Source organism: Candidatus Cryosericum septentrionale (assembly GCF_003570995.1).
Taxonomy (GTDB): domain Bacteria; phylum Caldisericota; class Caldisericia; order Cryosericales; family Cryosericaceae; genus Cryosericum; species Cryosericum septentrionale.
Map to the genome: position 1 here is coordinate 1 of NZ_QXIY01000001.1, position 47,221 is coordinate 47,221.

A 47,221-nucleotide genomic window follows, 5' to 3' on the forward strand; every position below is an offset into this window, starting at 1 on the left:
CATCGACCAGCTGGAACTCGACAAGCGTCACAAGGACGAACAGAGTGCGACCCTGGCGGCGGAGATGGAAGGGGTCAAGGCGAGTCGTACACGCCTCGAGGGCCGTGTACGCGAGCTGGAGGTCCTGCTGGCGGAGGGGAAGGGCAAGCTGGAGCAATTCACGGCGCGCGATGACTTCGCACAACTGACGGAAAGAACTGAACCAGAGGCAAACCTCGAACAGATGCAGAGCGAGATGGACCAGGTGCGCCGCAACATGACGAACCTGGAGCCCGTGAACATGGCTAGTATCAAGGAAAGCGAAGAGCTTGCGGAACGCGTTGCGCATCTCAAAGCGCAGGATGATGATCTCTCTCAGTCGAGAACGAAGCTGCTCGCGCTGATCGACGACCTCGATCGACGCGCGTCGACATTGTTCGAAGAGACGTTTGTCGTCATCGAGAAGGCCTTCCAGGAGAACTTTGTCAAGATGTTCGACGGCGGCGAGGCAAGACTGGTGCGCCAGGAGAACGGGGAACTCATGGGGATCGACATCGACGTCGTGCTGCCGGGCAAACGGCGGCAACCTCTTGAGCTGCTTTCAGGCGGCGAGAAAGTCCTGACGGCCGCGGCTCTGCAGTTTGCTCTCTTCAAGGCGCGCCCCAGTCTGTTCTATCTTCTCGACGAGGTGGACAATTCGCTCGACGAAAACAACGTTCATCGTTTTGCGCGGTTGCTTCGGGAGCAGGAGGGTTCACAGTTCCTGGTCGTGACCCACAACCGTGAGACCATGCTGGCAGCGGATGTCCTGTACGGTGTGACGATGCAAGAGACTGGCGTGTCCAAGGTCGTCTCGCTTCGGCTCGACGGCGACAAGGAGCTTGCTAGCCAGTCCTGAGACATCACTGTCAAATTGAAAGGAGGATAGGATGAACTACCGAAGGATTGGCCGTTATGGCGTTAAAGTGAGCGAAATGGCTTTGGGTAGTTGGCTTACCTATGGCGGTTCCTACGGACAGGAACAGGCGGATGCATGCGTAAAGAAGGCCTACGATCTGGGGATAAACTACTTCGATACCGCTGATGCCTATGGCGTCGGACAGACACATCCCGGTGCGGCAGAAGAAGTCCTGGCTAAATCTCTGGAGGATTTCTCCAGGTCTTCATACGTGCTTGCTACAAAGACCTTCTGGCCCGTGGGTGATGGTCCCAATGACAGAGGACTTTCCAGAAAGCACATTATGGAACAGTGCAATGCCAGTTTGAAGCGTCTCAACACTGATTACATCGATATCTTCTACTGTCACAGATACGACCCTGAGACACCTGTTGATGAGGTTATGCGGGCGTTAGACGACCTGATACACCAAGGTAAGATTTTGTACGCAGGGGTCAGTGAGTGGAGTGCGACGCAGATACTTGATGCTCAGAGCACGGCCAGGCAGCTGAATCTCAACCCTATTGCCATCAATCAACCGGCGTATAATATGCTGAACAGGTATATAGAAAAAGAAGTAATGTCGATGTGCACCAGGGAAGGATTGGGAATTGCCGTATTTAGTCCGCTGGCCGAGGGGGTTTTGACAGGAAAGTACAAGAAGGGCCAGGAACTACCCAAAGGAAGCAGGGCAGCAGATCCCAAAGTCGGGCACTTTGTAGAGCACTACTTGACCGAAGAAAGCCTCGACAAGGTTGAGAGGATCTCAAAGATAGCATTGGAGAACAATGTCACAACGGCACAACTGGCTTTGGCCTGGATCCTTCATCACAAAGAGATCAGCAGTGTCATCATCGGTGCGTCAAGACCGGAGCAGGTCGAAGAAAATGTCAGGGCTGTCGACGTTGCCCTGGATGAGCCAACCATGAGGACCATCAATGAGGTTTTGACCAGCTGAGCCATCAGGTCATGAACGCGTAGTGACTACGCAGGAAGCGGGGGATCCCTCCTCACAAGGGGGGATCCCCCGCTCGTTCTGTCAGTTTTCCCAGTACTGTGTGCCTTTAGTATCGATGTAGCCAACCATTGTCGGTCTGTCCCCTCCGCCCACCATACTTCCCTTCCCAATGAGGAGAATGGGCGCGAGACCATGGTCAAAATCGGTTACTTCATAATCGTTCGCATCATGAATGGCCGGTACGGCAATTTTTCCGTCAGTAGCAATGAAGCCTTCTTTTCCATTGATTACTACCCTTGCAAAGCCCTCATTGAAATTGCCTGCGCTGTCATAAGCCAGCTGTATTACCGTGGTTCCGGTTCTATCAACAAAACCGAATTTACCGTCAAGATGAACCAGCGAGAGGCCTTCAAGAAAAGGGCCCATCTGCTCATAAGCCACGGGTATGACCATCTCCCCCTTGCTGTCGATGCAGCCGAACTTGCCATTTGTCACAACAATTGCGATTCCATCGGTAAAAGGCTCTGCGCGGTCATACATAGTCGGTATTGCAATTCTCTTCTGTGAATCACAGAATCCCCACTTGTCACCTTTCCTGAAAGGAATGAGCGTTGTGACTTCCCCTTCCTTGCCCGTACGTGTCCTGATCACTTGATACACGACAAGAGACGTGGCCAGCAGAACCACGATGAGGACAACCGGCAGGACGATCCTGACCTGGGTCTGCGTTCCTTCATTTCAACAGCCGCCGCAGCGTATCCCCCGCCAACTTCGGGTTCGCCTTGCCCTTGCTCTTCTTCATGAGCTGGCCGACGAGAAAAGCGAGTACTGCCTCCTTGCCGTTCCTGAACTGGTCAACCTGGGTTGTGTTCTCCGCTATCACCTCGCGTGCAAATCCTTCGAGTGCGGAGGTGTCGGAGACCTGTTCGAGGCCAAGGCTTCTGACCGCCTCCATGGGCGTTGTCCCCGTGTCCACGAGAAGGGGCAGGACGTCTTTTGAGGCCGTGTTGCTGATCGCATTGTCTTCGACCATCGTCAGGAGGCCGGCGAGTGCCACGGGCGTCAGCTGCGTCTCCGTCAGCGTCTTGCCGCGTTCGTTCAGGAGCCTGGCTACCTCGGTCCCCATGTAGCTGGCTACCTTCTTCGGGTTGTCATAGAGTGCAATGGTCTGCTGGAAGAACTCTGCCGTGGAGCGTTCCTCGGTCAGCAGGGCCGCATCATATGGCGAGAGGCCGAGGTCCCGTTCGAAGCGTGACTGTACCTCCCAGGGCAGTTCGGGCATCTGTGTCCGCACGGATTCCAGCTCTGTCGGATCCAGCTGCAGCAGGGGCAGGTCCGGTTCCGGAAAGTAGCGGTAATCGTTGCTGGCTTCCTTGCTGCGCATGGAGGTCGTTGTTCCCTGCACTTCGTCGAAGTGCCTCGTCTCTGTCATGATGGGAGTACAGTCGGTAAGGCACTGTGCCTGGCGCTGCTCTTCGTAGTCGATGGCCCGCTTGACGCTGCGGAAGCTGTTGAGGTTCTTGATCTCCACCTTTGTACCTCGCTTCGCAGGGTCCGGGCTGACGGAGACATTCACGTCACACCGCATGGCACCCTTCTCCATGTCGCCTGACGATACGCCCAGCCATCGAACAAGCCGCCTCAGGTTGCGCAGGAACTCGTACGCTTCATCGCCGCTTTGCATGTCTGGTTCAGTAACAATCTCGATCAGTGGCATGCCACAGCGGTTGAAGTCGACCAGCGTCTCACCCCCGAGCGTGATGTCGGCGGCATGCATCGACTTGCCGGCGTCTTCCTCAATATGGGCGCGTGTCAACCGGACGCTGCGGGCGCCTCGTTCGGTGACGATGGGAAGCGATCCCCCTGTCGCGATCGGGCGGTCGAACTGGGTGATCTGGTAGGACTTGGGAAGATCCGGGTAGAAGTAGTTCTTGCGTGAGAACTCGGAGACCTCGTGGACAGTGCACCCCAGTGCCGTGGCGATCCTGGTGGCCAAGCGCACGGCTTGGGCGTTCAACGTGGGCAGGGCGCCCGGCAGTCCCAGGCAGACGGGGCAGACATGGGTGTTGGGCTCGTCCCCGAACGCCGTGCTGCAGCCACAGAACATCTTGGTCTGTGTGGCCAGCTGAACGTGAATTTCCAGGCCGATCGTCGTGGTCATGACTCACCTCCAAGCGCCGTGAAGAAGACGTTCGCGGAGGAGAGGAGTTCAGCATCGCTCCAGCGGGGGCCCATGAGCTGCAGTCCGATAGGAAGACCGGCGGCGTCCTTTCCGGCGGGAAACGAAATGGCAGGGACCCCGGCCAGGTTCGCGGGGATCGTGAACACATCCGCCTTGTACATTTCAAGCGCGTCGGTCACGGCTCCAAGCCTGAACGCTGTCGTCGGGGTGGTCGGTGTCAGCAGTACGTCGGCGGACTGCAGCGCGGCGTCCAGTTCGTCGGTGATGAGCTGGCGGACACTGCTTGCCTTCTTGTAGTAGGCGTCATAGTACCCGGCCGAGAGCACGAATGCGCCGATGAGGATGCGCCGCTTCACCTCGGTGCCGAATCCGGCATTGCGGGTCCTGCTGTATGTTTCCGTCATGTCCCGTCCGTCGACGTGCAGGCCATAGCGGACGCCGTCGAACCGTCCGAGGTTCGCGGAGCACTCGGCAGGCGCGATGATGTAGTAAGCGGGCAGTGCGGACAGAATGTGCGGCACCCTGACGTCGACAATCGATGCACCGCTTTTCACGGCTGCTTTACGGGCCGTCTCCATGGCTGCTGCGATTTCCGGCTGGACATCCAGCCCCTGGAGTTCACGGATGATGCCCACCCGTTTGCCTGCAAGGGTCGGTTGCAGTGCGGCCTCAAAGTCCACGTGGGGCCGCTTGACGCTAGTAGCATCCTTTGGATCATGGGCAGCCATCACGTTCATCATGATGGCTGCGTCCCGGACGCTCCTCGCAATGGGACCGATGCAGTCGAGGCTGGACCCGAAGGCGACCAGGCCGTACCGCGACACAAGCCCGTAGGTCGGCTTGAAACCGACGACCCCGCAGAACGCAGCGGGCTGCCGCACTGAACCGCCGGTGTCGGAGCCGATTGCCCCAAGAGCAAAACCTGCGGCGACCGCAGCCGTCGAACCGCCGCTGGACCCACCGGGAACACGGGTAAGGTCCGTGGGGTTGTGCGTGGGGAAGAAGGCAGAGTTCTCTGTGGAGGAACCCATGGCAAACTCGTCGAGGTTGGTCTTGCCCGGTACGACAGCCCCCGCAGCAAGCAACGATCGCACGGCAGTCGCCGAATAGGGGGCGACGTAGTGTTCAAGAATCCGGGAGCCGCAAGTACAGCGCTCGCCGGCCATCATGATGTTATCCTTGACCGCTATCGGGGCTCCTGCAAGAGGAGACGAGGGATCGGCGGCCTGCGCATCGGACCGGGCGGCGTCGAGGCGCAGGTGCAGAAACGCCTTCACTTGAGGGTCTCCACGTTCGATGAGCTGCCGCGTCTCGTCCAGATACTCTTCCGCCGACAGTTCGTGCGCGCGAACAGCGTGACGATACTGTTTCAGGGTGCGTGGAAGTTCGCTACTCATCCTCGCCTCCCATGACGTTCCGCACGACCACGAATGCGTCACGCATCGCGGGCGCTCCACCGAGCCCTGCTTCTCGGGTCAAGCCCGCGCTTGGCTCATCCGGACGGAGTTCGGTCATGGCGGGGCGCTTACTGACGATGGCTGATGTATCGACGGAGCTCAGCTGCGCGACATACCCGAGGATTCGTTCGAGGTCCCCCAGAAGAGGCCCCTCCTCTTCTGGAGTTATCTCGAGACGCGCGAGTGAAGCCACGTGTTCAAGCGTCTCTTTGTCGATGATCATTGCCATGATACCTCCTATGCCTGTTTTCTCAGGTCCCCTGCCCAACGAGGGAGAGGAACTGCTGTTCGTCAAGGATCTCGATTCCCAGTCGCCGGGCCCTGGCCATCTTGCTCCCCGCGGCGGATCCTGCGACGAGCGTCGTCACCTTCCGGGAAACCGTCTCCGACGTCTCGGCTCCGAGCGTACGTACCAGTTCCTGTGCTTTGCTGCGGGCCATGGTGGATAGCTCGCCGGTGAAGACGAAGACCTTGCCGCTGAGGGGACCGTGCGCCCCGGGGGCCGTGGCGGCGACCATGTGAACTCCTGCCTTCCGGAGGCGCTCGACGAGCGTGCGGTTGTGCTCTTCCTGGAAGAAGGCCGTGATGTTCTCGGCCGTTTTCTCTCCGATGCCGTAGACATGGGTCAGGGATTCAGGCGTGGCCGATGCAAGAATCTCCATGGAGCCGAAGGCCTGGGCCAGATCGCGGGCGCCTACCTCACCGACCTGAGGAACGCCCATGGCATACAGCACACGGGCAAGACCCTTTCCCTTGCTCTCTTCGAGATGAACCAGCAGCTTGCGGGCTACGAGAGATCCCATGCGCTCCAGTCGAAGAAGCTGCTCTTCCGTCAGGTCGTAGAGGTCGGCGACATCGTGTGCCAGTCCCAGCGTGACGAGCTGGTCGACCACGGCTTCTCCTATGCCCTGGATATCCATGGCGTCCTTCGAGCACCAATGCAGCAGCCTTTCCCGCACCTGCGCGGGACACGAGGCGTTCACACACTTGGTGGCGGCTTCATCTTCGATACGCACCAGCTGCGAGCCGCACACTGGGCATACGGCCGGCATGATGAAGGGGCGCTCGATACCGGTGCGGGCGGAAAGCACTGGTCCCAGAATCTCGGGGATGACCGAGCCTGCCTTGCGCACGATGACGGTGTCTCCGATAAGGATGCCAAGACGCTTGATCTCGTCGTCGTTGTGCAGGGTCGCCCTTGAGACGACCGACCCATCGATCTCTACGGGAGTGAGTACTGCGACCGGCGTTGCGACACCCGTTCGACCGATAGAGACGATGATATTCTCGAGGTGTGTTTCCTTTTCTTCAGGAGGGAACTTCCAGGCGGAGGCCCATCGTGGTTCCTTGACCGTCTGGCCCAGCGCACGCTGCAGCGATATCTCGTTCACCTTGAACACGATACCGTCGGCAGCAAACGGCAGCGAACTGCGGGCAGCTGAAATCTCCCGGGTGGCTGCCCACATCTCGGCGGGTGTCCGCACCAGGCGCACAAACGGCGATACACGGAATCCGACGCCGGCAATCCAGTCCAGCAAGCTCTTCTGAGTGGGAAGAACAAGATCTTCCGATGTCTCCCCCAGCGCATAGGCCACCAGATGCAGTGGGCGCGAAGCGGTGATGTGCGGGTCCAGCTGACGCAGCGATCCAGCCGCCGCATTGCGTGGATTGGCAAACACGGGGTCGCCTGAGGCAGCTCGCGCGGCATTCAGTGCCTCGAAGTCACGCCTGAACATGACCATTTCGCCACGAATCTCGACCAATGCTGGAATACGACTCCCTACGCTGGCCAGGTTCATGGGGATGGAACGCACCGTCCGGACGTTGGCGGTGACGTCTTCGCCCGTTGCGCCGTCGCCGCGTGTGGAGCCTTCTACCAGGAGACCCTTCTCGTACCGAAGCGAGATGGCAAGCCCATCCATCTTGATCTCCGTCAGATACTCGACGGGGTCATCCCGTCCAAGTGCCCGCCGGACGCGGGCGTCGAAGAGGACGACGTCTTCTTCGGAGAACATGTTGCTGAGGCTGAGCATCGGAACGCGATGCCGGACGGTCGTGAATCCCCCGAGAGGGGCTCCGCCCACGCGTTGTGTCGGTGAGTCCGGCGTCACCAGATCCACAAACTCGTCCTCCAGACTCTTGAGCTCGCGCATCAGGGCGTCGAAGGCTGCGTCTGCTATCCTCGGGCTGTCCAGGACATAGTACTCGTAGTTGTGAAGTTCGATCTCTGTCTTGAGCTGCCGTATGCGTTCGCGCGCTGTGTCGCGGTCCACGGATCCCTCCCGTCAGGGTGCTAGAATGGAGAAACCGCTGCCGAGAGCAAGGGCGGAGCGCATCCCCGGCAGCTGGAAAACTCGTACCTCGTCGCTCTCAGCCGTACTCCACTGGCGCACAAGTGCGCGTGCTTTCATGTCGTAGATACCAAGGAAATAGACCGCAGTCTGAGAAGTGGTCTGCTCCTGGAACAGGAGTGCGCATTCTCCATCGGACATCGAAGCGTCGATTGTATTGAAGTTGAGTTTTGAGGCTGACAGCAGCAGCTTTCCGTCCTTGTCGAAGATCTCTGCAGTGCGTCCAAAGGTCAGAAAGTCGTTGCCTAGCGCGCGAAGGCCGGGATTGTCGGAAGTGGCCACAATCTGGGCTATCCTTTTTCCCGTCTGGTCGAACAGATAGCGGGGCAGGGGACCGGGGGCGCCCGAGACGCTGCGGCCGTAGCCGGCCAGGATGCGTGTGCCGCTGTCGTCGACAACCGTGACGAGTCCTGCCAGTTTCTGGTCTGGGTTGGGGACTGTGAACTTTGCGATGACCTTTCCTTGCGGCGAGACGGTGTAGATGGTGCCGCTTTCCAGCGTTACCACGAGCATGCCGCTGTGCGCAAGGCTGATCTGCGACCCACGGCCGAAATCGGGTACGGTGTAGCCATCCTGGTACTTGCCGGCAAGGTCGTACGTGACGAACTGCCGAGATTGGTTCGCCAGGAACGAGTAGACGACGGCAACCCCTCCGGTGACGGTGAATACGGCTTGCTCGACCACGCTGGGAGCTGTCGTTGTTCGCGACCATTTCTGGCGAAGGGCATCGTCCAGCAGTGTCAGCCGCTGTCCCGATACCAAAAGGTACTTGCCCGATGTACTCAGTGTCAATGACGTGGGGTTATCCCCCAGTTCCACGCCTTCGCTCTGGCTCGTCCATCCGCGCAACGCAAACACCTGGCCGGCCGCCGTCAGGGCATATCCCTGGTCCTGTGTGCCTACGATCCCAATTGGATAATCACTGGTCTTGAACTGCGAGACCACGTGCAGCGCCGTCTCTTTTCCACGAAGCGCCCACAAGGTCATGGCACCCAAGGTTGCCGCCACAATGACAAAGGCGGCCAGCCAGCGCTGATAGTCGAGGGTCATGTGCCGCAGGCCATGCGACTGAACGGTTTTCTTCATCTCATCACCGTGACAATTCTAGCCTGAACGTCAGGTTTGGCAAAGAAGAGGTTGGTGGGCCCAACGGCATGTGGCTTCTGGCGTTGCTTTTGGCGGATGCTCCAATATACTGACATTGTCGACCAGGGAGGTGACCAGTGGACAAGTTCACGGAGCGGGTCATTGCGGGCGCGAAGCGCCTCGGCGCAAGCTACTGCGATTGCCGTCTCATTGACATGGAACGAGAGGACGTGTCGGTTGTCGGAGGAGCACCCCGCGCCGTCGTGCATGCTCACCAGCGTGGATTTGGGGTCCGCGTCATTGCGAACGGGGCATGGGGATTTTCATCATCGTCCGTCGTGGCCGACGCCGAGGCCGACCATATCGTCGAAGAGGTGGTGGCCATCGCGCACGCGAGTGCGCTGGCAAAGAAGAAGGATGTTGTGCTGGCCACAGTTGCTCCCAGTCAAGACATGATACCGCACCAGGCGGACGTGGATCCCTTCACGATCCCTGATTCTGAGAAAATCGGACTACTCGCCGAAGCCACCAGAGCGATGATGTTACCGGGAGTCGTCCTGGCACGAGGTCAGATGCAGTTTCTGAAGGAGCGCAAGATCTTCGCGTCCTCCGATGGCTCATACATCGTCCAGGACCGGGTCGAGAGCGGGGCCGGCGTCAGCGCCATGGCTGCCAGTGACAAGGGTGACGTTCAGATCCGCAGCTACCCCATGTCCTCCTCCGGCGACAACGCTCAGTCGGGCTGGGAGTTCGTGGAAGCCATGAAGCTCCTGGAACATGCGGAGTCGACCGCCAGGGAAGCACTGGCACTCCTGGCTGCCAAGCCTTGTCCGTCGGGAGTCAAGGACCTGGTCGTTGGTGGACAGCAACTCGCGTTGCAGCTCCACGAGTCATGTGGCCACCCCTCCGAGCTGGACCGGGTCATGGGCATGGAGGCGTCGTTCGCTGGGACATCATTTCTGACGCCCGACAAGAAAGGCAGCTTCCGCTATGGGTCCGATATTGTCAATGTGACCGCTGATCCCACGATTCCGCACGCCCTGGGCGGACTCGCGTATGACGACGAGGGGGTGAGGGGCCGCAAAGTGTACCTGGTACGGGGCGGCATCTTCGAGCACTACCTCAACTCTCGTGCATCAGCTCCCGTCGTCGGCGAGGAGCCCATGGGGGCGATGAGGGCCGACGGCTTCGCACGCTGTCCTATTGTCCGTATGGTGAGCATCAACCTCGAGCCGGGCGACCTGACCTTCGAGCAGTTGATCGGCGGCGTGGAGGACGGACTCTACGTGGAGGGCATCAAGAGCTGGTCCATCGATGATCGACGCCTGAACTTCCAGTTCGGCAGTGAGGTCGGCTGGGAGATCAGGGGAGGGAAACTGCAGGACATGGTCAAGAACCCGACATACACCGGCATCACGTATGAGTTCTGGAGGTCATGTGACGGCATCGGAGGCCCTGATCTGTACCACGTGTGGGGTGTCGACAATTGCGGCAAAGGAGAGCCGATGCAGGTGGCACATGTGTCGCATGGCACATCGCCTGCCCGGTTCCGCCACGTTCAGGTGGGGGTGTTTCATGAGTAAGGAACAGCTTCACGGCCTCATGCACGACGCACTGAGGGTGTCGGACGCAGATCAGATAGAGATCGTGACCATGACCTCCAACAGCGCTCTCACGTGGTATGCCGAGAACATCATCCATCAGAACGTGGCCGAGCATACGGCGCAGGTTCAAGTGCGCGCCGTCGTCGGGAAGAAGGTCGGAAGTGCGTCGACGACCGACTGCTCTCCCGAGGGTCTGGTGCTCATTGTTCGGCAGGCATCGCAGGCTGCCCGGCTCATACCTGACGATCCCGGGTTTCCAGGTCTTCCGTCTCCTCAACCGATAACTGCAGGACGCGTTGATGGATGGGTCGCGGCGACCGCCGCCTCCCAGCCCGGAGAACGCGTTCTTGCGGTGAAGAAGGTCATCGAGCGCGCAGAGCACGAGGGCCTGCGGGCGGCTGGGACCTATCAGGTGCAGAGCTCTGAACTGGCAGTTGTGAGTTCGATGGGCGTAGCAGCCTATCACCAGTATACGGTCGCGGCGCTGAAAGCCGTCGTCATGGGCGATGACAGTTCCGGATATGGTCTGATGTCGTCGGCTGACGTTGCGGACATTGATCCGGAAGCCGTAGGCGAGCAAGCTGTGCGCACGGCGGTGGAGACACGGCATCCCGCTGAGGTCGGACCCGGAGCCTTTGAGGTTGTTCTGAGCCCGTTTGCCGTCGAGGAGCTCATGGGCATGCTGGCCTATCTTGCCCTGTCTGCTCGCAGTGTCGAGCAGCACACATGTTTCCTCGAGGGGCACGAGGGTGAGCAGATCGCCTCCCCTATCGTCAGTCTGTACGACGACGGGCTGGATCCTGCAGGAATGCCCGTTCCCTTCGATTTCGAGGGAATGCCGAAGCGTCGCGTCAATTTCCTGACTCAGGGCAAGGGAGGGAACGTCGTGTACGATTCCTACTACGCTGCCAAGATGGGTCGCGCGACGACAGGACACTCGCTTCAGCAGCCAAACGACATCGGCCCTTATCCGCTCAACATCTTCATGGGTGCGGGTGACAGCAGTGAGGCCGACATGGTTTCCCACGTCGAACGAGGCATCTACGTGACCCGTTTCTGGTACGGCAATCCTGTCGAGCCGCGCCGCGCCGTCGTCACCGGGACGACGCGAGACGGCACGTACTTCATCGAAAACGGCCGCAAGACGCATGGGGTTCGAAACCTGCGGTTCACGCAGGGGCTCGTCGACATGCTTGCGCACACTGTCGAAATCAGTCGGAACCGCGCGGTCCTGGCTTCATCATTCGGAATCGGCGCCATGGTGCTCCCCAGTATCCGGGCCGAGGGGTTCCAGTTCACCGGTGTGACCCGGTAACAGAAAGGGAAAGGGAGGAACACAGATGAGACGTATCGCAGTCATGACGGCAGGGGCGGACGCACCAGGTATGAACGCAGCCATTCGCTCCGTTGCAAGGCGTTCATTTGAGCTCGGATACGATGTCCTGATGGTACGGGACGGGTTCGAAGGACTCGTGCGTGGCGAGATCGAGATCATGAACAAGAAGACAGTCTCCGGTATCCTTCCTCTGGGTGGAAGCATCCTCGGCAGTTCTCGCGTGTCGCCCGAGTTTGCGGTCCAGAACCTGGCGAAGATACGCGACGTCCTGGAAAGCAACAGCATCACGACCAGCATCATCATCGGCGACCGCAGTGCCGTCGGTGTGGCGGCAGTATTTGACGCAAACAGCATTCCGTGTGTCGTCGTGCCCAATAGCATCGACAATGAGATCTTTGGCACCGACTTCAGCATAGGATTCGACAGCGCGATTACGACCATCAGCGATGCGCTGGACAAGCTCCATTCGACGGCGTCGGCGCATCACCGGGTCATGATCGTGGAGGTCATGGGCCGTCAGTCTGGCTGGCTGGCGCTGTACGGCGGCCTCGCAGGGGGAGCCGATTTCATAGCCATCCCCGAGCAGCCTGTACCCATAGAGACGCTGGCAACACACCTCAAGCAGCGGAAGGAAGAGGGGAAGGATTTCTCCATCGTCGTCGTCGCCGAGGGATACCCGGTAGCCACACATGAACTGACTGTTGCGGGCAGGCCCGTGGCGGGATACGGATTGGCGGAAGCATTGGCCAGCACAACCAACCTGTCCATACGTGTCACGGTGTTGGGCTATCTCCAGCGGGGCGGCTCACCCACGGTCTTTGACAGGTTGCTGGCCACCCGACTGGGCCTTGCGGCCGTGAACGCGGTGCGCGAAGGCAAGTCTGGCATCCTTGTGGGCGAGGTTGGGCAGCGCATCGCCTTCACCGACCTCAGGGAAGCGACGACTCAGCCACATGTCATCCCGGCCGATATTGTCCTTCAAGCCAAGACCTTCTACTAAATCCTGGCCGACCAACCACACTGCCGCTTGACAGCAAACGCCCCGGCCATCAGACCGAGGCGTTCTTTGTTGATCAATGCCTTGAGGTGGCGCGGACTACTTACGCCAGTCGCGCGGGTAGAGGAAATCGATGCCGACGGTGCGCTGCGACAGCTTGGCGATAGGAGGAGGGACGCGTTTGAACTGGGATGTCAGAATCTTGCGCTCGACCCGTTGCACAAGGTCGAGTTCGAAGCCTTCCGAGTTGACTTCGGCGGACGAGCACCGCTGGTCGACCAGGAGGAACAGGACCTGGTCGAGCGTCTCGTAGCTCACGCCGATTTCTCCCTCATCCGTCTGGCCGGTCCAGAGGTCGGCGGAAGGCAGCTTGGCGATGACCTGCTGCGGCAGTCCGAGGTGACGCGCGAGTGACCGCACCTGAGTCTTGTACAGGTCGCCGATAGGCATGAGGGCACATGCCATGTCACCATACCACGTCGAGTAGCCGACCAGCAGTTCGCTCTTGTTGCTGGTTCCGACGACGAGGGCGTTCTCCTTCTTCGACTGGTCGAAGATGACGGCCATGCGCAGGCGAGCCAGCAGGTTGCCCGTCCGCAGCCGGTCGATGCCGGGCTGCAATGCAAGGTATGCATCGGCCATGCCGCTGATGTCCAGCTCCTGCCAGGGAATGCCACAGAACTCGAACATCGTATGGGCATCCCGCTTGCTTTCAGCTGAACTGGCCTTGTAGGGAAGGAAGATGGCGTGAACATGGTCGGCTCCGAGAGCGTCGACGGCCAGTTTGAGCACCAGCGCAGAGTCGAGTCCACCGGAAAGGGCGATGCACGCCTCTGTGAACCCGCTCGTGTGCAGCTCTTCCTGGACGAAGCGTTTGAGATAGTCGTAGACAAATTCGTTGTTGAGGGCGAGGGTATCGGGTGTCATGAGTTCCTCCTCGTTTCCAGAGCATGGCGTACGATTGCCAAGTCTTCCTCCCGGCGAATGGGAAGCTGGTAGCGGTGTCGTGCAATGTGGGACGTGTCGATGGTCCCGAGGAGCTGCACTGCCTCAAACCGTGGGGCCGAGACGGTGATGCCTCCGACTGGGTCGCTCAGAGCCGAACCTCCGTAGAAGCCGAGCCCGTCGTCGAATCCAACGCGGTTCACGTACACGACGAACATCCCGAGAAACGTGCTGGCCGAACCGAGGGCCAAGCTGACGGTCTGCTCGATTGCCAGTTCCTCGCCGCCAAATCCACGTGCCGGCATGGCACTGGGCGCCAGTAGTAGCTCCACGCCGAGAGCTGCCATCGTGGACACCTCGAGGGGATGGAACAGGTCACGACAGATGACGATGCCAGTGCGCCCGAAGCGTGTGTCGAAGACCGAGAGTTCCTTCCCGCGTCCAAGGAACTTGAGTTCCTCGAACATGCCGTGTGTGGGCAGGTACATCTTGCGGTGGACGTGGCAGACTTCACCGGCATCCATGAAGAACGCACTGTTGTAGGGAATGCCGTCTTCGCCTTCTTCGACGAAGCCTGCGCAGATCGCGATGTGGCGCGAAAGCTCACGGAGGCCGGCGAATTCGGGGCAGTCGGCGCGGCGCATGACGTCAAGCGTCTGGTCCTTGAGCAGGTATCCGGAGAGTGACAGCTCGGGAAACACAATCAGGTCGGCGCCGGCTTCACATGCTTGCTCCGTCTGGGCGACGTGCATCTTCACGTTGTATTCCAGGTCACCGCACGCAGGGTTCACCTGGGCAAGAGCGACGGTATAGGTCATCGAACTTCCCCCACGGGGCGGATATTGTGACGGACCAGGACAAGTACGGGAAGGCCGAGAAGAATGACAACGGCCGCCTCACCAGCCAGGATCGAGAGCGCCACCGGCACGTAGACTCCCCAGGAGAAGTGCGCCAGGATGAAGCGCAACCCCGCCGTGAGGCTGTGTGTGAGAGGCAGGTTCTCAGCGCCCGGCAGGGTGAGTGTCGATACGTAGGCGGACACGATGAGCGCGTTGAGGACGATCGGCGGTATGGCTGCCAGCCAGAGCTTACCGGTTCTGCGCAAACGTCTTGTGAGAAGGGCGGCCAGCGCAGTCACACTGGTACCGATAACGACGTCGATGAGGCCAAACGGGGAGAACAGGTTGGCGACAAGACAACCGACGACCACGCCAACGACTGCCTCGTCGAGCAGAAATGGCAGTAGGACTAGAGCCTCTCCCAGCCGGAACTGCACGGCTCCATAGCTGATGGCATTGAAGGGTGGAACCATTGTGAAGACGATGTACATTGCGGCAATGAGGGCGGCGCGGGTAATCTGGACAGTGCTGTGCCGGTTCATTCTGGAGATTTGCGCTCGCTGGGAAGAGTTGTCGCTGTGGTATCGGCGATGTCCTTGCTCTCGCCGCCTGTTTTCAGCCGCTTGTTCTGGTCAAGCATCATCGCGCGAAACCTCTTCCGGAGGGCTATGTCGCCGGCGAAAGCGATCACTGTGGCAAGCAGCAGACCGATGAAGAAGGAGGCGTAGGCTACTGCTTTGACTGACGTCTGTATTGTCGGGAAGAACGGAATCGGCAGCTTAACGGGCTCTATTGGCAACTGGCCAATGACGACTGCGAGGACGGCAAACACGACAAGAAGAACGACCAGACTGGTCAACACTCGCTTCATATAACACCTCCAGACTCTACCCTATTCTACCCTATTATACTATAGGAATTCTTGACAACGGCAACTTTCTGCCTACTATACCCCAAGGGGTATATGATGGAGAAGACAAAGGTCTTGCATAGCCTTCGACGTGTCGAAGGGCAGTTGCGCGGGATTCAGAAGATGGTCGACGAAGGTCGTCCGTGCGATGAAGTCCTTGCACAGCTTGTGGCTGCTCATGCGGCCATAGGTCGCATCGGAACCGACATCCTTCTCAACGAAGTCGGCTGTCGCGTGCAACAGGATCTTACCCCCGAGAAGGAACTGGAGCGCCTGGAGAGACTTCTTCTCACATACAGTGGGCTCAAATAGAGTGGCGAAGCAGACATGGCATTGAGCAGACAATCCTGCAAGGAGGAACACATGGAAGACAACGAGATTGTTGCAACAACCGCGAATTTTCAGACCGAGGTACTCTCTTCTTCGCTACCTGTCCTGGTCGATTTCTGGGCTACGTGGTGCGCCCCATGCCGCATGATTGCACCAGTCGTTTCTGAGATTGCCAATGAATATGCAGGTAAGTTGAAGGTCGCTCGTCTGAATGTGGACGAGAATCAGGAGATTTCCGCTCGCTATGGTATCATGAGCATACCGACGCTGGCATTGTTTAAGGGCGGCGTCGTCGTCGACCAGGTTGTCGGCGCCGTTCCAAAGCGGGCCATCACAACGAAGGTCGACGCCCTGCTCCAGAAGAGTTAGGACACCTTCACAGTCCTCGAGAGCGGGCGGTTGCCTTTGTGGCGGCCGCCCGCTTCTTGCTTGTCAGCCCGGCGCTAATCGGTACAATAGATGAGGTGAGATAGATGTTCCTGACAGAACGGCAGAAGCGCATATTGCTGGCCATCGTCCGGAAGTACATGGACGACGGCGAGCCTGTCAGTTCGGGATTCGTAACCAGCCAACTGGGCAACGACCTCTCGTCTGCGACGATCCGCAATGAAATGGCGGAGCTTAGCAGCATGGGATATCTTCAGCAGCCTCATGTATCCGCCGGGCGCGTTCCGACGGTCCTGGCGTATCACATGTATATCTCGGCATTCCTCGTCGAGGCGACGCGTCACCGCATGTTCACTGGACCGATGGATCTCCCACTGCGGTACGAGAGTCTTCCACGTCTGTTCGACGGTGTGGCGACGGCCGTGTCTGACCGCACGAAGAAGGTGAGTTTTGTCCTGTCTCCCCCGATCAACTCTGTGACTCTGCGTCATGTCAGCCTCGTGCCGTTCAGTGAAACAGTGCTCATGCTGGTCTTCATCACTGACCGCGAGAGCGTCGAGGGATACAAGCTGCTTGCTCCGGCAGACACGACTGAGCAGGAACTCGCAGACATCAATGCCATTTTTGCCAGGGAACTCCGCGGGAAGAGCCTCGAAGAGGGCATTCATACCCTTCGCTTTGGCAACATGCTGCCACAAGACTTTGCTCTGCGCTATGGAGGTGTTCTGGACGCCGTGGCCCAGCTTATGGAAGGCGAGTTGCGCAAGGGAGAGAGTCAGATCTTTGTCCGGGGTATCGAACAGATGCTGAGCGAGCTTCCCGATGACCAGGTTGCAGCGTTTTCCACACTAAGCACCTTCCTGAGTCGCGAAGAGGTCGTGAAACCCTACCTGAACTCGCTGAGCGATCGGGGAGAGATCAGCCTGTTCATCGGAGAGGAGAACCAACGGGAGGAACTGAGGAGCTTCAGCCTCGTGTCGGTGAGCTACTCGCTTGATTCGAACCAGAGGGGCGTTCTCGGTCTCGTCGGCCCCATCCGCATGAACTACATCCGGGCCATCACGGTCCTGGAGAGTTTCGCAGGATACCTCGGCAGGGTCTCGGGTAGCGGCTGACACATGCCGGCGTTCGAGGTGGGTCGGTCGCTCAGGCTGGGCGAACATGTCATGCTTGGGGGCACGCCTGCTGCACACCACATTGCAGATGTCCTCCGTGCTCGTCACGGCGAACGGATCGTCCTGTTTCACGCAGGAGAACTGTATGACGCGGTTGTTGAAGATGCCTCCAGATCCGGCCTTGCCGTTTCCGTGGCGGGCGTCCGCCAGTCGCCCTTTTCCCTGCACCCCGTCACCCTTTTGCAGGCAATCATCCGACCTGCACTGCTCGATGACGTTGTCCACGTTTGTGCTCCGCTGGGAGTGCATCGTTTCGTCCTGTATGCCGCTGAGCGCAGCCAGCCATGGAATGTTGCCGGGCGGCTCGAGCGCCTGAGTCAGGTGGCTCTGTCTTCGGCCGAGCAGGCCGAGACAGGTAACGTCCCAACAGTCGAACTGGCAACAGGGCTCCAGGGTGCTTTGTCATGTGCCGGCCCTGTGGACAGCCTGATCATGATGTCTCCTCGCGCAGCCTCGACCATGATGGGACTTGCGCGTGACGGGACATATGCTCTGGATGGTTCGGTTGCGGTCGCAGTAGGCCCGGAGGGTGGGTTCTCGGGGCCCGAGGAGGCTCTGCTCATCGAACGAGGCGCCTTGGCCGTTCGCCTCAGCACAGGCATTCTCAGGAGCGAGCTGGCCGGGTTCGCCACCATGCTCATGGTGCGGGAGTTGCAGGCGACATCATGAAGGTGTTCATCTACACGCTTGGTTGCAAGGTCAACGAGGTCGACTCCGAACTCTATGCACAGGAAATACGTATGCTGGGCGCCGAGACGACCATAACGCTGACTGAAGCCGACGCCGTTATCGTGAACTCGTGTAGTGTCACGAACCGGGCTCAGGCTCAGAGCCTGCAGTTTGTGCGCCGTGCCCTGCGCGAACGGCCGGGTGCCCCCGTGTATCTCACCGGATGCGGGGCAGCACTGCTGAACCTGACACGTACGCAAGCTCCTGCCGGTGTCGCCGTCGTTGCCATGCGTGATCGAGCGGAAGTGGCGAGGTTTGTCGTCGGCTCAGGTGACACAGCCCAGACCGTTGCGCGATGGGTCGACGGGCGCATCCGGAGAGCGGGCCCTCGCAACCGCGTGGATGTGCGTGTTCAGGAGGGCTGCGACAACATGTGCACCTATTGCGTGGTACCGTTTGTGCGTGGCTCGCGCCTGGAATCCAAGCCGGTCGACATGGCAGTAGACGAAGTCATGGGGTTGGCGACGGCAGGTGTCAAGGAAGTTGTGCTGACCGGGACGGAGATAGGCAAGTATGGACAGACGCCACTCGCATTGGAAAAACATGCTCGTGAGGAGGTGCAGGACAGGCTGCCCGTCCTGCTGGAAAGCATGCTGAGGGCGCTTGAGGCTGCAGGGCTTCCGACTCGTGTACGCATCAGCTCGCTGAACCCGGACGCGATCACGGAAGCACTGGTCAGCCAGTTTGCAAACCATGGCGCGCTGTGTCCGCAGCTGCATCTTCCCTTGCAGAGCGGCAGTGACGCAGTGCTGAGGCGCATGCGTCGGCCGTACGCATCGAAGGACCTGCTCGGCAGTGTGCAACGCCTGCGGGCGGTCGATCCGTCGTTTGCCCTGACGACAGACGTCATCGTCGGGTTCCCCGGCGAGACCGAGCAGGACCTGCAGGATACCTTGGACGTGGTCCGGCTTGCGGCGTTCGCCAAGGTCCATGTCTTTCCCTATTCACCTCGTCCGTTCACCCCTGCGGCGCGTGAAAAGAGTCAGGTCCCGGCGGGAGTCGCGAAGGAGCGGCTGCACCGTGTGCTTGAGGTCGCGGAGCAGACGGGCATGGCATTTGCCCGTCGGTTCATCGGTCGGGACGTAACGATTGTATCGGAGAAGTCCTCCCCCGGGGAGGTCGAAGGGTACTCAGAGCACTACCTCTGGACGGAGGGACGGACGCACGGGAACGAGATGCTCGAACGCGACAGCTTTGTCGTCGTTCGTGTCGAGGGCTGTCACTTCGACGGCGACCGGGTCGTCCTTTCCGGGGGCGTAGCCGCATGATGGGCGCGAACGAACAGGACTGTGTCTTCTGCCGTGTCGGCCGGCATGAAGCGCCGGCCGAATATGTCTACGAGGATGAGACGGTCTTCGTCATCAAGGACCGATTCCCGAAGGCGCCGGTACACCTGCTCGTGATCCCCCGCAAGCACATCGCTCGCATCGATGCTCTCAGCACAGAAGACAATGGACTGATCGTTCACCTCTTCGAGGTTGTCCGGCTGATCGCGGTCAAGTATCACCTTGAAGCAGGGTATCGCGTCATCATCAATTCCGGCGCCGAAGGTGGACAGACCGTGTCACACCTGCACGTTCACCTCATAGCGGGCAAGTGTCTGGGGTTCAGGGAGGATGCTGCTCTCTAGAACGGTGCGAAACGGTTCTCCGCCCAGATGCGCTCTTTGAGGAGGTCGTATGCCTTCTCGAGAAGATGAAGGTGGAGTTTCTCCCATTCTTCCAGCTGTCGGTAGAGTGAAGCCTCGTCGGGCTGGGTGGCCTTTTGGGCCGCTGTATGATAGAATTCCCATGAATTGCGCTCAAGCAGCATACCCGTGTGAATCGCGGAGGCTTCGTGCTGCGAGAGATCCTTTGCGCTGCGCACGGCGTCGACCAGGACTTCATCGTGAGTCGTCTCTTTCAGTGCTCCGAGTCCAGTGATGTCCAGCATGCTGCCTGCCTGCACGTGGTCCAGTTCCTTGTTGATGTACTGCCGGTGTTTCTCCTCCTGCTCGGTCAGATAGACGAAAACGTCACGCACCGCCCCTTCGGGCAGGGTGCCCGTTGCGTCGCGGTAGAACAGCCATCCTTCGATTTCCAGCTGTAGTGCATCCTTGAGAAGAGCAACCATTCCTTCTTCGCTCATTCGCCACCTCTAGTGGTCGTGTCGAGTTTGTCGAGCAGGAGCCCGAGCAGAACACGTGCACCATTCTTGTCCAGCGGCTTGTTGTTGTTGCCACACTTGGGCGAGTACACGCAGCTTGGACAGCCATCCTTGCAGGGGCACTCGGTTACTCTGTCCAGTGCAAGGTGTACGACGTCGTGAAAGCGTCCGTATGCCGATTCAGTGAGGCCGACGCCTCCAATATGTCCATCGTAAACAAAAATGCTGGGTTTCAACGTATCGCGGTGAAGAATGGTGGAAATGCCCCCGAGATCGCGCCGGTCGCACAGCACGACGATCGGCATCAGGGCGATGAGCAGGTGCTCAGCGGCATGCAGGCTCCCTGCGATGTCGTAGCCACCTTCCTTGAGCGTATCGAGCATGGCGTCAGGGACAGTGATCCAAAGCGCCATCGTCTCATAACTGATCTCGGGCGCCTCGATGTATTCACGCCCAACCTCGGTCTCGATGTGAAAGCTCTTCTTGATGAAGCCGACCGTCTGCTCGGACACCACGACCTTGCCAAACGACAGGCCGACGTTGCCGTAGTCGTGGTGCTCCCGTTCGTTCTGGACGACGACGTCACTCCGGATAATTGCATCGGTGTAGTAGTTCTGCGTTGTGGGGATGGCATGGACGACCTGCTGTTCGTGATCATTGTCCGTGACGAGATACGAGTCTCCCTGATGGAGGAACACGGCACCGGGGTAGAATTCCTCGATGACCTTGTAGGCGTCGGCTTCCTCGATGACCTGCCCGTCGCCTTGGTTCAGAATGTGGTAGCGTTTGTCCGACAGCGTCCGCAGGCTGACGAACCGGTGGGGATAGGTCTCCGTCGATACGACGAGCGGGCCACGGGCGCGCAGCTTCCCGTCTGCCTCCAACTGTTCAACGAGCGGCGTGTACTGCGGGCCGAAGTACTCGACATCGATTGCTGCTCGCAGCGGGAGTTCATATGCCGCGCAGCGGAGGTGAGCGCTCAGGATGTACTCGTTGCCAGGGTTGATCGTCGGCGTGCCGAAGCGGCCTGACGACAGGAATCCCGGCGTCTGAACAACATATTGGTCGAGAGGGTTCGATGACGCCACAAACACGGACAGCGAATGGTCTCGTTCGCGCCCTGCCCGTCCCATCTGTTGAAAGAGGCTGGTCACGGAACCAGGGTAGCCCGCCGTGATCGACACGTCGAGGTGTCCGATGTCGATGCCGAGTTCGAGCGCATTGGTCGCGATGACGCCGGTCAGCTCGCCGGAGGAAAGACGGTGTTCGATGCCCCTGCGAACAGCAGGGAGGTAGCCTGCGCGGTAGGTCGCGACGCGGTCCCCAAGGCGCTGGCCCTTGCCTGCTCCGGCATCCCTGACGTACTTGTACAACAACTCTGCTTCCTGGCGCGATTTCGTAAAGACGATCGTTCGCACGTCTTCCTGAACGGCGCGCTGAAAAAGCCACAGCGCTTCCTTCATGACGCTCTTGCGGATGTTGTTCTGTTTGTCGACGATCTTCGGATTGAAGAGCAGGAGGGTCTGCTGTCCCTTGGGAGCTCCGGACGAATCCACGTTGTGGACGAGTTCTCCAGTAAGCTGGGAAGCGAACTTGCCGGGTTCGTCGATGGTAGCGGATGTGACGAAGAACACGGGGTGGGCGCCGTAGAAGTTGGCCAGTCGCCGAAGACGCCGCAGGAGCAGGGCCATGTGCGAACCCAGGACGCCATGGTAGTAGTGACCTTCGTCGACGACGATGAACGCCAGTCCGCGCATGAACCGTGACCAGCTCTCGTGATACGGCAGAATGCTGTAGTGGAGACTGTCGGGGTTGGAGAGGATGAGGCGTCCGAACTTACGTAGCTGGCGCCTCGCATCGGGCTCGGTATCGCCATCATAGACGGCGGTGTTGATGCGTTCCATGCATCGTTCCATTTCCCTCAACTTGGCCAGCTGGTCTTCGATAAGCGCCTTTGTGGGGTAGAGGAACAGAGCTGTTGCCCCCGGATGCTTGAGGAGATGGTCCAGGACCGGCAGCTGGAAGGCGAGGCTCTTTCCGCTCGCAGTGGGGCTGACCACCGTTACGTTGTAGCCGTCGCAGGCTCTGTCGAAACAGGCGCGCTGGAAGGCATACAGCTCGCGGATCCCCTTGTCTGCAAGGTCGGCTGACAAGTCGGGGTCCACAGCAGGCGGCAGAGGGGCGAACGTCGCTTCCCGCGCTTCGAAGTCCAGTCGGCCGACAATCTGGCCATCATAGTTCTGTGAGGTCGTCAGCTCTCGCAGCAGGAACTGCAACTCATGTTCTGTCATGAAACCAGTGTACCCGCAACGGGGAAGACAAAAAGGCGTGCGCGGGGAGCGCACGCCTTTCGACGGCTTCTATGGGGAGAGAAAGCTCAGGCGTTGTTGTCGCCGATCTTCTTGAGTTCTACCTGTTTTGCAGCTATCTGAGCTTCAAACTCGACGACTGCCGCCTGGACGGTGACGAATGCGCCGGTGATGTTATCGATGGTGTTTCCCTGCTCAAGCATGGCGTACACGTTCACGCCCAATTCCTGCTTCGCGTCTTTGATCTTACCCTGAAGACCTGCGATGTCCATCTTCAGTTTTGTGCTTGCCGCCAAGTCCTTTGCTCCGTCGGCGACCTTGCCCGCAGCATTCTTGAGCTTGTCCATAAAACTGTCCGGCATGGTTCCTCCTTGTACATTGTCGCGTACGCGTAGCGCATGTTCGTGAGAACAGCCCATTGCGTCCGAGTGGCACCACAATACGACCAGAGATGTCGGCTGACCGACAGTGCCGCGCCAGAAATGCCCGCGCGCAGCAGCGGCTACATCTGTGTTGTGAGCTGGTTGGCCGCCTTGCGAAGCTCGATACGCAGACGCCCGAGGTTCACTTCCGAGTTCGTGAGAACCACGAGAAACGCGTCGGGCAGGTCGATCATGAAGGCTTTGCCTTTGTCACTCTCGAGAGTAATCATACCAATCGTCCCTATGGCCATAATGCCAGATGTCGTCGAAGCGTTCTGAAAAACGCTTGCCGCCATGCCGGCGACAGACTCCTCATCCTGGTCTAGAGCGCTGGCAATGACGAGGCCGTCCTTGCTCACAATGGCACTCCCTGTCACACCCATTTCCTTGTTCAGGTTCCGCAAGACTTCTTCCATTGTGCCTCCTCATGCCCCTCTCGTGCTCTTTCGCAGGCGCGTGTCCTTACAAAGAAAGGCGGGCTTTCTGTCTCTCTTTTCATTGTAGAGACGATGAAATGCAAGTCAATTGTAGAGAAGCTCCGCATCCGGATATCTGGACACCGCATTGCCTGCACGTCGACGTCCAAGGCCCCTGCGTCCTCCCAGTCGTCACAGCGCCTCGCTTGCCAGCAGCGGCATTTTCTGGTACAATTGCCATGCAAGATTCCACACGCCCGGGATTCTGGAGTGTTCCGCATTGCGGTTCTCCGGAAGGTGAACGAGCGGAGGCAAAAAACTAACAGGAGGCACTATTGTGGCAGTTGTAACGATGAAGTCCCTGCTCGAGGCAGGCGTGCATTTTGGTCACCAGGTCCGCAGATGGGATCCACGTATGAAGCATTTCATCTTCACGCAGCGCAACGGCATTCACATCTTTGACCTTAAACAGACCGTCGCCAAGCTCGACGAGGCGTACGCGTTTCTTTCGAAGGTTTCGCGCGAAGGTGGCAACGTCATCTTCATTGGCACCAAGAAGGCTGCACAGGATATCGTTCGCGAAGAAGCGACCCGTGCAGGCGCCTGGTATGTCAACGAGCGCTGGGTCGGCGGTCTTATGACCAACTACGCCACTGTTCGCAAGAGCATCGACCACTTGAAGCAGATCGACCGCGAAGAAGCCGATGGCGCTGTCGAGGCGATGGGAATCAAGGAACGCACGAAGACCATGAAGTCCAAGGCTCGCCTGAGCAAGCTGTTCGGCGGTCTTCGTACCATGGAAGGTCTTCCTCGCGCCATCTATGTCATCGACACTCACAAGGAGCATAGTGCCATCCAGGAAGCACATGCGCTTGGCATTCCGGTGGTCGCCATCGTCGACACCAACTGCAACCCTGACGAGATCGACTACGTGATTCCGGCAAACGATGATGCAATCAGGTCTCTCCGTCTCATCACCGCGCTCATGGCCAGTGCCCTCATCGAGGGACGCGAAGGCGTGCAGCAGTCCGAGGCAAACGAGGAGCACGCCAGCATGGCCGACTTCGCCCATGAAGCTGAGAAGGCGAAGGAGATAGCGGTAGAGGTAGAGAACAGCACGGACGACGAGAATGAGGTGAGATAATGGCAACGATTGATATGCAGACTGTCAAGACCCTGCGCGAACGAACCGGCGCCGGTGTCCTTGACTGCAAGAAGGCACTCGTAGCTTGCGATGGGAACATCGACAAAGCTATCGACGTGCTGCGGGAGAAGGGACTGGCCAAGGCTGTTTCCAAGTCGTCACGTGAGGCTGGAGACGGCATGGTCTTCACCTATATACACGCCGGTGGCAAGCTGGGAGTCCTGGTCGAGTTGAACTGCGAGACCGATTTCGTCGCCAAGACCGAGGAGTTCCAAGGTCTGGGCAAGGAGATTGCGATACAGGTCGCGGCCACGGATCCTTCCTTCATTCGTCCGGAGGACGTTCCGGCAGACGTCGTCGAGCATGAGAAGGGTCTCTACCGCGTTCAGCTCGAGGCTGAGAAGAAGCCGGAGCAGGTCTGGGAGAAGATCATCGAGGGCAAGCTGGGAGCGTATTATAAAGAGAACTGTCTGATGCGGCAGCCGTATATCCGTGATGAGAGCAAGACGATCGAGGATCTCATCAAGGCGATGATTGCCAAGACCGGCGAGAACATCGTAGTCGCGCGGTTTGCGCGCTTCAAAATTGGCGGCAAGCCCGCAGTCTGCTAGTCTTCGACATACACTCACACCCATGGCGGCGTTGTACAAGAGAGTAGTGCTGAAACTCAGTGGCGAGGCTCTGAAGGGCAGCGGCGCCTCTGGCATTGATTTCTCGGTACTGCAGTTCATCTCGCGAGAGGTGGAGCAGCTTCTTGGACTCGGCGTGCAGGTCGGTGTGGTCATCGGCGGCGGAAACATCTGGCGAGGAGCCAACGCCGAAGGTACGGGTCTGGACCGTGCCACGGCCGACTACATGGGGATGCTGGCGACCATCATGAACGGACTGGCGCTGCAATCGGCGTTCGAGCAGGTGGGACTCGAAGCGAGGGCAATGTCGGCATTGCGTCTGGATCAGGTCTGTGAGCCGTACATCCGCCAGCGGGCTCTTGAGCACCTCCGCAGGAATCGCGTCGTCATTTTTGTAGGAGGGACCGGTCTCCCGTATTTCACGACGGACACCGTGGGTGCCCTTCGAGCCATTGAAGTCGGAGCGGACATCTTTCTGAAGGGCACAAACGTGGACGCAGTCTACTCGAGCGATCCACGCACGGATAAAATGGCGGCGCCCTACCGTCAGCTGGGGTACGACCAGTTTCTGGCACACCATCTGAAGGCGATGGACGCGACAGCCGTCTCTCTTTGCCGCGAGAATCATCTCCCAATTCTGTTGTTCAACATGAACAAGCCCGGTAACATTGTCCGGGCGGTGATGCAAGGCGACATTGGAACTCTCATTAAGGAGGCTTAGGTGGACAAGTACTTCACGCCAATCGATGCGAAGATGCAGGCTGCTCATCAGGCACTTCTCAAGGACTACTCCGAGATTCGCGCTGGTCGAATCACGCCGGCCTACGTTGATGGTGTCGTCGTTGAGGCCTACGGACAGCGCAACCCTCTGAAGGATGTCGCTACAATTTCGGCTCCACAGGCGAAGATTCTTGTCGTGGAACCATGGGACAAGAGCCTGTTGAAGGAAGTTGAGCGCGCTATTCTGAAGGCCAACATCGGCGTTACGCCCACCAATGACGGCCAGCGTGTACGGCTCGTCTTTCCGGATCTGACTCTTGACGAGCGGAAGAAGATGGTAGCGCGTATCTCTCAGCTCACAGAGAAGTTCCGTGAAGAGATCCGCTCCGTTCGGCGTGATGTTCGCGATGACATCAAGGCGAAGGAGAAGGCAAAGGAACTCTCCGAGGATGAGCAGCATCGGCTTGAGGAAGAGCTCGACAAACTTACAGACAAGCACATCACAGAGGTCAACAAAGCCTTCGAAGCCAAGGAGAAGGAGATCCTGTCTCTGTAGGGACGCCTGACGTCGTGAGCACAAGCAGTCAGCTTCATGTCGCCATTGTGATGGACGGCAATGGCAGGTGGGCGGTCGAGCGTGGACTGCCTCGAATTGCCGGCCACAGGCAGGGCGCTCAGGCAGTACATGACATCGTGGCGGCTGCGCCTGGGTTGGGCGTGACCGCCTTGACCATTTTTGCCTTCTCGACGGAAAACTGGAAGCGACCGCCGGATGAAGTGAGCTACATCCTGCAGCTGTTCGTCTCGATGGTTACGAAATGGTTGCCAGAGCTGATTTCTCAGCATGTGCGTGTGCGGATCATCGGAGATCGTGCGGCGTTGCCCGGCGACGTCAGCGCTTCGGTCGAGGCAATCGAGAAGCGTACGGCGTTCTGCGACGGTCTTCATCTCAACGTCGCCCTCAACTATGGAGGACGGGCTGAGATCCTGCTCGCGGCAAAGACGTTTGCTGCCGAATGTGCAGCGGGAACGGCGGCGCCTGAAGATCTTACCGAAGACAGGTTCGATTCGTATCTGTGGCTGAGGGGTGAGGTTCCCCCCGATATTGTTGTCCGTACCGGGGCAGAGTCGCGGGTATCCAACTTTCTGCTGTGGGAGATGGCCTATGCCGAGTTGTTCTTTCTGGACGTGCTCTGGCCGGATTTCACGCCGGCGACGCTCGACATGATTGTGCACAAGTTTAAATCCAGGAACCGGAGGTTCGGTGGCTCATGACAGGCAGCAAGGGTCTTGTGCTCTTTGGTTCGACGGGTTCCATTGGAACCCAGATGCTGGATGTAGTACGCGCTCAGCCCGAGCGGTACCACATCGTCGGTCTCACCGCGCACACCAACGACGAACTGCTCGCTGAGCAGGCGGTGGCCTTTCGGCCGCGCTTCGTCGCAATGTCGGACGATGCCGCGCGTGAACGGCTGATGATCAGGCTGGAGCGTCATGATCTGAGTATCCCGGTGGCCAGCGATGAGGACCTGCCCTCGATGCTCAGCAGGGTCGCTCTTGACATGCCTGTCGTCGCGGCAGCTTCCACTGACCTGGCGCAGGTCGTCTACGATCTTCTGCGATTGGGATTACCCATGGCCATCGCCAGCAAGGAACTGCTCATCACGCTGGGGGACCTGCTGGAGCCATTCAGGGCACAACTGCGTCCTATCGACAGTGAGTTGTCGGCGGTCTGGCAGTGCCTTGCGGGTGAGGATCCCGAAACTGTCGAGCGCGTTGTACTGACTGCATCGGGCGGTCCATTTCGAACGAAGCCGGCGGCAGAGCTGGACAGTGTGACAGCGGTACAGGCGCTGGCGCATCCCTCGTGGCGGATGGGCCGCAAGGTGACCGTCGACTCGGCGACGCTGTTCAACAAGGCGCTCGAGTTGGCTGAAACGCACGTGCTTTTTGGTGTCGACCCCTGGCGGATCACTGCAGTGCAGCACCCCCAGTCCGTGGTCCACGGTCTGGTCGAGTTCCGGGATGGCACCACCCGTGCCGTCGTGTACCGTCCCGACATGCGCGTCGCCATTGCATATGCATTGTCGGTTCCCGATCGCCCTCTGCACGAACAGGTGACCCGCTTGCGCCTGGAAGAACTGGGACAGCTTACGTTCGAGCCCATCGACGCGAAGTTTGAAGCTTTTGCCATTGGCCGTGAGGCAGAGATGCGCTCTCCACGGTCCATGCTCGCGCTTCTTGGTGCGGACGAGGTGGCTGTTTCACGCTTCCTCGTTGCACAGGGGACGTTTGGGGATATAGTGGCAGTCCTGCGATACGTGCTCAGCGAGGTCGGGAACGAGGTCCTCAATCCGAGTGTCCGAGCACATGTCGAAGCCGTCGCCCACGGGCGCCAACTGGCTGAAGAGTGGTATCAGAAGAGATACAGCACTCAGCCGGGCAACCGGGAAGGAGTCTGATCTGTGCAGATAATTGTTACGATCCTCGCGTTTGTGTTCAGCTTCACGCTGGCGACCCTGTTCCACGAGGGTGGCCACATGCTCGCCGCGGCCGCTTCCCATACGCAGACCGAGGAATTCGGACTCGGGTTTGGCCGTACCGTGTGGTCCCGTACGTGGCGCGGAACGGTCTTCAAGATCAACGCGTTGCCGATCCTTGCATATGTGAAGATCAAGGGCATGGAGTCCAATTACGACGCACCCGACGGTTTCTATACGAAGGGATGGTGGGCTCGCCTCTTTACGATGGTTGGCGGCATGCTTGGCAACCTGGTCCTGGCGTTCCTCATTTTCAGCATCGTGTTCTCGACGCTTGGAGACCCGCGTGCATCCACCAAGGTGGGCACGGTGACGCCTTCCTCTCTCGCAGAAGCGGCAGGCCTGAAGGCAGGTGACAACATTCTTGCCATCGACGGCGTGCCCATGAAGGATTTTGACCAGATCTCGGCTGCCGTCCAAGCCAGCGAGAACAAACAGATCGACATCCGCGTCGCTCGCAATGGATCGCAGGTCGACATCCTCGTGACCCCCGCACTGGATGCGAACCTCGGCTATGTTGCGATCGGCTATGGGCCTGGGTTCGTTCGCTACAACCCGTTCAAGGCTGTCTGGCGCGCGCTGACGTTCACAGGAGAATACATCGTCACCTACATCAAGGCGCTTCCACTGCTGTTTACGAAGAGAGGTATCCAGTCCCTGACCGGCCCTATCGGCATTGCCCGCATGACGGGTGAAGCCGCCATGAGCGGGTTCATGAGCCTGTTATGGCTGACCGGCATCATCTCGGTGGCCATCGGGCTGACGCAGCTTCTGCCCATTCCAGCGTTGGACGGCGGCTGGGTCCTGTTCCTGCTAGCAGAAGCCGTCATCCGCCGCCGCATCTCGCCGGAGCGCCAGGGGACAATCCAGAGCATCGGCTTGTTCGTGCTTCTCGGCATGATGGTCCTGATCTCGATCAAGGACGTGGCGGGAATCTTTATACGGTAGCGATGGAACGTCGCGTGTCGCGTGTCGTCAAGGTGGGATCCGTGGTCATGGGTGGCGACCACCCCGTCGTCGTACAGACGATGACCAAGACGGATACCCGTGATGTCGCGTCGACCGTCCGTCAGATCCAGGAGCTGGAACTTCGTGGATGTGAACTCGTTCGCCTCGCGGTCAAGGATATTGAAGCGGCTCGGGCCCTGCGGACCATCAAAAGGGAGGTGTCCATACCGTTGGTTGCCGATATCCACTTTGACCCACGCCTTGCACTAGCGTCCATCGAAGCCGGTGTTGACAAGATCCGCCTGAACCCTTCCAACATCAAGGACCGGGCGATGGTGCGTGAGGTCGCCAGGACTGCGAAGTCGGCGTCCGTCCCGATCCGCGTTGGCGCAAATCTGGGGTCGATGGACCCTGAGCTCACGCGTTCAGAACGAGCCCATGCCCTCGCTGAAGAAGCGCTGGGAGAAGCGCGATTTCTGGAGGAAGCGGATTTCCATGACATCGTGGTGTCCGTGAAGAGCAGCGATGTCCGCGAGATGGTGGAAGCCGTGCGTATTGTTGCAGGCTGCAGCGACTACCCTCTTCATCTTGGGGTCACGGAGGCAGGACCGCTGAGACAGTCGCTTGTCAAGAGCAGCGCCGGGATCGGTTCCTTGCTCCTCGAGGGCATCGGCGATACGATTCGGTACTCCATCAGCGGCGACCCGGGTCTGGAGGTCGACGCGGCATGGACGTTGCTAGCAGGACTAGACCTGCGACGACATGGCGCACAGATTGTGTCGTGCCCGACATGTGGCCGTTGTGAAGTCCCCGACATCCTGTCCCTTGTGGCTCAGCTCGAGGAACGGCTGGGTGAGATCGTGAAGCCAGTGACCGTTGCCCTCATGGGTTGCGTCGTCAACGGTGTCGGTGAGGGGAAGGCGGCAGATGTCGGCATTGCCTGCGGTCGTGACCAGGGTGTCCTCTTTGTGCGTGGCGAACCCGTCCGCAATATCGAGCCTTCCGCCTTCATCGACACTCTTATCGCCGAAGCCAACAAGCTGTAGTCCCTTTCGCACTCCTTCCCCTGTTGCGCCTCTGCGTACGCGCTCCAGTTCGATGAGCTTCGACATAGAAACAACCCCTCCGCAAGAGCAACGCTGAGGGGTTGTGGTCTGGGGTGAAGAGCTGGCTAGAGAGCCAAAGCTTTTTGCAGGCGCTCGTGAATCGAGGATGGCTCCAACATCAGGAACAGCTTGACGATCTCCGGGCCGTCCTTGGCGCCAAACAGCGCAACACGGATGGGACTGTAGAGCTTCTTGGCAGGGAGTGGAATCTGGTTGCGAAGGTCTTCCACCCAGGAGCTCATTGCGTCATTGCCTTGGCCGAATGGGATAGCGGCGAAGTGTTCCATGAGGTACTGCAGGACCTGTTTTGCCTCAGGCGAGCCGATGACTTCCTGCGACTTCTCGTCTGTGATGACGACGTCTGGCTGGACGATGTTGCGAGCGAGGTGGAAGAGATCCGGGAGGACCTGCGCATTGCCCTTGGTGAGGTCGATGGCGGTCACCGTCTTGTCTTCAGGGAGCCCGCCGAATACTGCAGCATACTGTTCGGCGAAGTCCTCCTTGAGGATCGTCAGAATGGCTGTGGCATCTTTTCTGGTAAGGTACATGTGGTTCATCCACGTCAGTTTCTTCTTGTCGAAGACGGCGCCGGACTTGCCCACGCCCCCGAGCGAGAACTCTTTGATCAGCTCGTCCACGGTGAAGAACTCACGGTCGTCCTTGGGGGACCATCCGAGAAGCACGAGGTAGTTGATGAGTGCCTCGGGCAGATATCCTTCAAGGCGGTACTCGCCTACGGAGACGGCGCCGTGTCGCTTCGACAGCTTGCTGTGATCCGGGGCAAGGATGAGCGAGACGTGGGCGAACTGCGGGACATCGAAGCCCAGTGCCCGATAGATGAAGACCTGGCGTGGCGTATTGGACAAGTGCTCTTCTGCTCGGATGATGTGCGTGATATTCATCAGCGCGTCGTCGATGACGGTCGCGAAGTTATAGATGGGAATACCATTTTGACGGGCAATGACAAAGTCATCGAATTCCTCTGACTTGAACTGGACGTCGCCCCGAATGAGGTCGTGGACGACGACGTCTTCCCGTGGAATGCGCAGGCGGATCGCGTACGGCTTGCCTTCCGTGATGTTCTTCTCGACCTGTTCAGCACTCAGGTGGGCACAGGTGCCGCTGTATCGATAGATACGGTGTTCGGCTTCCGCTTTGCGGCGTTCGGCCTCGAGTTCGTCCTTGGTGCAGAAACACTGGTACGCTTTGTCCTCATTCAGCAGCTGCTGGATGTACGTATCGTAAAGGGGTTTGCGCTCAGTCTCGCGGTAGGGGCCGAGACTACCGCCTTTCAGGAACCCTTCGTCCCAATCCAGGCCCAGCCAGCGAATGTCGTCGAGCATCGAGTCGATGTTCTCTTCGGTCGACCGTTCGAGATCGGTGTCGTCGAGGCGCATGATGAAAGTTCCGCCCTCGTGTCTGGCATACAGGTAGTTGAAAATCGCTGTCCGGGCATTGCCGACATGAATGTGTCCGGTAGGGCTCGGTGCGTAGCGTACTCTGACCATAGGTACCTCCACAACTGATTCTCACATATTCTATGGTCATGGACCCAAAATGCAATGATGAAGCTGTCACCGGGGTGCTTGTGGTACAAGCTGCCATCCTACGCTATACTCATATTATGGATACAAAACTGATTGCCATCACGACAGCTTCAGATGAAATGGAAGCAAACATGATTGTTGGCCTGCTTGCTGCTGGCGGGATTCCCGCCATGGCCAAGCGCTCGGTCAGGGACGGGTACGGCACTGTCTACCAGGGTCCCTTTGGGTCATTCGACATCCTGGTGGACGAAGAGAATGCGACGGCAGCACAGACAGTTCTGGACGCCGAGGATGTGCCCGGCGAACTGGACGAGAAGCCGGACATTCCTGCAGACTGAGCGTATCTCGGCCCCAGCGGTTGCCTGATCGAACCTGCGGCGCCGAGCCCGCCTCCTTGCCGCCAGTTGCCGGAACAACACTCGTGGCAATCGCTGTCGTTGTCCAGGATGTTCCGTCTCAGACGCTGTAGAGCGGAAGTTTACTAATGCCGTTCTCGTTTGCGCGGAACAGGATCGCCTAGTTGACACCCGTCATTAGAGACCGCATCATGGTTCAATCGGTGCGATTTGCTGTCTACGTTGATTCCACCGGATCGATTCCTCCCTGCAAGTGCTCGAGCAGTCTGCCCTTGGGGAGCAGACCCACTGGGCTGGGGTGTCGGGCCAGACGCGAGCCCGACTTTCCCTCGCGCGCCTTGTTACGGACGTGCAAGCGTGAGGCCCATCGTCATTGCAATCCAGTCGATTGCTGGTATGATGCTACACGTTAAAGTAACGTCCTCATCCTTACTTTACTAATCTTTGAAAGGGGGTGGTGGTCGAAATGCGCACCGAAGGTAGACACATGGTAGTCGAGGTCTCTGGGTGTAATCCGGATGTCCTGAACGATCTGGACAGAGTTAAGGAGATCTTGCGCGAGTCTGCTCTGCAAGCGAATGCAGAGATCCTGGAATTGGCGTTTCACCATTTTACTCCTCAGGGGGTTAGTGGGGTAGTAGTGATTTCCGAGTCACATCTGTCCATTCACACATGGCCTGAGTACGGATACGCTGCCCTAGACGTTTATACCTGTGGAGAAAAGACCGATCCATGGCGGGCCATGGAGTATGCCGCTGAGAAATTTGAGGCAACGACAATCGTCAAGACGGAGATTGCTCGTGGACAGGAGATTGAGGGACGCCCAGGCGTTTATGGGCACTCGGTCGTCGAGACGGAGGTTATGAGAGATGGCGTGGCAGTGGTATCATGACACGTTTGAGCCCGGGGAGGTCCACCTCCACGCGCTGACTGGCGTGATCGCCACCAGGAAGACCAAGTATCAGACGGTAGAAATCGTCGAGTCTGAGCACTATGGCAAGATGTTGATTCTCGATGGCGACTGCCAGAGTTCGGTAAAGGACGAATACATCTATCACGAGTGCCTGAACGAGCCGGCCATGGTATGCCACCCGGACCCGCGCAGGGTGCTTGTCGTCGGCGGCGGCGAAGGCGCGTCTCTGCGCGAACTGCTGCGCTTCAAGTCGGTCGAGCACATCGACATGTGCGACATCGACGAGGAAGCCAACCAGTTGTATGAGCAGTACCTGCCGGAGTATCATCAGGGCGCGTTTCACGACCCTAAGGTCAGCATGCACTTCGAGGACGCCCGCAAGTTCATCGAGCGTCAACCTGACCACTCCTACAGCGTTATCATCGAAGACCTGACCGATCTCTTCGAGGGTGGGCCGTCTATTGTTCTGTTCACGAAGGAGTTCTATCAGCACGCCTTCCGCGTTCTGGACGAGGGGGGTACTCTCTGTGTTACTTCGTCGTATCTGAAGCCGACGAACGTTGCAGTCCACAAGAGGATTCTGGATACCATCCGTTCGGTTTTCCCGATCGCCCGTTCGCTGTATTCCTATGTTGGCGCGTACGATGTTCCCTGGTCATATATCCTGGCTTCCAAGAAGAACGACCCACTGGACATGGATGCCGCGACGGTCGACAGGATTCTGGCTGATCGCGTTGGGGACACCAGTGCACTGAAGTTCTACGACGGCGTGACGCATGAGCGCATCTTCCGCATGCCCAAGGACATACGGAGCATGCTCTCGACACCCGGCGAGCCTCTCGAAGACGGCAAGTTGCTCGGCATAGCTCCAAAGGGCATCTAGAGTTACAGGTTTACGACGCATGTTTCAGCCCGCCCTGACAGGGGCGGGTTTTTCGCTAGCGAGATTTGTGCAAGATTTGCTATGATATAAGAAAAGGAGCGTGCGCGATGGTACGAGTATTCACGTCGGCCAAGATACTTGATACTGGGCGGGGAAGTGATGACGCGACGCGCGTCGTGGATATTCTTGTGGACGGAATGAAGATCAGCCGCATCGCTGACCACGTGGATCCGCCCATGGGCGCCACCGTCGTTGACGCGTCGAGGTACTTGGTTACTCCTGGGTTTGTCAACGCCCATGGGCACCTTGCCATGACGCTGCTGCGCGGGCTTGCCGACGAAGTGTCGCTTGACGTGTGGTTGCATGACTACATGTTTCCACGCGAAGCTCTCATGAATGGTGACGACATCTACTATGGTAGCTTACTTGCACTTGCCGAAGGCATCATGTCCGGGACGACGACGTTCGCCGAGATGTACTTCTTCGAAGACGATGTGGCTCGGGCTGTGGACGAGGCCGGCGTACGAGCCAATCTCTCGACGGGTACCGCCTCCCTCGACAACGAGCGGGGCAAGCTGGAGAAGTCTGAAGAGTTCGTCGTGCGCTGGAACAACAAGGCCGATGGTCGCATCAGGACTAGTTTCGGCCCTCACGCTCCCTATACGGCGAGCCCGGAGTTCATTCGGGAGAACTTCGAACGTGCCCGCGATCTTGGCGTCATCGTGCAGTTTCACCTTCACGAGACAGCCAAGGAGATCGAGGAGTTCACTGCAGCGTATGGGACGTCTCCCATCTCGTACTACGCTGACCAGGGATACTTCAAGAATCCACCGCGGCTTCTGGCTGCCCACTGTGTCCACATGACCGCCCATGACACAGAGATCCTGCGTGATGCGGGGGCAAGCATTGTCCTGAATGTCCAGAGCAACCTCAAGCTCGGGTCCGGCATCGCTGACTACAGGCTCCTGCTGGGCAGCGGAGTGAACCTTTGTGTCGGAACGGACGGAGCGGCCAGCAATGACAACCTCGATATGCTGGAGGAATTGCGGGTGCTGGGTTTACTTATGAAAGGTTCGACCATGGACGCCTCGGGTATCAGCAATGCCAGTCTCCTTGCGATGGCGACCGCCAACGGAGGTCGAGCTCTCGGGTTTGATGACGTGGGAACGCTGAGCGAGGGGGCTGCAGCTGACCTGGTCTTCTGGGATCTCGAGGATGAATCGTTCTGTCCAAGGAACAACGTGGTCTCCCATTTCCTCTGGTCGGCAAACAGTCGAGCTGTCGACTCGGTCATGGTTGCCGGCTCCTGGGTCATGGAGCACAGGCAGTTGCTGGGCATTGATATCGACAAGGTGCGATTTGAGGTGGCACGGAGGGCGCGTCGCCTGGCGAGTGGATGAGCGAAAACGCGGACGAGGGTCTCGTGGCGGTTGCCGGAGCACTCTTGAACCTCCTGGCTCAGCACGGCTGGCGCCTGGGTACGGCTGAGTCGCTCACCGGGGGGATGGTCGGAGAAGCCATCACTGCTGTGCCAGGAGCGTCGGTGTCATATATGGGCGGCGTGATCAGCTACACGGACCGGGAGAAGACAGCACTGTTGGGAGTACCGGCCGAGTTGCTGGAGAAGTGTGGCGCTATCAGCGTCGAGGTGGCAGAAGCTATGGCTCAGGGCTGCAGGGAGAGGTTGAACGTGCAGGTAGGGCTTGCGACGACAGGAGTAGCCGGACCGACATCGGACGGCAGAGGTACGCCTGTCGGGACCGTGTTCGTAGCCTGTGCGACACCACGAGCGTGCACAGTGGAGCGACTACTGCTGGACGGGGACCGACTCCACATCCGCGTCGAATCGACACGTGCAGCCCTGCGGCTGGCCATCCGACTCGTAACGGCAACCCTGCCAGGGGCGGAGGAGATGACATGAAACCAGCGAGGCTCAGTCGTGTGGAGGAGAGCGGGGCCGTCAAGTGCCTTGCCTGCGCTCATGGGTGTGTGGTTACTGAAGGCAGAACAGGATTGTGCGGTGTACGTCGCACGGTGAAGGGAGAACTGCAATCCATGGTCTATGGTCTCCCGGCCTCGGTTGCCCTCGATCCTATTGAGAAGAAGCCGCTGTACCACTTCTTTCCAGGATCGACCGCGCTCTCACTGGGCACATTCGGATGCAATTTCACCTGCGCTTTCTGCCAGAACTACGAACTCTCGCAGGCACGAGATATCGATGAGGAGCTGTCCCGTCTGCCTTTCCTGGACCCGGAAGCCGTTGTGCAACTGGCGCTGCGGCAGGGAGCGTCATCGATCGCCTGCACATACAATGAGCCCGCAGTGTGGGCGGAATACGCCCTGGACATTGCTGTACAGGCAAGAGAAGCCGGCTTGCGCACGGTGTTCGTGTCCAATGGATTCTACTCCCGCGAGCTTCTGGATGAAGCGCTACCCCTGATCGATGCCTACAATATCGACCTGAAGTCGTTCTCCGACGACTTCTACCGACGCGTGTGCGGCGGGCGCCTCCAGCCTGTCCTCGATGCCATACGAGCGATCCATGAGGCAGGAGCCTGGGAGGAGATCACGTCGTTGATCATCCCTGGGCTCAACGACTCTGAGCATGAACTGAGGGCCATGGCGCACTTCGTTGCGTCAATCGACCCTGCGATACCGTGGCACGTCTCGCGGTTCTTTCCGATGTACCATATGCAGGATACGCCGATCACGCCGGCTGCTTCAATCGAGAGGGCGGTACAGGTCGGACATGAGGAAGGGCTGCTCCATGTCTATTCGGGGAACCTTTCAGTCCACGATGGATCCAGCAATACGGTGTGCCCACGATGTGGGGCAACAGTCGTGGAACGGCAGGGCTACACCGTGACAGCCCGGACAGGCCTGACGTGTCCGACGTGTGGGACTCACATCAAGGGGGTGGACCGATGATACGAAATGCCGTTGTTGCCGGGCAGTTTTACCCGGCGGAGGCTCATGAACTGCGCAGCGACGTCGAGGGATACATCGAGGGCGCACGTATCCCAGCCGACGTCGTCGGTGCCGGTGCTGAATGCAGGGGGTTGATCGTTCCTCATGCCGGGTACGTGTACTCGGGTCCAGTGGCGGGAGGGGGTTACGCCTGTCTCGCGAGCCTGGACAAATCTGCGCACACGACCGTGGTCGTCCTTGCCCCGAGTCACCACGTGTGGTTCAAGGGTGCGGTACTCCCGGAAGCAGACGTGTTCCGAACGCCACTAGGAGACATCAACGTTTCGGATGCAGCGAAACTCCTGACGAAGGGCTCCTCGGTTTTCACGTCCGGTGAGGCCCATGCACTGGAGCACGCGGTCGAAGTGCAGTTGCCATTCCTGCAGGTATCTCTCATGGACTTCAGCATCATTCCATTGGTACTGGGAGAAGTGGACACAGAGAGCCTGGCTCAGGAGCTCCTGGCACTGAATCTTCCTCACATGCTCGTCGTCGCCTCCAGTGACCTCAGTCACTATGATCCATATGATATGGCAGTGGAACATGACCACACCACGATTGGGCACATATTGGAGGGAGAGGGCGACAAGCTGGGTGGCGACGATGCCTGTGGGTTTATGCCGATCAGGACGATCCTCGCCATGGCACGCATATGTGGCTGGAGGTCCCGTCTCGTCGACTACAGGAATTCTGGTGACACTGCAGGGGACAAGTCCGCCGTCGTCGGATATGCGTCGATTGGCTTCTGGGAGGACAGGAATGGGCATGAATGAACATGAACGCCTTCAATTGCTTGTGCTGGCACGTGAATCGATTCGTATGCGGCTGCTGGATGCACACGAACTGACACCGACGCGCGAGGAATTCCCTGATGATAAGTTCTGGCAGGATCAGGGAGTGTTCGTCACGTTGACCGAGCATGGAGAGCTTCGAGGCTGCATCGGGACGATCATGCCCGTGTCTCCTCTGGTTCAGGCGGTTGCGTCCAATGCGCTGTCGGCGGCTTTCAGCGACCCACGGTTCGAACCCGTTGAGGAGTCGGAGTTTGCAGACCTGTCTATCGAGGTCTCTCTGCTTTCTGTTCCAGCTGAGCTCGCCTTCTCCTCGCTAGCGGACCTTCAATCGAAGCTGGCGGCAACACGTCCCGGCGTCATTCTTCGGCGTGGAGTCTATCAGGCCACATTCCTGCCACAGGTCTGGGAGCAGCTACCCAACGTCCACGGATTCCTCGAGGCTCTTTGCCACAAGGCTGGACTCCACACGGAGAGCCTCTCTCAGCCGGGTCTGAGCGTTTTCACCTACACCGTCGAGGCGTTCTCCGAGGACTGCAAGTAGGCAGGCCACAGACGCACGAGATCCCTGTTCTCCCGCCGCCATTGCAGAGAGAACACGAGGGAGTGTCTCGTCGGGTGGTCCAGTGGCTCAATCGCTTTCCAGAGGGCAACGCGGTACTCTTTCTCGAGCTCGAAGCACTCCCTTGCAGCCTGCTTCCGGTACTCCGGTGCGGCACCTGCCATCATCCCCTCGAAGTGCTGTTCGAGCGGGGCTCGCAACTTCTCGATAGCCTTATGTTTCTCGGCGTAGTTGTTCTGCAGGTTCCGTGAGATGCGCTCGTTCTCGAGCCAGTAGTTGAGCGCCTCTTCCTGCTGGTTCTCACCGAACATCCCGGCACCTTCGGCATCCAGCGCGATCGGTTTGAACGGGACGATGCACGGCGCCGATGCGCCTGTGACCCACGCGACGGGCCCTGACTTGTCGAGGTCGGCCACCATGCTTCCGACAGTCTGATCGCCCACAAGACCGCCAAAATGCATGCACACCGAACCGACACTGCCTGCTGAGAGAGCATAGCCCAGGTCGTCATGCTGACGCAGCGCTGCTTTCATCGTTGCTGCAGTGGCTGGCGCCCCTGAATCGAGAGCGCTGAGACTGCTGGCACGACGCGCGTGTGCTCTGGAGAACTTGGTAAACAGAGGGTCTGAAAATGAGGCTGCGAAATCCATCCTGTCCTTGCCGCGTCGCAGATGCTTCTGCTCGGCGAAGGCTTCGGCACCTGGCGACAGCTCATCCCAGTCGGAGCCGATCGTCAGGAGGTTGGAGATCGCCCCGGCTCCGCTGATCTGCTTGCGAGCCCACTGCTTTCCGACCGTCTCCAGGACCCAAGCCTCAGTTGTATCAGCGACCAGGAAGCTGTTGTTGTAGAAAAACTGCTTGGTGAAGCCACAGTTGCCACCCTGGCCATGTTGTTCCAGCAGAGTAATGATCACATCTACGGCTGAGCGAGCACTGTCGCAGCGTTCCAGAGCCAGCCTGAGTAAGTCCATGCCGGTCAGCCCCGTTTTGCCGTATCCCCCACGGGTGAAGACCGCCTCATTGCCGATGGCGATGCCATGTTCATTGACGCCCATCTCGGCACCCCACATCCAGAAAGGTCTGCAGAGCAGAACGGCGTTCGTCTCCCGCACCTGATCGACTTCGATGTAGGTCGTCTTGAGTCTCGGCTCGCTGTGGGTCCTGTGTGGCACACCCGTCAGGAGCTGGGCCTCGTTCGGCTCGCGGTCGCTGTTTTTTGCCAGGAAGGTGTGGGCATCTGTGGAGGTTGCTGCGAGAGCCGCAATCGTATCACACATGTTGTGCCCCCAATGGGCACCGACATCAGATTCTTGCTATTCTGGTGCCAGTGCCCGATAGAAGAATTAGACGGAACTCAATTCTTAAGAAAGGGATCCATTGCATCCCTGAGACCATCTCCGAGAAAGTTATAAGCGAGAACGGTCAGAAAGATAGCGGCGCCAGGAAAGAATGCCATCCATGGAGCATTTCCAATAAACCGCTGTCCGTCATTGAGAATGGCCCCCCAGCTTGGCGTGGGAGGTTGTACCCCGAGCCCGATGAATGAAAGAGCTGCTTCGGTGAGGATGACTCCTGGAATAGACATGGATACTGTGACGATGATAGGGGCGAGACAATTGGGGAGTATATGACGCAGGATAATACGACGGTCGCTCATTCCAATGGCGCGTGCTGCCTCGATATACTCCTTGGATCGTATGGACAGTACCTGACCCCGGATCAGTCGAGCATCTCCTGCCCAGTCGACGAGAGCGAGAGCAATAAAGAGACTGAGAATTCCACGTCCGATGGCGAAGATGATGGCAATGGCGAACAGAAGGCTTGGAAATGCAAACATGATGTCGGCCAGGCGCATAATCAGCAGGTCAATCCAGCCCCCGTAGTAGCCGGAAATAGCTCCGAGAAGGACACCAATGCCCACACTCACGATAACGGGAAGAAATGCAACTGCAATGGAGATACGGCTGCCATAAATGATGCGGCTGAACAAATCGCGTCCGAACTGATCTGTGCCAAACAAATGATCGCGGGAAGGAGGCAGCAAAGCGTTGTCAAGATTCTGGTCCCGATAACTGTAGGGGGCAATAACGCTCGCAAAGACGGCAGTCAGAATTAACACGCTAATAATGATAAGCCCTGCCATTGCCAGCCGGTGCTTTTTTAGACGATGCCAGATATCCGTGATCATAGACGTCTGTCGGGCCTCTGCCTCACTTTCTGCAGCAAGAAGCTCTTCATCTTTCTCCTGAACCGTAGTGAATGGCGCACCACCCGTTTCCGGCTTGTTCTGTTTTGGGCTAATCATAACGGATCGTCGGATCAAGATACGCATACAGGATGTCAACGAACAGATTGATGAGAACGAAGATAATGGCAACGAAAATTACCCCTCCCTGAATCATCGGGTAGTCGAGATCAAGAGTGCTGTTTATGAGCAATTTTCCAACTCCTGGTATCTGAAAGACTGTCTCTGTTAAAGCAGCTCCGGTAAGCAACCCACCGAATTGCATTCCGATCAGAGTAACGACGGGGATAAGGGCATTCCGGAAGACGTGTCGAAAAATGACTATTCGCTCTGGTGCTCCTTTTGCACGTGCAGTCCGCACATAGTCCATGCGGATTACCTCGAGAATGGAAGAGCGTGTCATGCGTGCGATTGAGGCTGAATAGATGAGCCCCAGTGTAACTGAAGGTAGGACAAGATCGCGGAGTCCTTCAAAACCAGAGACGTGAAACCACCCAAGTTTGACGGCGAAAAACAGTTGCAGGAGCATCGCCAGCCAGAAAACAGGCATTGAGACGCCGATAAATGCGAATAACATGCTGAACGTATCCCAAACGGAATAGCGTCTCACGGCTGAAATAATGCCAGATGAAAGGCCGATCAGAAGCCCTATGATAAGGGCGCCGAACGTCAGTTTGATCGTTGCCGGCATGCGCTCGAGGATAAGCGACATCACCGAAGCCTTGAATTTGTACGAGTTCCCAAGGTCTCCACGCAGTACACCTTTCACGAACTCGAAATATTGTACAACCAGAGGTTTATCCAGTCCAAGTTGATGTCGGAGTTTTGTAACGAGTACTTCATTTCCTGACAGCTTTCCCAGCAGTACCTTTGCTGGGTCGCCCGGAACAACATGCATCAAGATGAACGTTACCAGAGTTACTCCCCACAGCACCAAGATGAGCAGGAGCAACCGGCGAATAATATAGTTTCTCATAGTTCCTCCGCAGCATGACCCGGCTGGGATATGCCAGCCGGGTGAATTTTTCTGGTTAGTGCGCCAGATAAACTGGGTAGTAGGCGACGACTCCGGAGGGGTGCAAATAGTAATTGCGCACCTTAGGATTCAAAATAACGGTGGTAATCGTATTCCAGAGCGGGAACTGCACGGCGTCCTGGTAAATCAGTTTTTTCTCCAGGTCCTGGTAAAGCGGAATACGGTCGGACATACGCGTCAACTTTGCTGCCTTCTCGATGATGGCGTCATATTCCGGTTTTGCCCACCCCATGTTGGAGTCAGTCCCTGTATGGTACAAGGGAGCCATAAAATTGTCGGGATCAGCAAAGTCGGCATACCAGTTGCGGTAGGCAATATCGGTTTCACCGGCGCCCAGGAGCTGCCAGTATGTGGCGCTGTCGAGCTTTTTCAGGTTCACCGTAATGCCAATCTGTTTGAGGGCTTCCTGGAATGCAAGATGCTCGTCCTCCATTCTCCCCGATCGCATGACCATCTCGAGTGAGAACCCATTGGGGTAACCAGCGTCTATCATGAGCTGCTTTGCCTTGGCCAGGTCGTAGCTGAACCCAGGGAGGGTAGCGTTATAGGCGGGTAGCCCTGGAGGGAAGATGCCTTTTGCAAGATAACCCTGCCCTTTCAGGATCTTGGCGAGGATTTGTTCGCGGTTGATTGCATAGCCAATGGCCTGACGGACGCGTATGTCCTGAAGCGGGCCCTTCCGTTTGATGTTAAAATCAATGCGGTAATAACTCATATCTGCGGTTTTGTAGACGTTGGTAGCATAGGTCTTGACCAGCTCGTCATATTGTGCAAGGGGTGGGTACAGAACATCAAGCTCGCCCTTTTTAAATTTGAGGACCTGCGTATTCTCATCCTCGACGATATCGACATGGACTCCGTCAAGTGCCGGGCGACCCTTGAAGTACTTGAGATTGGCTGCATACAAAATATGGCTGCCGCGCTGCCATTCCTTGACATAGAACGGACCGGATCCGACTGGATGAGCAAAGTAGGTATCGCCCATCTTCGTCACAGCCTTCTCCGAAAGGATACCGAACGCCGGAATCGCAAGAATCTGGATGAACGGAGCGAAGGGTTGCTCAAGAGTAAAGGAAATCGTGTAATCGTCCAGAACCTTGATTCCAGAAACGGCCGAGGCCTTCCCGTCCGCTTTTGCCTGACCGCCGACAATCTTGACAGGAGTCAGATAGTAGTCGAGAACGCCGCTGGTATAAGCGGGGCCGTTGGGATCAAAACAGCGCTCAAACGTAAACTTGACATCGTTGGCGATCAGCTTGGTTCCGTCGCTGAAATAGATGTCGTTTCGGAGATGGAAGGTGATGGTTTTGCCATCTGTTGACGTGTCCCATGATTTGGCTGCATCGGGCATGATCGTGAAATCCTTGTATCCCACGGTCACAAGGTTGGAATAGATCTGACGACACGCATTGAACAGGAGCAAATTTGTATTGGACTGTGGATCGAAACCGTCTAGATCTCCGCCGTTGTAGTCATGCAGAATGCCGCCAATGACAACAACTTCCTTCCTGAACGTGATACTTACCGTGTGGGTCTTTGCATCCCAGCCAACTGTGGCACCGATAGCTTCCGAGATGAAGCGTACCGGAACAACGGTTCGCCCCGTTTTCAGGATAACAGGAGCGGCTTCCAGAGTCTTGCTGACCCCATTGACCGTTGCCGTCGTGGAGCCTATTTTCAAGGTGATATTATTCCCTTCAAGAACGTAACTGACAGTCTTATTCGTCGGATCGTAATCGACGAATGCGTCTAGCGCTTCGCCAATAAATCGGAACGGAACCATCGTGCGTCCATTGATAATGACGGGAGGCTGATCAAGCGTTTTCGGAACCAGGTTGACATAGGCCTTGGCACTGCCAATCGTCATAGAAATGATTGCGTCCTGGTCTGCGGCAACATTGACGGGAGCGACCCAGATGCCAAGAACAAGTGCAATTGTGAGCACAAGCGATATAACTCTCTTTGCTTCCATGAATCGTACCTCCTCTGAGATATAGGAATTCCGCGTTCTCTTTGCCGCACGATCTCGTTGGGATGGATCAACAACCTAAGGCCCTTTGTTCATCATCCCTCCTGTTCCTCGCACCTACGTCAAATTGTGGCAGCTTCCAACAGTCTTATCGATGCAGCGCTGGCGTCAAGACGCACGGCACAACCCAGCGGCAATGTTGTCATATCTTGTCCATGGCCACTGGGAAAATCAACAAGAACGGGTTTACCTAGACCGGACAGATAGTCGCGATAGAGTTCGGCGAGATGAAGAGATGGTTTGGATTCGTCAGGATTTTGGACGTTTACCATCTCTCCCATGACAATAGCTGTAGCATCCCGGAAGATTCCTGCAAGGGCCAAGTGGGCGAGCATGCGGTCAATATCATGCCATTCTTCATCTACATCCTCAAGAAACAGGATACGTCCTGTGCAATCCAGTTGCCACGGTGTTCCGAGAAGCGCCTCGACAAGCGTCATACAGCCGCCGACCAGGACACCTTCTGTGATGCCGGGCAGCATGGCGTGTGCCTTATTGGATGCACGATCGTACATGAGTTCGCCGGTAAATGAAGGCTCCGTCAGCAATTGCCACATTGTCTGCTCGACAAGGGGGCGCATATGATCATTGATGTCGATGGATACCATGGGCCCGTAGAACGTTGCAAGGTGTGCCTCTTTCCAGAATGCAAGATGTAAAGAGGTAATGTCGCTGTACCCCATGAACGGTTTTGGGTTGGCGCGGATGCACTGGTAATCCAAGAGGGGCAAAAGTCTCATTGCTCCGTATCCTCCACGTGAGCAGATGATTGCATCGATATCGTCTCGGTCAAACATTTCGCTGATATCTCCCGCGCGCGCGATATCGGTGCCTGCCAGATATCCATGTGTATCATGCACATGCGTTCCGACAATAGTCCGATACCCCCGACGCTGCAGGTAGGCTATACCAGCTTGAAGCTTTTCCTCATTATTAGGACCGGCGGGGGCAACAATCCCGATTGTAGCACCGGGCCGGAGGGCATGTGGATGAACTACCGTCATTTGCCGGTCCACTGTCTACTATCGACGTACAAGTCAGTCCAATGCTTATCGGCAAGCTTGCTTGTTTGCACAACTGGATGCTCATGCGTGGTCGCATGGATGAGTTTTCCAGCGCCAATGTATATGCCGACATGAGTGATGTTCTTGGTAGCTGGATTACCGAAGAAAATGAGATCACCAGGCTGCATTTTTGCTTTCGGAACAAGAGCAAATTCCTTCATACCTCGTTGAATCCCAGCATCACGCAGAATGATGATACCGTTCAGGCGGTAAACGAGTTGTGCCAGGCCTGAACAGTCGATCCCAAACGGTGAAACTCCACCCCACCGATAAGGCAGCCCAAGAAACTTCTTTGCTGTTGCCACAAAGTCAGAGCGTTTTCCCCGTGCAAACAGATAAGGGGCATTATCAACGATGACATCTCCCTGTTGGACCCACCCGATTTGCCCATCGGGAAGGCGTACGTGGAGCCATCCATCTTGCGTGACCATGTCCGGCACCTCGAGTGTTACCCCGATCGTGACAGTTGTCATAAGCGGTGAGTCCACTGACGGACCCTTATTAATGTTTGCAAAGAGATTGGTGGTTGTGGCCACATGACCACGGGATGCATATGGCTGATCCTGCTTTGTATAGAGTCGTACCATTTCAGCAGGGACCCAGCCTAGATAGGTGTCTGGCAGCTGGATATTGTACCAGCCCTCCTTGTTCAACTTCACGACGCATGTTGTACCGATGATCGCCTGACTGACAACCTCGGATTTGACATTCGCATCAAGATACATGTTGGCAATGTTGGCGGTAATGACACCTTTTCTTTGCAACGTCATGAACCCTCCTTAATAGTGAATTTGTGCCAGTTGTGATAGGTGAGTGAAACGTTACACCATCGGCGCCTGGCTGGCTAGTGCCGTCATGGTATAGAAGGCAAACCATGCCTGAAGATAATCATTGGTGTCAAATGCAAGCGTCGTGCCATCCAGGCGCATGGAGCCGGGCATCATGGACGCTCGGTCGGCCTCTCCAGCCTGAAGATACCGTACTTCCAGCCGGTAGGGGGCTGATGGCAAGTAAGGGCAGGCTTCGGGGATTATCCTCACAGCTTCAGCTGCTGTTTTGCGGATAAGTTCACGTGCGTTTGCAACGGAGAGATGGCGGGCGCTATAGGCAGATTGACCTTGCTTGACGGTGGCCGTCCGGATCCATGGAAGGTACTCACGTGCCTCTTCTGCAACATGCTGATCGCCACTTATCATGACGACGGGAACGCCAAAATAGCCTGCAATCATTGCATTAAGGCCAGTTTCACCGTACACCTTACCATTGATTTTGAACTGCGAAACACAACCACTGAACGTATGCACGATTGTAGAATTCCATGTGCCGGCACGAGCGTGATATCCAATGAAAAAAACACCATCTATTCCGGTATCCACACCCTGCATCATAGACAGGGGCTTCTGCGAACCAGTTATGTACTCGATGCGAGGATCCAGTTTCTCAGGAAGCAGATTCGTCATGTCATGGTGGGAATCGTTCACGAGAACAGAACTGGCGCCAGCATCGAATGCGCCTTGCGCAGCAGCATTTACCTCCCCCGTAATCTGTTCTCGGGCAAACTCATAGAACGGACCGGTGGGGGATGACTGTTTCTCCGTGACGATACCATCTACTCCTTCCATATCACACGAAATGTAGATATTCATGACAGAGCCTCCTGATTGGCAAAATGATTACGATATTCATCGTTGAGCTCCACTCCCAGGCCAGGGCGATCAGAAACCGTCAGCTGGTCTCCTCTTATCTCGACGCCACCGGTTGTCGGCTGGAATGCAAGATCGATGCATCCATCCAGATCGACATGCGTGACGACCGGTGATGCCAACGCTACATGTGCTCCTGCTGCAATCCCGACAGGAGTTTCTGTCATGCACCCGATCATACATGGGATACCTGCAGCTCGTGCGATAGCCAGAATGTCGAGTGCGCGGGAAATACCTCCAACCTTCTGTAGTTTGACGTTCAGCATGGAACATACGTGAGAACGGACTAACGCCAGCGCATCCTCTGGTGTATGGACGGCTTCATCGGCTGTTATCGGAATAGGGCTATGGTCACTTACCCATCGCAGGGACTCTGTGTCTTCTGCAGGAACGGGTTGCTCGGCAAAATCGATTCCTGCTCCAGCCAGTGCTAGCAGCACACGCAGAGCTCCTTCGCGGTCATATCCCTGGTTTGCGTCGACATGCAGCGGGAACGTGGGCCCTACTGCTGTACGAACCGCATGGACGCGTTTGACATCAAGAT

At 57.8% G+C, this 47,221-nt stretch carries 50 protein-coding genes; 27 read left to right on the plus strand and 23 right to left on the minus strand.

All coding sequences use genetic code 11. From position 1 onward, the window contains the following. Positions 1-877: AAA family ATPase (locus tag SMC1_RS00005; RefSeq protein ID WP_165849080.1), on the plus strand; the 877-nt coding region annotated here is incomplete at its 5' end. Between the two features lie 31 nt (positions 878-908). Continuing rightward, positions 909-1,874 carry an aldo/keto reductase family protein gene (locus tag SMC1_RS00010; RefSeq protein WP_119084769.1) on the plus strand — a complete coding sequence of 322 codons (966 nt, stop codon included), beginning with the start codon at positions 909-911 and terminating at the stop codon, positions 1,872-1,874. Positions 1,875-1,955: 81 nt separating this feature from the next. Here SMC1_RS00010 and SMC1_RS00015 read toward each other — a convergent pair whose 3' ends face one another. The 6 genes from SMC1_RS00015 to SMC1_RS00040 are packed head-to-tail and all read right to left on the minus strand — an operon-like array spanning position 1,956 to position 8,950. Further along, entirely contained in the window at positions 1,956-2,561 is a 606-nt protein-coding gene (locus SMC1_RS00015) for a WG repeat-containing protein (RefSeq protein ID WP_119084770.1), read from the minus strand. 46 nt (positions 2,562-2,607) lie between these two features. Further along, complete coding sequence (gene gatB / locus SMC1_RS00020; protein ID WP_119084771.1) at positions 2,608-4,035, minus strand: Asp-tRNA(Asn)/Glu-tRNA(Gln) amidotransferase subunit GatB; 1,428 nt, start codon at positions 4,033-4,035, stop codon at positions 2,608-2,610. Next, positions 4,032-5,453, minus strand: a complete 1,422-nt coding sequence (gatA, locus tag SMC1_RS00025) for an Asp-tRNA(Asn)/Glu-tRNA(Gln) amidotransferase subunit GatA (RefSeq protein WP_119084772.1) — start codon at positions 5,451-5,453, stop codon at positions 4,032-4,034. The genes gatB and gatA overlap by 4 nt, the downstream gene beginning before the upstream one ends. Beyond that, a complete protein-coding gene (gatC, locus tag SMC1_RS00030) occupies positions 5,446-5,742 on the minus strand; it encodes an Asp-tRNA(Asn)/Glu-tRNA(Gln) amidotransferase subunit GatC (RefSeq protein WP_119084773.1) in 297 nt (98 codons plus the stop codon). Before gatC ends, gatA begins: the two co-directional genes overlap by 8 nt. A gap of 22 nt (positions 5,743-5,764) precedes the next feature. After that, on the minus strand, positions 5,765-7,786 hold the full coding sequence (ligA, locus tag SMC1_RS00035) for an NAD-dependent DNA ligase LigA (RefSeq protein WP_119084774.1): 2,022 nt from the start codon (positions 7,784-7,786) through the stop codon (positions 5,765-5,767). A 12-nt stretch (positions 7,787-7,798) separates the two neighbouring features. Then, a complete protein-coding gene (locus SMC1_RS00040) occupies positions 7,799-8,950 on the minus strand; it encodes a hypothetical protein (protein ID WP_119084775.1) in 1,152 nt (383 codons plus the stop codon). Positions 8,951-9,087: 137 nt separating this feature from the next. Here SMC1_RS00040 and SMC1_RS00045 point away from each other — a divergent pair, with 137 nt between their 5' ends. The 3 genes from SMC1_RS00045 to SMC1_RS00055 are packed head-to-tail and all read left to right on the plus strand — an operon-like array spanning position 9,088 to position 12,890. Further along, positions 9,088-10,533 (plus strand): TldD/PmbA family protein, encoded by a 1,446-nt coding sequence (locus SMC1_RS00045; protein ID WP_119084776.1) that lies wholly within the window; start codon positions 9,088-9,090, stop codon positions 10,531-10,533. Continuing rightward, on the plus strand, positions 10,526-11,869 hold the full coding sequence (locus SMC1_RS00050) for a TldD/PmbA family protein (RefSeq protein ID WP_165849082.1): 1,344 nt from the start codon (positions 10,526-10,528) through the stop codon (positions 11,867-11,869). Before SMC1_RS00045 ends, SMC1_RS00050 begins: the two co-directional genes overlap by 8 nt. Positions 11,870-11,894: 25 nt before the next feature. Next, positions 11,895-12,890: a 6-phosphofructokinase gene (locus tag SMC1_RS00055; RefSeq protein WP_119084778.1), complete on the plus strand. Its 996-nt coding sequence runs from the start codon at positions 11,895-11,897 to the stop codon at positions 12,888-12,890. 96 nt (positions 12,891-12,986) lie between these two features. On the opposite strand, the gene SMC1_RS00060 is transcribed toward SMC1_RS00055, so the two are convergent. From SMC1_RS00060 to SMC1_RS00075, 4 genes are read right to left on the minus strand one after another with little or no spacing between them, the layout of a single operon-like run. Then, complete coding sequence (locus tag SMC1_RS00060) at positions 12,987-13,814, minus strand: NAD+ synthase (protein ID WP_119084779.1); 828 nt, start codon at positions 13,812-13,814, stop codon at positions 12,987-12,989. Next, on the minus strand, positions 13,811-14,650 hold the full coding sequence (locus tag SMC1_RS00065) for a nitrilase-related carbon-nitrogen hydrolase (RefSeq protein WP_119084780.1): 840 nt from the start codon (positions 14,648-14,650) through the stop codon (positions 13,811-13,813). Before SMC1_RS00065 ends, SMC1_RS00060 begins: the two co-directional genes overlap by 4 nt. Continuing rightward, on the minus strand, positions 14,647-15,213 hold the full coding sequence (locus SMC1_RS00070) for a QueT transporter family protein (RefSeq protein ID WP_119084781.1): 567 nt from the start codon (positions 15,211-15,213) through the stop codon (positions 14,647-14,649). The genes SMC1_RS00065 and SMC1_RS00070 overlap by 4 nt, the downstream gene beginning before the upstream one ends. Beyond that, positions 15,210-15,542 (minus strand): hypothetical protein, encoded by a 333-nt coding sequence (locus SMC1_RS00075; RefSeq protein WP_119084782.1) that lies wholly within the window; start codon positions 15,540-15,542, stop codon positions 15,210-15,212. The genes SMC1_RS00070 and SMC1_RS00075 overlap by 4 nt, the downstream gene beginning before the upstream one ends. 96 nt (positions 15,543-15,638) lie before the next feature. On the opposite strand from SMC1_RS00075, the gene SMC1_RS00080 reads away from it, so the two are divergent. The 6 genes from SMC1_RS00080 (at position 15,639) to SMC1_RS00105 (ending at position 19,832) form a co-directional block, all read left to right on the plus strand. Continuing rightward, on the plus strand, positions 15,639-15,893 hold the full coding sequence (locus SMC1_RS00080) for a metal-sensitive transcriptional regulator (protein ID WP_165845014.1): 255 nt from the start codon (positions 15,639-15,641) through the stop codon (positions 15,891-15,893). A 51-nt stretch (positions 15,894-15,944) separates the two neighbouring features. Further along, positions 15,945-16,280 carry a thioredoxin gene (gene trxA / locus SMC1_RS00085; RefSeq protein WP_119084784.1) on the plus strand — a complete coding sequence of 112 codons (336 nt, stop codon included), beginning with the start codon at positions 15,945-15,947 and terminating at the stop codon, positions 16,278-16,280. 104 nt (positions 16,281-16,384) lie between these two features. Further along, positions 16,385-17,413: a heat-inducible transcriptional repressor HrcA gene (gene hrcA, locus SMC1_RS00090; protein WP_119084785.1), complete on the plus strand. Its 1,029-nt coding sequence runs from the start codon at positions 16,385-16,387 to the stop codon at positions 17,411-17,413. Positions 17,414-17,416: 3 nt separating this feature from the next. Further along, positions 17,417-18,142, plus strand: a complete 726-nt coding sequence (locus SMC1_RS00095) for an RsmE family RNA methyltransferase (protein WP_119084786.1) — start codon at positions 17,417-17,419, stop codon at positions 18,140-18,142. Next, positions 18,139-19,470 carry a MiaB/RimO family radical SAM methylthiotransferase gene (locus SMC1_RS00100; RefSeq protein WP_119084787.1) on the plus strand — a complete coding sequence of 444 codons (1,332 nt, stop codon included), beginning with the start codon at positions 18,139-18,141 and terminating at the stop codon, positions 19,468-19,470. The genes SMC1_RS00095 and SMC1_RS00100 overlap by 4 nt, the downstream gene beginning before the upstream one ends. Continuing rightward, on the plus strand, positions 19,467-19,832 hold the full coding sequence (locus SMC1_RS00105) for an HIT domain-containing protein (protein ID WP_207799236.1): 366 nt from the start codon (positions 19,467-19,469) through the stop codon (positions 19,830-19,832). Before SMC1_RS00100 ends, SMC1_RS00105 begins: the two co-directional genes overlap by 4 nt. Here SMC1_RS00105 and SMC1_RS00110 read toward each other — a convergent pair. The 4 genes from SMC1_RS00110 to SMC1_RS00125 form a co-directional block, all read right to left on the minus strand. Beyond that, a complete protein-coding gene (locus tag SMC1_RS00110; protein WP_119084788.1) occupies positions 19,829-20,329 on the minus strand; it encodes a ferritin-like domain-containing protein in 501 nt (166 codons plus the stop codon). The two genes, SMC1_RS00105 and SMC1_RS00110, sit on opposite strands and share 4 nt — an antisense overlap. Further along, positions 20,326-22,638, minus strand: a complete 2,313-nt coding sequence (locus SMC1_RS00115) for a DEAD/DEAH box helicase (RefSeq protein ID WP_119084789.1) — start codon at positions 22,636-22,638, stop codon at positions 20,326-20,328. The genes SMC1_RS00110 and SMC1_RS00115 overlap by 4 nt, the downstream gene beginning before the upstream one ends. 86 nt (positions 22,639-22,724) lie before the next feature. Next, positions 22,725-23,018, minus strand: coding sequence for a hypothetical protein (locus tag SMC1_RS00120; RefSeq protein ID WP_119084790.1), 294 nt, complete (start codon positions 23,016-23,018; stop codon positions 22,725-22,727). A 140-nt stretch (positions 23,019-23,158) separates the two neighbouring features. Beyond that, positions 23,159-23,494, minus strand: a complete 336-nt coding sequence (locus tag SMC1_RS00125) for a roadblock/LC7 domain-containing protein (protein ID WP_119084791.1) — start codon at positions 23,492-23,494, stop codon at positions 23,159-23,161. A 337-nt stretch (positions 23,495-23,831) separates the two neighbouring features. Between SMC1_RS00125 and rpsB the strand changes: the two genes are divergently transcribed. Genes rpsB through ispG form a run of 8 tightly spaced genes read left to right on the plus strand, consistent with a single transcriptional unit; the run spans position 23,832 to position 30,521 of the window. Further along, the gene (gene rpsB / locus SMC1_RS00130; RefSeq protein WP_119084792.1) at positions 23,832-24,638 is read left to right on the plus strand and encodes a 30S ribosomal protein S2; all 807 of its coding nucleotides are present in this window, start codon (positions 23,832-23,834) and stop codon (positions 24,636-24,638) included. After that, positions 24,638-25,249 carry a translation elongation factor Ts gene (tsf, locus tag SMC1_RS00135; protein WP_119084793.1) on the plus strand — a complete coding sequence of 204 codons (612 nt, stop codon included), beginning with the start codon at positions 24,638-24,640 and terminating at the stop codon, positions 25,247-25,249. The genes rpsB and tsf overlap by 1 nt, the downstream gene beginning before the upstream one ends. A 22-nt stretch (positions 25,250-25,271) precedes the next feature. Continuing rightward, a complete protein-coding gene (pyrH, locus tag SMC1_RS00140; RefSeq protein ID WP_119084794.1) occupies positions 25,272-25,988 on the plus strand; it encodes a UMP kinase in 717 nt (238 codons plus the stop codon). Next, positions 25,989-26,543, plus strand: coding sequence for a ribosome recycling factor (gene frr, locus SMC1_RS00145; RefSeq protein ID WP_207799237.1), 555 nt, complete (start codon positions 25,989-25,991; stop codon positions 26,541-26,543). 14 nt (positions 26,544-26,557) lie between these two features. Continuing rightward, the gene (uppS, locus tag SMC1_RS00150; protein WP_207799238.1) at positions 26,558-27,262 is read left to right on the plus strand and encodes a polyprenyl diphosphate synthase; all 705 of its coding nucleotides are present in this window, start codon (positions 26,558-26,560) and stop codon (positions 27,260-27,262) included. Beyond that, a complete protein-coding gene (locus tag SMC1_RS00155) occupies positions 27,259-28,449 on the plus strand; it encodes a 1-deoxy-D-xylulose-5-phosphate reductoisomerase (protein ID WP_119084795.1) in 1,191 nt (396 codons plus the stop codon). The genes uppS and SMC1_RS00155 overlap by 4 nt, the downstream gene beginning before the upstream one ends. Before the next feature lie 3 nt (positions 28,450-28,452). Next, complete coding sequence (locus SMC1_RS00160) at positions 28,453-29,475, plus strand: M50 family metallopeptidase (protein ID WP_119084796.1); 1,023 nt, start codon at positions 28,453-28,455, stop codon at positions 29,473-29,475. Between the two features lie 2 nt (positions 29,476-29,477). After that, the gene (ispG, locus tag SMC1_RS00165; RefSeq protein ID WP_119084797.1) at positions 29,478-30,521 is read left to right on the plus strand and encodes a flavodoxin-dependent (E)-4-hydroxy-3-methylbut-2-enyl-diphosphate synthase; all 1,044 of its coding nucleotides are present in this window, start codon (positions 29,478-29,480) and stop codon (positions 30,519-30,521) included. A 125-nt stretch (positions 30,522-30,646) separates the two neighbouring features. On the opposite strand, the gene gltX is transcribed toward ispG, so the two are convergent. Further along, on the minus strand, positions 30,647-32,089 hold the full coding sequence (gene gltX, locus SMC1_RS00170) for a glutamate--tRNA ligase (protein WP_119084798.1): 1,443 nt from the start codon (positions 32,087-32,089) through the stop codon (positions 30,647-30,649). Positions 32,090-32,205: 116 nt separating this feature from the next. Here gltX and SMC1_RS00175 point away from each other — a divergent pair, with 116 nt between their 5' ends. From SMC1_RS00175 to amrA, 8 genes are all read left to right on the plus strand, one after another. After that, positions 32,206-32,466, plus strand: a complete 261-nt coding sequence (locus SMC1_RS00175) for a putative signal transducing protein (protein WP_165849083.1) — start codon at positions 32,206-32,208, stop codon at positions 32,464-32,466. 484 nt (positions 32,467-32,950) lie between these two features. Next, positions 32,951-33,376 (plus strand): adenosylmethionine decarboxylase, encoded by a 426-nt coding sequence (speD, locus tag SMC1_RS00180; RefSeq protein WP_119084800.1) that lies wholly within the window; start codon positions 32,951-32,953, stop codon positions 33,374-33,376. Next, positions 33,354-34,280, plus strand: a complete 927-nt coding sequence (locus tag SMC1_RS00185) for a spermidine synthase (protein WP_119084801.1) — start codon at positions 33,354-33,356, stop codon at positions 34,278-34,280. Before speD ends, SMC1_RS00185 begins: the two co-directional genes overlap by 23 nt. A gap of 107 nt (positions 34,281-34,387) precedes the next feature. After that, a complete protein-coding gene (locus SMC1_RS00190; RefSeq protein WP_119084802.1) occupies positions 34,388-35,680 on the plus strand; it encodes an amidohydrolase in 1,293 nt (430 codons plus the stop codon). Continuing rightward, on the plus strand, positions 35,677-36,201 hold the full coding sequence (locus SMC1_RS00195) for a CinA family protein (RefSeq protein WP_119084803.1): 525 nt from the start codon (positions 35,677-35,679) through the stop codon (positions 36,199-36,201). Before SMC1_RS00190 ends, SMC1_RS00195 begins: the two co-directional genes overlap by 4 nt. Further along, positions 36,198-37,208 (plus strand): AmmeMemoRadiSam system radical SAM enzyme, encoded by a 1,011-nt coding sequence (gene amrS / locus SMC1_RS00200; RefSeq protein ID WP_119084804.1) that lies wholly within the window; start codon positions 36,198-36,200, stop codon positions 37,206-37,208. Before SMC1_RS00195 ends, amrS begins: the two co-directional genes overlap by 4 nt. Next, positions 37,205-38,020 (plus strand): AmmeMemoRadiSam system protein B, encoded by an 816-nt coding sequence (amrB, locus tag SMC1_RS00205; protein ID WP_165849084.1) that lies wholly within the window; start codon positions 37,205-37,207, stop codon positions 38,018-38,020. Before amrS ends, amrB begins: the two co-directional genes overlap by 4 nt. Beyond that, a complete protein-coding gene (gene amrA, locus SMC1_RS00210) occupies positions 38,013-38,582 on the plus strand; it encodes an AmmeMemoRadiSam system protein A (protein ID WP_165849085.1) in 570 nt (189 codons plus the stop codon). Before amrB ends, amrA begins: the two co-directional genes overlap by 8 nt. On the opposite strand, the gene SMC1_RS00215 is transcribed toward amrA, so the two are convergent. The 8 genes from SMC1_RS00215 to SMC1_RS00250 all read right to left on the minus strand — a co-directional run. Next, positions 38,546-39,877, minus strand: coding sequence for a C69 family dipeptidase (locus tag SMC1_RS00215; RefSeq protein ID WP_119084806.1), 1,332 nt, complete (start codon positions 39,875-39,877; stop codon positions 38,546-38,548). The genes amrA and SMC1_RS00215 overlap by 37 nt on opposite strands. Before the next feature lie 77 nt (positions 39,878-39,954). Then, positions 39,955-40,788 carry an ABC transporter permease gene (locus tag SMC1_RS00220; protein WP_119084895.1) on the minus strand — a complete coding sequence of 278 codons (834 nt, stop codon included), beginning with the start codon at positions 40,786-40,788 and terminating at the stop codon, positions 39,955-39,957. A 109-nt stretch (positions 40,789-40,897) separates the two neighbouring features. Beyond that, positions 40,898-41,821 carry an ABC transporter permease gene (locus SMC1_RS00225; RefSeq protein ID WP_119084807.1) on the minus strand — a complete coding sequence of 308 codons (924 nt, stop codon included), beginning with the start codon at positions 41,819-41,821 and terminating at the stop codon, positions 40,898-40,900. Between the two features lie 55 nt (positions 41,822-41,876). Beyond that, entirely contained in the window at positions 41,877-43,853 is a 1,977-nt protein-coding gene (locus SMC1_RS00230) for an ABC transporter substrate-binding protein (protein WP_119084808.1), read from the minus strand. Between the two features lie 119 nt (positions 43,854-43,972). Continuing rightward, complete coding sequence (locus SMC1_RS00235) at positions 43,973-44,914, minus strand: S66 peptidase family protein (RefSeq protein ID WP_119084809.1); 942 nt, start codon at positions 44,912-44,914, stop codon at positions 43,973-43,975. Further along, entirely contained in the window at positions 44,911-45,744 is an 834-nt protein-coding gene (locus SMC1_RS00240) for an NlpC/P60 family protein (RefSeq protein WP_119084810.1), read from the minus strand. Before SMC1_RS00240 ends, SMC1_RS00235 begins: the two co-directional genes overlap by 4 nt. A 51-nt stretch (positions 45,745-45,795) precedes the next feature. Further along, positions 45,796-46,620, minus strand: coding sequence for a M55 family metallopeptidase (locus SMC1_RS00245; RefSeq protein WP_119084811.1), 825 nt, complete (start codon positions 46,618-46,620; stop codon positions 45,796-45,798). Next, on the minus strand, positions 46,617-47,221 hold a 605-nt coding region (locus SMC1_RS00250; protein WP_279386551.1), incomplete at its 5' end, for a mandelate racemase/muconate lactonizing enzyme family protein. The genes SMC1_RS00245 and SMC1_RS00250, both read right to left, overlap by 4 nt.

Excerpts from the sequence above, each read along its gene's own strand:
- SMC1_RS00010 (WP_119084769.1), top strand. The coding sequence starts at position 909 with ATGAACTACCGAAGGATTGGCCGTTATGGCGTTAAAGTGAGCGAAATG.
- gatB (WP_119084771.1), bottom strand. The coding sequence starts at position 4,035 with ATGACCACGACGATCGGCCTGGAAATTCACGTTCAGCTGGCCACACAG.
- gatA (WP_119084772.1), bottom strand. The coding sequence starts at position 5,453 with ATGAGTAGCGAACTTCCACGCACCCTGAAACAGTATCGTCACGCTGTT.
- gatC (WP_119084773.1), bottom strand. The coding sequence starts at position 5,742 with ATGGCAATGATCATCGACAAAGAGACGCTTGAACACGTGGCTTCACTC.
- SMC1_RS00040 (WP_119084775.1), bottom strand. The coding sequence starts at position 8,950 with ATGAAGAAAACCGTTCAGTCGCATGGCCTGCGGCACATGACCCTCGAC.
- SMC1_RS00050 (WP_165849082.1), top strand. The coding sequence starts at position 10,526 with ATGAGTAAGGAACAGCTTCACGGCCTCATGCACGACGCACTGAGGGTG.
- SMC1_RS00055 (WP_119084778.1), top strand. The coding sequence starts at position 11,895 with ATGAGACGTATCGCAGTCATGACGGCAGGGGCGGACGCACCAGGTATG.
- SMC1_RS00060 (WP_119084779.1), bottom strand. The coding sequence starts at position 13,814 with ATGACACCCGATACCCTCGCCCTCAACAACGAATTTGTCTACGACTAT.
- SMC1_RS00065 (WP_119084780.1), bottom strand. The coding sequence starts at position 14,650 with ATGACCTATACCGTCGCTCTTGCCCAGGTGAACCCTGCGTGCGGTGAC.
- SMC1_RS00070 (WP_119084781.1), bottom strand. The coding sequence starts at position 15,213 with ATGAACCGGCACAGCACTGTCCAGATTACCCGCGCCGCCCTCATTGCC.
- SMC1_RS00075 (WP_119084782.1), bottom strand. The coding sequence starts at position 15,542 with ATGAAGCGAGTGTTGACCAGTCTGGTCGTTCTTCTTGTCGTGTTTGCC.
- SMC1_RS00080 (WP_165845014.1), top strand. The coding sequence starts at position 15,639 with ATGGAGAAGACAAAGGTCTTGCATAGCCTTCGACGTGTCGAAGGGCAG.
- trxA (WP_119084784.1), top strand. The coding sequence starts at position 15,945 with ATGGAAGACAACGAGATTGTTGCAACAACCGCGAATTTTCAGACCGAG.
- hrcA (WP_119084785.1), top strand. The coding sequence starts at position 16,385 with ATGTTCCTGACAGAACGGCAGAAGCGCATATTGCTGGCCATCGTCCGG.
- SMC1_RS00095 (WP_119084786.1), top strand. The coding sequence starts at position 17,417 with ATGCCGGCGTTCGAGGTGGGTCGGTCGCTCAGGCTGGGCGAACATGTC.
- SMC1_RS00100 (WP_119084787.1), top strand. The coding sequence starts at position 18,139 with ATGAAGGTGTTCATCTACACGCTTGGTTGCAAGGTCAACGAGGTCGAC.
- SMC1_RS00105 (WP_207799236.1), top strand. The coding sequence starts at position 19,467 with ATGATGGGCGCGAACGAACAGGACTGTGTCTTCTGCCGTGTCGGCCGG.
- SMC1_RS00110 (WP_119084788.1), bottom strand. The coding sequence starts at position 20,329 with ATGAGCGAAGAAGGAATGGTTGCTCTTCTCAAGGATGCACTACAGCTG.
- SMC1_RS00115 (WP_119084789.1), bottom strand. The coding sequence starts at position 22,638 with ATGACAGAACATGAGTTGCAGTTCCTGCTGCGAGAGCTGACGACCTCA.
- SMC1_RS00120 (WP_119084790.1), bottom strand. The coding sequence starts at position 23,018 with ATGCCGGACAGTTTTATGGACAAGCTCAAGAATGCTGCGGGCAAGGTC.
- SMC1_RS00125 (WP_119084791.1), bottom strand. The coding sequence starts at position 23,494 with ATGGAAGAAGTCTTGCGGAACCTGAACAAGGAAATGGGTGTGACAGGG.
- tsf (WP_119084793.1), top strand. The coding sequence starts at position 24,638 with ATGGCAACGATTGATATGCAGACTGTCAAGACCCTGCGCGAACGAACC.
- pyrH (WP_119084794.1), top strand. The coding sequence starts at position 25,272 with ATGGCGGCGTTGTACAAGAGAGTAGTGCTGAAACTCAGTGGCGAGGCT.
- SMC1_RS00155 (WP_119084795.1), top strand. The coding sequence starts at position 27,259 with ATGACAGGCAGCAAGGGTCTTGTGCTCTTTGGTTCGACGGGTTCCATT.
- ispG (WP_119084797.1), top strand. The coding sequence starts at position 29,478 with ATGGAACGTCGCGTGTCGCGTGTCGTCAAGGTGGGATCCGTGGTCATG.
- gltX (WP_119084798.1), bottom strand. The coding sequence starts at position 32,089 with ATGGTCAGAGTACGCTACGCACCGAGCCCTACCGGACACATTCATGTC.
- SMC1_RS00175 (WP_165849083.1), top strand. The coding sequence starts at position 32,206 with ATGGATACAAAACTGATTGCCATCACGACAGCTTCAGATGAAATGGAA.
- speD (WP_119084800.1), top strand. The coding sequence starts at position 32,951 with ATGCGCACCGAAGGTAGACACATGGTAGTCGAGGTCTCTGGGTGTAAT.
- SMC1_RS00185 (WP_119084801.1), top strand. The coding sequence starts at position 33,354 with ATGGCGTGGCAGTGGTATCATGACACGTTTGAGCCCGGGGAGGTCCAC.
- SMC1_RS00190 (WP_119084802.1), top strand. The coding sequence starts at position 34,388 with ATGGTACGAGTATTCACGTCGGCCAAGATACTTGATACTGGGCGGGGA.
- SMC1_RS00195 (WP_119084803.1), top strand. The coding sequence starts at position 35,677 with ATGAGCGAAAACGCGGACGAGGGTCTCGTGGCGGTTGCCGGAGCACTC.
- amrS (WP_119084804.1), top strand. The coding sequence starts at position 36,198 with ATGAAACCAGCGAGGCTCAGTCGTGTGGAGGAGAGCGGGGCCGTCAAG.
- amrB (WP_165849084.1), top strand. The coding sequence starts at position 37,205 with ATGATACGAAATGCCGTTGTTGCCGGGCAGTTTTACCCGGCGGAGGCT.
- amrA (WP_165849085.1), top strand. The coding sequence starts at position 38,013 with ATGAATGAACATGAACGCCTTCAATTGCTTGTGCTGGCACGTGAATCG.
- SMC1_RS00215 (WP_119084806.1), bottom strand. The coding sequence starts at position 39,877 with ATGTGTGATACGATTGCGGCTCTCGCAGCAACCTCCACAGATGCCCAC.
- SMC1_RS00220 (WP_119084895.1), bottom strand. The coding sequence starts at position 40,788 with ATGATCACGGATATCTGGCATCGTCTAAAAAAGCACCGGCTGGCAATG.
- SMC1_RS00225 (WP_119084807.1), bottom strand. The coding sequence starts at position 41,821 with ATGAGAAACTATATTATTCGCCGGTTGCTCCTGCTCATCTTGGTGCTG.
- SMC1_RS00230 (WP_119084808.1), bottom strand. The coding sequence starts at position 43,853 with ATGGAAGCAAAGAGAGTTATATCGCTTGTGCTCACAATTGCACTTGTT.
- SMC1_RS00235 (WP_119084809.1), bottom strand. The coding sequence starts at position 44,914 with ATGACGGTAGTTCATCCACATGCCCTCCGGCCCGGTGCTACAATCGGG.
- SMC1_RS00240 (WP_119084810.1), bottom strand. The coding sequence starts at position 45,744 with ATGACGTTGCAAAGAAAAGGTGTCATTACCGCCAACATTGCCAACATG.
- SMC1_RS00245 (WP_119084811.1), bottom strand. The coding sequence starts at position 46,620 with ATGAATATCTACATTTCGTGTGATATGGAAGGAGTAGATGGTATCGTC.